Origin of the sequence: Priestia sp. TSO9 (assembly GCF_021029645.1) — a bacterium.
GTDB lineage: Bacteria > Bacillota > Bacilli > Bacillales > Bacillaceae_H > Priestia > Priestia megaterium_E.
In genome coordinates this window covers 1-57671 of sequence record NZ_JAJEKD010000013.1, presented here as the reverse complement: position 1 = coordinate 57671, position 57671 = coordinate 1, and the positions used below count along the sequence as shown (strand labels likewise).

The window sequence follows — 57671 nt, the reverse complement described above, 5'->3', positions numbered from 1 at the left end:
TTTTCCTGCTTCTTTGTCTTCGTCCGTCACATCATCTGTTAAGCTGTTAGGATCCACAGGTGATTTACCGCCTTTTGGACTTGCTACGACTACTTCATATCCTTCTTTCTTAAATTCTAAATATGCTTCAGAGAATTCTGTAAGCCAAATTCCAGCAAGCTCTCCATTTTCCATTGTATGTCCATTTGTAACAACCATTAAAATTTTTGAATTTCCTGTCATGATTTACTCATTCCTTTTTCATTTATTATTTATAATTTACATACATGTACCTTTAATAATTCATTTATCTCTTTGAATATGTTCCCCGGTATTATTTGATGAAAACATGGTAACTTTTTCTTAATAATAAAAAGAACAGGTAAAAACAATGGTTAAATTATACGAAAAAATAGACGCTTTTTTTATAGTTTGAAGACTATACAGAGCAGATTTTTTATATGCAGTGTGAAAAGTGATCACTTTAAATATTTTCACTTTTTTGACATATACATCTAATTCGATTATTATCTAATTAGATGTATATCGAATTAGGGAAAGAAGGTAGTAAGCTATGCAATTAGATAAGTTGGTGAATTATCATAAAGCCGTTGGTGATCCTACCAGGATTAGAATTATTTCACTATTAAAAAAAGGGCCTCTTCATGGGCAAGCCATTGCTTATAAGCTGGGGTTACAGCCTTCAACTATTACTCATCACATTTCAAAGCTAAGAGATGTAGGAATTATTTATCAAAGAAGACAAGGGAACATTATTTATTTTTATCTAGACCTTGAAAGACTCGAATATAACTCGAAGGCTATTTTGAATATTGGAGAGGATTCGATGGAAAATCAAGAAAACCATTTACAGGATAAAGACAAATTATCGATTGTTAAAAACTTTATAAACAGTGACGGTAATTTAAAGATCATTCCAAGTCAAAGAAAGAAAAAGAACGTAATATTAGCCTATTTAATACGCGATTTACAGCACGGAAAAACGTATCAAGAGAAAGAACTGAATGAACATATAAAAAAATATCATGAAGATTATGCGACGATTCGCAGAGAGTTAATTATGCAGCATTTTATGTATAGGCAAAATGGAGAATACGAGTTAAATCCAAAAGAGATGTGGCCCGTTATCTTTTAAAATGGACGTAAAAACGTTCATTTTTTAAGCTTTCTAATTCGATATATATCTAATTAGTCTATGTTATTTCAAATAGAATTAAAGTAAAAACGTTTTGGTAAGCATGTAACATTAATTTCATTCTCCTATGTGCTCGCACAGCAGCCATATTAGTTTGCTTACTGCTTACCCTAAAAGCATCTGCTTTGAAAAAAAATCATAAAACCTCTGTATGCAATAAGGATTATCCTCTACCAACTAAATTAGTCAATAATCCTTATCGTACTTTATTTATCTTTTAAAAAACTATAAAAGTGTTTTAACCATAATAAAGTCTATTTGTTCTTCGTCTCCCATGTAAAACGAGTGAGATCCGGTTTGAACAAATCCCTGTTTCTTATAAAAAGCAATCGCATTTTTATTTTTTTCCCATACACCTAACCAAATTTTCTTTTTATTAAGTGTCGTTGCTATCTCTACTGCTTTATTAAATAAATGTTTACCAAGCCCTTGTTTTTGAAAGCTGTTACCTATATAAATTCTTTCAATTTCAAGCGCTTCTTCCCCCATCTCTTCAGACTGAGCATCATCCGTATTAACCTTTAAATAACCTGCAATTTCATGATTAACATGCATAAAAAAGAATTGCGAGGACGTATTTGATAGTTCTTTTTCTAGCTGTTCCACTGTAAATGCTTTTTCTAAATAAGCTTTCATGTTTTCAGGTGAATTTTGATCTTTAAACGTTTCATTAAATGTTTTGTAACTAATATCTTGAAGGTGATTTACATCTTCAAGAGTACACTTTTTTATATCCATCATCACTGACATACGCCTCTCCTTTATATCCTCAATAATTTCTCTTGTTTCCTTTTTTGACAAACTCCCAGTCTGCTTCTATATTTTTTCTTACTCTTTGAACCAGCTTAAGAATGGTATCTGTTTCTTCCTGGGTAAAACCTTCTAATGCCACTTTATCCGAATAATCATTTTCTCTTTTTATAAACGGATATACGTTCTTCCCTTTTTCAGTTGGAAAAAGGTTTTTATTTTTTTTATTGCGGAGATCGTCTTTCTTCTCAATAAAACCATTCATTTCAAGCTTTTTTATAGCCCGAGCCGCTGTTGTTCGATCTACTTTTATCATCTCAGCTAACTTTTCTTGAATGATTCCCGGATTTTCACATATTCGCACTAAATACAAATACTGCCCCTTAGTCAGGTCATACTCTTTAAATTCTATATTACTAATCGAATCCAATGCTCTTGCTATCATTCCAATTTCACGCAGAATTTCACTCATAAATATCTCCTTTGCACATATTTTTGTTGCAAATACAATAAAAATAATATAAGTTTAATGTACCTTAAAATAGTTGCATTTGCAACAAAAAATAGTGGATAAAGGGGCTGATTACAGTGAAATATGTTGTTTATGTAGGAGGAATTTTACTATTAACTCTGGGAATTTCTTTAACGATCCAATCCAGCCTAGGGGCTTCACCTTTTGATGCACTTTTAGTTGGACTATCCCTAAACGTAGGCCTTAGCGTTGGAAGCTGGGAAATTATACTTGCATGTGTATTAATTTGTGGTAATGCCCTTTTAAGCAAACAAAAGCCGGAAGTACTGGGACTGTTAACAGCATTCATAACGGGTCTTGGTATTGATGTATGGCTTTTTTTATTACAGAATTGGGCTCCCTTTGAAATGTGGTACAGCAAATTATGTTGTTTTGGAATTGGTTTAATCATTATAGGTGTAGGAACCTCAGCCTATTTACATACAAATTTTGCACCCATTCCAATTGACCGCTTAACATTAATCATACAAAAACTAGCTAAAACAAACTTATTACTTTCAAGAACACTTATTTACCTCACATTCTTACTAGCTGCGATGCTTTTAAACGGACCCATTGGTGTAGGAACGTTATTAACCGTGCTTTTAGGCGGCATGCTGCTTAATTTTTTTATGCCTATTACAAAAAAAGCAGTAGACTGTATATTACCAAAATCTCATACCTTACAAAATCATATTCAAGATAACAAGCGTTCCATATAGATACATTTTTATTACTCAACTATTATAATAGATTTGCACCATAGTACTAGATATAATAAGAGCAATGAGGAGGAAACATTTAATGAAGGAAAGGAGTTATTATTAATCAATGATTGTATTGTATGAAGATAAGTATAAAGAAGCAGTTTACATAATTAAAACAGAGAAAGCAGGTCTCCAGTTAGAGATCGGCTTTCTCTGTTTGATTAACTATTTATTTTGCTTCAGCTTTAATAGTAAAACGATGTTGTTTTACGTCAAAGAAACCTTTAGACTGTATAATTCCATGTATGTTATACAACCCTTCGATATATGTTTCTATATCAAAATTAGGAACTTGCCAAGGAATTGCCTTCAAATAAAAGACGAGCGCTCCAATATCATAAAATCTCTGTACAGGAAACTCTTCTTTGAAAGAAGTGATGTTAAAAGAACTTTGTTTAAGCTCTTCTATTGCTTTCTTTAAATTCCAATTACAAAACTCTTTATTTATTGGAACCCCTATAAATTCATTGATTCGTGAACAGTCTAACCCTCCCACTTGCTGCGTGAAAAACGTGCCTTCCTTTGACAAAATCCTGCTTACTTCTGAAGCACAAAAAGATTCGTGCTGGTTCAAAATCAAATCAAATGTATCATCTTTAAACGGTAAATTTTTGTCTTCAGTTCGTTCAACAACTTTGACACCAAGCGGTTCTAAACGTTTTTTAGCGATTGGAATGTTAGGTTTGTATCCTTCTGTAGCGTACATAACGCGAGGAAAAGGCTGTAACAAAGATAAAAATTCTCCTCCTCCTGTTCCCATATCTAAAGCGGCATTAGAGTTTTGAATAAGACGAATAGCTTCACTTCCGTATGACCACGAAAGCATGTCGCTATCCATACGACCAGTACGAGTAATAATAGAAAAATCCCATCCAGTAAAATCAACATTATTTGTATTGTTTACAGCATTAAAAAAATGTTTGTCCGTTATCATATTGAACTCCTCCTTTTTATAGCTAGCATTAATCATCTATCCTAAACTAGTAAAAGGCGGACCACGGACATATAGACAGCGTTGTTATGTTTCATGTGCTAACGTATTCACACTAACCGCTCCTTTATTAAAATTACGTATGCTTCATTTATTTGTCCATTCATATGTAATATCGGGGAGTTTCTCTTCGTTTTCACATCCTCTTTTTATAATACTGAAGCCGTGTTTCTCGTAAAACCTCTGGGCATTTTTATTTCGTTCAAATGTACGTAATATTAATTTTCCATTTGATTCTGTCTTGGCTCTTTCGAGTAAACGCTGTCCGATTCCTCCTCCTTGATAATCCACATGAACGTACAGTTGGCTAATTTCGTCAGCATGATAAGCAATCATTCCTACTATTTGTTCATCCATTAACGCTAATTCAATTTTATAGTGTGCTGACAATATATGATTTAAAAAATAGACATGACGGTCAAAACTATGCATTTCCTTTTGTTCAATCGCTTTTTCTTTACTATCTCTCCACATTTTTACCGTTTGCTCAGCAAATTGAGGATGATAGTGAACGATATTAACATTAAAATGAGCCATACATTTTCCCCTTATCTGTCATTATGTTATTCGTATTCTTAATAACGATGTCTAGATATTCCCTTCATGTGGTGGAATCCTATCAAAATCTTGTTTTAATAACGAATACATATACAAATCATCAAATTTTCCACACGTAAATTCATAGCTTCTTAATAGGCCTTCCTTTATAAAGCCATGCTTTTTTATTAATTTTTGTGAAGCAACATTAGCAGGCTCTATTAATGCTTCAATTCTCCGCAAATTAAAATGTGTAAAACCATATTTTATAACAGCGCCCAATGCCTCATTAGCAATCCCATTCCCCCAGTAATCTTTGCTTAGCTCATATCCAATTTCTGCACGGTAATGATTATGAACTCTATTAAGAAACCCGCAGCTGCCAATAATGTCGTCCTGTTCTTTAAGAGTAATACCCCATCTTATTCCAGATTTTTGATTTAAGATTGATTTATACCACGCAATCTCATTTAAAGCATCCTCAACCGTTGTAAAAGGCTCTAGACCGTAGTGTTTCATTACTTCTTTATCGGATAGGTATTTTAAAATACTACCTGCGTCTTCTGTTTCAAATTCCCTTAGGATAAGCCTTTTTGTTTTAATTACGGGAAAATAATTTGACACCTGTACCTTCCCTCCTCTTATCCATTCATTAACTAAACGGAGCTTTTCTCACAGCTTTATCTAATTTAAATAACCCCTAGTAAGAACTTTCTTTTATTATTACTGAATTCCTTTTTAATTCTAAATATTTGTCTAGAAATGAGTAAAAAAAACACGCATAACTTCATTTTTAAATCAGCACTGTCATTTCTTTTATCTTTGTTAGTTCTAAAAATTAAAGGAATGAAAGCTAGTAATGAAGACTTCTTTTCTAACTAGTCTAAATGAGATAATAAGGAGAAAAAGATGAAGCAATTCGCGATGTAGCTCTTTATTTAAGCAGTACATACTAGAATAGAACAAACAAAACAAGATAACTATGCAGTTATCTTGTTTTGTTTGTTTCGCAGTTTTTAACACCTGTATAGTTTGTGTATGAACAGGATTCTCTGTTATCAGCATTTAAATTTTTATTTGTTTATTGTTTAAACCAGCTTCCAACGTATCATACAGCGCAAGTGTATAATTAATTCGTTCTAGATGCAGGTAGGCTTGCGACATGTCTGCTTCCACTTTCTTTTTATGCTGAAGCATCATGTTTCTACGTTCGCTGATGGTACTTTCTCCTTTTTTATATGACTCTACATACTGCTTGATTTCAGCAAGAGGCATCCCTGTTGCACGTAAGGCTAAAATAAACTTGACCCACTCGATATTCTGGTCATTGTATAGACGCTGATCATGTTCATTTCGTTCGACAAACGGTAAAATACCTTCCTTTTCGTAGTATCGCAGAGTGGGTGCAGACAGCCCCGTTTTTTCTTGCATGTCTCTCATTGTATAAGACATTAAGAAGCATTCAGCACTTTCTGCTCCTTTTTTCCCTTTTCTTTAATTAGTAAGACACCTAACAAACCCATCATTGAAAACAAAATGGGAATCATAAAAGCATAATGATAACCAACATGCAGCGAACGCTCAGGGAATAAATCCAGGACATTTCCGAAAATACTAGGTAATAATACGGCGCTTAAAAAGCCTCCCATATTGGCAAAACCTGATACAACTCCTACTTCTTTTACTGAGAAGGATTGACGTACTACGGCAAATGTCAAAGCGCTTGCGCCGTTTCCAAAGCCGATGATAAAAAGCAAAATAACGACTAGCATGAATGAAGGTTTCACTCCAGATAATAATAATCCAGTCCAGCTAAGCACCACAATAAGGTGAATAAGTGAATAAATTTTTTTAATGGAGTTTAACCTGCTTGATATCCAGCTGATTAAAGGTCCGCCAATCATAGCGCCAAACAGACCATACATAATAAGCTGACTTGCATCAGCGCGGGATAAATGGAACACATTCATTCCATAAGGAACTCCCCAAGAACCAATAAAACCGATATATGTACCAACTACACCAAAATGACAAAGAAATGTTGCCCAGGCTTGACGAGTCGTCATCACTCTCCTTAGGATCGCCCATACGCTTTCCGGAGTCTTAACAGAGGATTTATTTGCTGTAGCATCCTCTTGAAATAATCGTTTAGGTTTTACCACCAAAACGACATAAAGCAGGTAGGATACCGCTATTAAAACTAGACCTATGCTAAGAAAAGGAACTCTCCAGCCTGCAAATGAAATCCACATAGACAAAGGCACGGTAGCTGATAATGAACCTACACTTCCCACCAGCCCAATTAAACCTAATAGCTTTACAAACTCATTTCCCTTAAACCACTGACTTAAAATTAACACTAAATTGACAAAAATCATGGAGTCTCCCGTACCGACTAGTAAACGAGAGAAAATTAACACATATTCGTTAGGAGCCGTGCTGTAGATAAGACTTCCTATTCCAGTTAAAAGCGACCCTATAATCAAAAATCGATTGGGACCGTATCGGTCAGAAAGTAAACCAATAGGAATCTGAAGACCTGCATATGCTAAAAATTGTATACTAGTCATTAATCCTATAACAGACGCTGAAACGTGAAAATCTTTCATTAACTGTTCTGTAATAAGTCCAGGGGCTGTTCGTTGACTGACAATCAAATAATATGCTAATAAAGCGGTTCCAAAAACAACCCATCTGTAGCTACTTTCCTGTTTGTTCATTTTGACAGATCCTCTCATGTATAATTTTTCTGCGTAGAAATGCTGGTGGAAAATGTTTAAGAGATGAAGATATTGATAGAATGAAGGTCTATTTGATAAATAAGTCGCTATTGCGGACAGCTCTTCTTTTTATCCTTGTTTTTCCTTTCTATTACAATTTTAAGTTTTTAAAGGTTATTTTTCAATGAGGGATGCACTTTTAGGGGATTTCTATCTATAAACTATTTAATGGCAGCACTTTTAATCTTTCCACTTGGACAGGTTCTGGAGGATTAGCTTATACTTTAAACGTAAACGGCGGTGTTATTACTTCCTCTACAGGAAAAGTATACGGAGGAAATCAGCCGTAAACGCCAAGTCTATGACGACACTATTTTATAGAAAAGGGAAACTTGATTAGTGAAGTTTCCCTTTCTTCCGTATATTAAGGATTGATTAAGTGCTGTTTTGTTTTTAAATGATATAGATAATGCAGTCCTTTTTCTGTTATTTTCGTTCCTGCTCTGCCTCTGCGTTTTATAATATACTCTTTTTCTTCTAGTACATCCAAACGATTTCTCACCTGCTGTTCTGTAAGCGTAACGCCTTTCAAATGCTGTGCAATCCACTTTCTGCTTGCTGCTTTTCCTGTATCATTACACTGCTTTATCGTTTCTAACAGAGCGTGATTTTCTTGAAGTTCGATCAAGTCAACCGATTCATTTTCGACTTCATGTAAAGTGTGCTCCTCTTTTTGACTACTAAGCCTATATTCTACGTCTTTTGCTTTCACTTCGTTTTCATCGCAGACAGTAAGCAAATACTCGATGACTCCTTTTAATTCTCTTATGTTTCCTAGCCATTCATATTCGATAAGCAGCTTCATCGCTTCTGGATGAATATGCGTCCACATTTTTGATTTAGAAATAAAGTGATGAATCAGTAAAGAAATATCGGTTCTTCTATATCTCAGCGGAGGAATCGTTAAAGATAATACGTGTAAACGATAGTACAAATCTTCTCGAAACAACCCTTCTTTCATTTTATGTAGTAAATTGTTGTGAGTAGCTGCTATTATTCTTACATTGATCGAAATAACTCTTGTCCCTCCTACCCGTCTAATTTCTTTTTCTTGAAGCACTCTTAAAAGCTGAGTTTGTAAACGCGGACTGATATCGTAGGGTAAGAACCCGGCGCCTTAAAACCTTTCGGTCTTAGGTTTCCGAGAACTCCCCCCCGAACCGTACGTACCCCTCTCAAGGTATACGGCTCTCCATCTTTTCAGTCTAGCTTCCCATTATGCAGGTCATGATGACACTTTCGACAAAGTACCATCGTTTTACGACTTCTTGCTATCATCTGTCTTTCCCATTTCTTTTTCCCTTTAAGGTTCTTTAACTTTCGAACATGATGAACTTCCATTGAGCCTTCTTCAGTCTTACACCATTCACATTGATTAGCCATTAACCTTTGGATAAGCGATGTTCGGGATTGGTATGATACTTCCGAAGGAAGTTTTTCTACATCCTTTTTAGTTATAGGAGCTTTATTCCTCCGAAATCCCTTATCATAAAGCACTTCCGTTTTCTTACCGGACTTTGTCATATAACTGACTTGGAATATTCCGTTCACCATAAACTTTTGTTTAGCTTTACCTAAGGTAGTACGGTACTTATTTGCTAAGGTTTTGTACATAGAATATTCAAGGAGATACTTATAACTGTTTAGATGGCACACATTAACTGCCAGTTGGTAATATTGATAGGTCCCACGTATCTGGGCGTTATAGTTCCTTAGAATCTCAAGAGGAACCAACTTAATTAACTCTGGACGGTGCATTGGTTTCCATTGACCCGTCTTTTTGTTGACCTTTATTACCCCTTTTTTAAACAAGCGACTGTAAACAAGGTCAGTAGGCATATATAGTTCACACTTTAACGAGAATGCTCTTGTTTTTATTCCATCACTTCGTCGTTTAGAGTGGAAATCTCGCGCAACTTTAACGTCATACCCTAAAAATCGAGCCTTATGCCTCGTATTTGTTATAAGTGTTTTCTCCTCGGATAATGTTAGCTTAAGTTCCGATTTCAAGAAATCAGCAATGTCTTTTTTAACCTTGTACGCATCTTCCTTGCTTCCAATAACTCCAATGAGAAAGTCATCTGCATATCTAACATACTGAATTCGTTTATAATTCTCATCCATCGGATATCGTTGAGGAATACGTTCTCTTTCAGCTAACAGCTCATGTACCTTATTCGTTAGTTCTTTTTCCCGTACTTCATCTATTTCCTTGGATTCCCTCAGTTCTTTCTTAACCCTATTTATTTGATGTTGTATTTTAGAATAAGCTGGGTTTATCCTCCTAACCTTTCCTACATCAAAAGTTGACTTATATTGATTTATAAAATTATCTAACTCATTCAGATAGATATTTGCTAATAGAGGGCTAAGAATACCACCTTGTGGTGTACCACTAAACGTCTTATGGAACTTCCAATCTTCCAAGTAACCAGCTCTAAGAAACTTCCATATAAGCGAAATAAATTGTTCATCATCAATCCTCTTCCTTAAGATATTAATAAGGGTATGATGATTAATATTATCAAAGAAGCCTTCAATATCACCTTCGATGAACCATCTGCTCCCCGTAAATGTGCCTTTGACCTGAATCAAAGCTGTATGGCAGCTCTTTTCAGGGCGAAAGCCATGAGAAAACTTACTAAAAGTTGGTTCATAAATGGACTCTAATAGGTTTTTGATGACCTCTTGAACTAATTTATCCTCTACTGAAGGTATGCCTAATGGACGTTTTTTTCCATTTTTCTTTGGAATGTAAACTCTTCTTACTGGTTGTGGCTGATAAGAAAAATCTCTTAATTTATCGACTAACCCTGAGATTCTTCTTGTAGACAATCCGTCAATGGTCTTTCCATCTGTTCCAGCAGTCATGTTTCCTTCGCTGGCGTATATGTTTTGATAGGCATCAAGGAAAAATAATGGATTATACAGATTTCGATATAACTTCTTGTATTTATATCCTGCTTTGTTACTGTGAGATGCTAGATTTTCTAATACGATTTTTGGGCTTCGCAAGAGCCTCACGCCCCTTCCCAATTTAATATTAGTCGAAAAGACTGTTCTCCTTCGCCTTGTACGAGGCTTTCCCTCGCTCTGACTACTACGAGAACTCCGTTACCATATTGGATTTTCATGAGCCACATACCTTGCTTTTTACACTTGGTATCATCCTCAATAGCCTCCTCAAGAGGCGTTCCAAGTTAGGTAATCCCCATTTAGTACATATAGAAACTAGACTAATTATGATGTCGGATGCCACTTTCGTCCGTTACTTGTTATCCAAGTTAGTCAGTCGTTGGTCTGCCATACGTATCACGTATGTTCAATGGAAACTTTGGCAATATTTCCATTCTTGACTGCGAAGCGTTTCAATGACCCTTCACTTCGGGCGACGATACTCCACTTTGGACTATGGTTCACGCAGTTTAGCATTCATCCTTATTCATAATATTTTTTACCTTGCCCCTCAGTCGTACCTAGGTCATTTTGGTAACTTAGGGCTTTCCTTGCATGCTCTGGTCCCCTCCGGGTTTCCCCTTGTGGGTAAGCAAGGCGGTAAATGGGTTAAGCGCAGACTCCCATCTCTTGTCTAAGGAGATTCTCTATATGCCCGTATGGGCGCACACCAATTTCATCCAGGAAGATCGTACCTTTATCAGCGCTCTCAAACAGCCCTTTTTTACCGCCTTTTTGGGCTCCTGTAAAGCTGGCTTCTTCGTACCCAAACAGCTCACTTTCTAGCAATGTATCGGTCATGGCACTGCAATTCACGGCAAGAAACGGTCCGTTTTTACGTGTAGAATGATTATGGATAGCCTGAGCAAACAGCTCTTTTCCTGTACCGGTTTCTCCTTGAATTAAAATAGGGTACTCAGTAACCGCCATTTTCCGGGAAATTTCAATCGTTTTAAGCAAAGCTGGGTGTTCTCCGATAATATCTTGATAATCATACTTAGCAGAAAAGCCGTTTTTTCTAAGTTCTGACTGCGCCTTTCCTTCTATTTCAACAGCTTGATTCACACTTTTAAACGTTGCTACCGTAGTATTGCTTTCCTGAATCATAGACTTATAGATAACCATTTCGTACCCGTTTATGTTAAAGTACTGACTTTTTTCGTCGGAAGACATAATAAACTCCACAAGGCCGTCGTTAGAGATAACATGTTGAATTTCACGATTTACAACTTCAGAAGAAGATAGCTGAAACAATGATTCTAACCTTTTATTAAATAACGTAATTCTTTTATTGAAATCCACGGCAAGAATACCATCTTCTACTACATTTACAACACTCTTTACATGGAGGTGAAGTTCTTTCATTTGCCCTTCTGCTTCTATTAGTTTTTTTTGCAGCTCAATAATATTTCGTAAATAGCGATCCCAAATAATCGAATGATTAGACTGATTAAAACCAAATGACTTTATAAGTTCAAAAATGGTCGCCATATCAAAAAGCCTAACACCTATATCAATTACATGTTTTACATATGGCGGACATAAGTGAATCTCACCTGGAGAAACAGCAATTTCCACACCTTCGTAATAGGTCTTTTGCTTTTTAAAAGGAATAAACTGAACATGATTAATACCTACTTGATAGAGAGATTCTATTAACTTAAGAGTTTCTTTATCGTCATCGTTTACAATTAATACTTTAGTATGGGCAGGAATTTTCAGCAATTCATTTATATGTTTGTGGTGAATCGTTCTATTTCCTACAATTTCATGTGCATGCTGAACGTCTAATCTGTCCATCATTTCGTTCTTTATACTCTCTGATGAGTAGAGTACAACATTGCCATCAATTTTTTTCGGTAACTCTTCGTCAACCGCAAAGCATTCAATAAAAATGTAATCGCCTAATAACTCTTTTAATTGGTTAAGTAAAATGATTCTAGTTTGCTTGCTTCCTGTTATTAAAACTAATTTCTTTTTCATTGTATAAACACCTTTCTACAGGGCTTTAGCTTAACTTGCCTTCAGAGATTAGTCCTGGAATACTGTACCTATCATTTTATACTTTGCCGTGCATTTCATCTAGCGGATGTTTGTCCCTAGTGCAAATAAAAACAAGTAGAAAAAAGCACCTCCACTTTAATAGGTGGAGGTACAACATGATCAAGTGCTAAGTGCATTTTACTTTCTATTTTCTTTTTATTTAATAGCTACTTTTATTGGTTTGATATCTAAGGCTACCCTTACAATGGAGTAATCGTCTTTTTGACCGTCTGTATAAGCCCAATAACCATTGCTTTCAGCGCTTTTTCGGAAGGTAAGCTCAAAACCTTTGTTTTGGTTAAACGCATAGCTCTTTATTTCTTTATTCTGAGCGTTATCAATAAGATCGTAAGCCAAAAATTTTCTTAATACACCGTGCGGAGAGAAAAGACCTGTATTTGCTCCAACCTTTTCACTGTAGTATTCATTTTTTCTAGTAGATGTTTTAGCTGGATTTATTACAATGTCTTTTGTTGTGAGATTTACTTTGTCGCCTGGAGTGATACAAGAGATAAGAATATTTTTGTAATCACTCGGAAATTTGTCATTTGCCTGTACCTGCGCTAAGTCAACTAGCGTAATACCGCCTCTTCCCACAACTTCTATTTGTTTTTCTTTATTATTTACCACCATAGCAGTATCTTCATCAATTCCGTATGAAAGCTGATTTTTATTTCCTTTTTCATATGCTGTTGCAATAAGACGTCCGAGTCTTGCTTTGTTATCAAAATGCTGATCTACAAGACCGTGTTGGAAAAAGCCAAGACCTTTTTCCAAATAAGCAGGCCCGCCTTCTTGCTGAGTCATATCATCATATGTGTTTGTAAATCCGTATGAAAGCGCTCCGTAGCTATCTCCGCCTGCGAGCATAGTATTACTCATAATTGCCGCGCCGGCGCTCGTGCCGCCAAGTACTGCCCCGTTTTTATACGTATGCCATATAGCTTGTAAAACTTTTGAGTCCGAGCCATTTTCATTACGCAAGGAGCCCGTAATCAAGGTTTGATCTCCTCCTACAAACCAAATACCCGTTAGCCCTTTAACTTTTTTCGCTAGTTTATCACTGTTCATATTTGTTTTCCAGGTCGACTCATTTTCAGAAGTTCCTTTAAAGTCATGATTCGAAATAGGTAAAATTTCTATATTTTCTGCTTTCACTCCGTATTTAATTAAATCACTTTTAAACTGATTAGAAGAGTCGAACTTAGTACTCGCTGCAGGCACAATTCCTATTTTGGCTTGTTTTCCTCCTGCAAGATTAATAAACTTGTTATACACGCTTGAATTGCTGCTGCCAAGCGCCCCTCCTGCAATTAAGAGATTACCTTTAATCGAATCGTATGCAGGACTTTCAGGTGAAGAAAAAGTAGGCTTTTTATACGTTAAACTAGTTTTTCTATCCGGTTGGAATTTGAAGGTTTTAGGCGTAATATCCATTCTGACATTTACAATGGAATAGTCATCTTTTTGTCCGTCAGTATATCTCCAGTAGCCGTTTGTATCACTATCCTTTTGAAAAGCAATTTCATATCCCGACCCTTTACTGTCATAAACATAGCTGTTGGCAGAGTTCATCGATTTATTGTCAACAAGAGAATAGGATAAATAAGCCTTTAATCTTCCATATGGCGTAAAAACACCCGTAGCAGGCAGTGCGTTAAACGAGTAATATTCAAATCCCTTCGTTTCTACTTTCTCTTTTGGAAATTCAAATGACTTTAAATGATAGTTAATTTTATCTCCAGGAGATAAGTAACTAACCTTTATATTCTCTAATCCTGAACGAGCTTTCTGCTTAGATACAAGCTTAGCTTTGCTCATATCCAAGACGGCTACTCCACTTCGTCCAACAACTTCAATCTTTTGATCCTTATTGTTAACAATCATAGCCGTATCTTCATCCACACCGTATGCAAAGTTTTTTTCTTTGTCACGTTCAGAAGTATATGCAGCTACTGCAAGTCGCCCAAGTCGTGCTCGTTCATCCATGTGCTGATCAATTATGCCTCGTTGGAAAAACCCCAGCCCTTTTTGAATTGACAGAGGCTCGTACTCTTTTTGACTGCGTTGGTTTTCGCTTACATGTTTATTTCCCTTGTGTTCTACACTTTCTTTTAACGCTCCTAGACTGTCTCCTCCTGTAATCATGACGTCACTCATAATTGCAGCTCCTGCACTTGTGCCTCCGATTACTGCTCCTTTACGATATATATCCCAAATAGCTTTTAACGCTTCAGAATCACTTCCATTATTTTGACGAAGAGAATCCACAATTTTGGTTTGATCTCCTCCAACAAACCAAACTGCCGTTAGTCCTTTAATCGTACGGGATAACTTCTTATCATTTACTTGATTCTTCCAAGTCGATTCATCTTTTTGTGTGTCAGAAAAATCGTGATTTGAAACGGGAAGAATTTTAATAGAATCTGAGTTTGCTCCGTATCTTACGAGGTCTTCCTTAAACTTTTTAGAAGACTGCAGCGTTGTGCTGGCAGCTGGAATAATCCCTACTTTTGCTTTTTCTTTTCCTCCAGCAAGCGAGAGGAATTTTTCATATACATCGTGATTAGATGTCCCTACACCTCCGCCTGCAATAACAAGGCTGCCTTTAATGTCTCCAGTATTTTCTTGTGCTTTTGCAAGCAGCGGTGTACTCAAAGAAGAAAGTAATGTAAAGCTGATAAGACATGAAACAAGTTTCTTTTTCATTTGAAAGATCCTTTCCACGCACATTTTAATAGCTTTCTCTAATTAGCTCGTATCCTTTCCGCGATACTTTCGTTAAATGATGTCTAAAACCTGTTATTCAAACGTTCCTTTCACAACAGGGACACCGTCTTTTACCATTACTTTACCTTGAGCAAAAACTGTTTTAATTGTTAGTGTCTCTTTATCTAAAAGGACTAAATCTCCATCTTTTCCAGGTTGAATATGCCCTTTGTTGGATAGTTTTAATACTTTGGCCGGGTTAGATGTAATGACTTGAAGAGCTATTTCTAAAGGCACTGATTCTTCTAGTACTGCATCTCGTACTTCTTGAAATAAAGAAGACACTTTTCCAACTTGAAGCCCTTTGTAGTCTCCGTTATCATCAAAAAACGGCAGGCTTGCTTGTCCATCGGATGAAAACGTAATACTCGAGATCGAAACTTTTTCTTCAAGCATGATGCGTAACCCTTTGCTGCACTTAACTTCGCCTTCTTCTAAAAAATGGGGAATGGTGCTGGTCGTAAAATCTACATATCCGCCTCGTTTTGCAAATTGAATCCCTTCTTTAAACAGTTCTTCATTTCGATTAATATGTGTAGGATGAAACTGACGAATTGGCAGGTCTGTTTCATCTGCGATTTGATTTAATAAAGATAATTTCCGTTTTCCATCCCCTACATGAACTTCTAATATTCCAGCTTTCCCTGATAAAATCCCTCCATTGCGGGCAGCGGAAGCCACCTTCCCCAGTTCTTCAAATGTCGGTTCAGAGGAACGGTGATCAGAAATGGCAATTTCACCTACTCCGATAATTTTATCAATTAAAATAAGGTCTTCTTCGATGCTGGTAGTTAACGTTTTTACTGGTATTTGATAGGAACCTGTGTGAATGAAGCAGCTAATTCCTTCTTCTTCTAATCCTCTTGCTTTAGCAAGAAGACTTTCCATTCTTCTTGTTGTACCATCTGTTCCAAGTACACCTACAATAGTGGTAACACCGGCAGTCGTTGCATCCGTTAACATTAGTTCAGGCGTGCGTGTTTTATATCCTCCTTCTCCTCCTCCGCCAATAATATGAACATGTGAATCAATAAACCCAGGAGCTATAATATCATTAGCAGCGTCTACAACATGAATAGGAATGGACGTATTTACATGATCAATACAATCTTCTATAAGGATGATTTTGTTGTCTGCAAGCAATACGTCTTTTTTTCCTAAATACTCTGGTGCATATACTTCTGCGTTTTTAATTAAGGTTAACAACTTCTATTCCTCCTACTAGTAAGCTCAACTTACGAATAACATTTTTCTATATAATTTTAATGCTTAAAATGGTCCGTAATTAATAAAATAAGCAATCACAACGGCAATTAAACCAATCACATATTGAATAAGGACTAACGGCAACACCCATTTGGCCCACTTTGTCCATGAAATTCCCGCAATCGCTAAACCAGCCATTAATGTTCCAGCCGTCGGGAAGATAATATTTCCAATGCCATCTGCAAAAGAAAAAGATAATACTGCTGTTTGCCTTGTAATATCAAGCAAATCTGCAAGAGGCGTCATGATTGGCATCGTCAGCATCGCATGACCTGTTCCAGATGCTAAAATAAGATGAATTAACGCTTGGAAGTTATAGATTCCGATGACGCTTAAATATCCCGGAATATGCTGAATAGCTCCAGATACTTGATGAAGCATAGGGTCTACAATATGTCCTCCATTTAAAACAACAAGAACAGCACGAGAAACTCCGATAACAAGCGCTCCTCCAACTAGTGCTGCTGCCCCGTTTGTAAACGACTTAACCGTATTTTCAACAGAGAGCCTTCCAATAATCCCAATTACAACTGTCAAAATGACAAATAAAGAGGCAATTTCAGTAATGTACCATTTGTACTTAATAACCCCAAAAGCAAGAATTACATAGTTAACAAGAAATGCTGCCATAATCCATTTATGCTTTCTAGTTAACTTGGCATCCGAGTTTAAAAGTTTATTTGCGCTGGTTATGCTGTATTTTCCGTACGTCCCAATAGAAGGACTTTTTTTCACTTTCATCGCATATCGGTAGACAAACCAAACTGAAACAGCGTAAACAACTACAAACAAGATGAGTCGAAAGCCCATTCCAGAAAACATAGGAAGCTCTGCTACTCCTTGTGCAACACCCACTGTAAATGGATTCATAACTGCCGTAGTAAAACCAGCCGATGCGCCAATTAAAACAATAGCAGTCCCTGTTAATGCATCGAATCCAAGAGCAAGTGCCAGGGGAATTAAAAGAGGAATATAGGCTAGCGTTTCTTCCGCCATCCCCATTAAAGAACCGCCTACTGCAAAAAATAACATCATAACAGGAATTAATAATTTTTCTCGGGTGGCAAGTTTTTTAGCCATCGTTGTAATTAATACATCTACTGTCCCCGTAGCGCTTAGTACACCAAAGAAACCGCCGATAATTAATACAAAAAAGATAATGTCGGCTCCTTCTACCATTCCTGTATGTATTGCTTTGACCATATCAAAGAATCCAACAGGTGTAGAATCAATCCATTTAAACGATTGAGGGTCTACCGTTGTTCTCCCGTCTACTTCTACACGCGCATATTCTCCAGCTGGCAAGATATACGTTAAAATGGTAGCAATCACAAGAAAGCCTAACAATAAAGCAAAAACGTTTATTTTCCTCTCTTTTTTCCGTACCTGATTTAATGAACTCATTTCCTTTTGCGGTTCACTCATTCTTCTTCTCCCCTTCATTGTGAAATAATAACTTTAAGTTCTTTAAAAGCAGCTTCCTTATCTGCGACTACATATTGCTCCTTTCTTTTGTATTCCTCATATACAGTACAAGCAATTTTCGTGCCAACGTAGAACCGTTTAATTTTCTGAATTATGATATAATTAAATCGTATTTTAGGGGTTAATTGGGTGTTTTTAAAAAATTAACAGCGCCAATTAAGATGTTAGTTGATAGAAAATCTGGAGCACGAAGCATTAGCTAGTTCTTTTTTAAAAAGCTGCAAAAAGAAAGATAAAAGAATTTAATCTATAAACATAAAAAAATACTATTTTATTATTGTCTTTTCTTTAAGTAGATTAATACTATAAACCTTCAAGCTATTTATAAAAGCATTGCGCATAATGAAAGGGTGTTCAAAACAATGACTGTTTATCGTATCGGGGTATTGGGGGGTGATGGCATCGGGCCGGAGATTGTCGATGCCGCAGTTAAGGTAGTTAAAAATGCTTCTTGCAAAGCAGGAGTAAAAATGGAGTGGATTCATCTGCCGATGGGATGGGAAGGAATTAAACAATATAATGATCCTCTTCCAGAAGTAACGATAGATGCTTTAAAACGTACGCACGGATGGATACTTGGCCCGCACGATTCTGCGGCTTACCCTCTTGAACACAAAGAAAAGCGTAATCCTAGCGGAGAGCTTCGTCACAGTTTAGATCTTTACGCAAATATTCGCCCTGCTAAAACAATGCCAGGCATTAAAAGCGTCGTGAAAGAAGCAGATTTAGTGATCGTCCGAGAAAATACAGAAGGATTTTATGCCGATCGTAATATGTATTCTGGACACGGCGAATGGCAGATTACAAAAGACGTTGTGGTGACATCGGGCGTATTTACGCGAAAAGCCGTAGAAAGAATTGCGCGTGAAGCTTTTGCATTGGCTATGCAGCGTCGTAAAAAAGTAACAATCGTACATAAAGCAAATGTTTTAAGATTAAGTACCGGACTATTTCTAAACGTTTGTCGAGAAGTAGCTGAGCAATACCCTGAAGTAAAAGTAGACGACTACCATATCGATGCCATGGCTGCTCATCTCGTACGTCGTGCAGCCGATTTCGATGTCATTGTGACAGAAAACATGTACGGTGATATTCTTTCAGATTTAGCCGGCGAGCTTGTAGGAAGCTTAGGATTAGCCCCTTCTCTTAATGCAAATGAACATATCGCTATGGCACAAGCAGCTCATGGTTCTGCGCCAGATATCGCAGGTTTGAACATAGCAAACCCAACCGGTATTATTTCTTCAGCAGCCATGCTACTGAAATGGTTGGCTGAAAAACATGCGGATCACAAACTTACAGAAGTGGCTGCTACAGTAGAACACGCACTTTATCAAACGCTCCAAGCTGAAGTGAAAACGAAAGATTTAGGCGGACATGCCTCTACGTCGGAGTTTACAGAAGCTATTTTAGAAAAAATAAAATCCATGTAAAATTAACAGCAATTTATCCATTCTATAGAGGTGATCATAATGAAAAAAAGAAAGATTATTATGGACTGTGATCCAGGTCATGATGATGCTATTGCTATCATTTTGGCTGCCGCACGACCGGAATTAGATATTTTAGCGATTACAACTGTTTCAGGAAACGCAGAAATTGAAAAAACGACGATGAATGCTTTGAAAGTGTGTGATTTAGTATCGTTACATAACGTGATGGTTTCAAAAGGAGCAAGCGAACCAATGATGCGCAGACGTGAAAATGCGCCTAGTATACACGGGGATTCAGGATTAGACGGCCCTGAGTTCCCAGCGCTCTCTCGCAGCTGGAGCGAAGAACACGGAGTAGATACTATTATACGAATGGTCAAAGAGTCAGAAGATCCCGTTACGCTTTTGCCTACCGGTCCTTTAACGAACATTGCTTTAGCTTTAATAAAAGCTCCAGAAATGAAAGAAAACATTGAAGAGATTATCCTTATGGGCGGCGGAACCTTCGGGAACTGGACGCCAACGGCTGAGTTTAATATTTGGGCAGATCCAGAAGCGGCTAAAAAAGTGTTTGATAGCGGCATCCCACTCGTAGTAATGGGGTTAGATATTACGCATCAAGCCGTTGCAACAGATAATGTTATTAACCAAGTGATGAACATTGATAATAACGTAGCAAAAAAGGTGGGTGAATTATTAGCATTTTTTAAATCTGCCTATAAAGAAACGTTTGGCTTTGATGGTCCTCCTGTTCACGATGTATTAACCGTTGCTTATTGCATAGCTCCAGAACTATTTACGCTAAAGAAAGTTAATATCGTAGTAGAAACACGCGGAGAATACACCGCTGGAACAACTTCAGTTGATTTACTTGGAGTTACAGGAAGGAAAGCAAATGCGAAGTTTGGTTTAACCCTTGATGTAGATGGTTTTTGGGATTTAATGATTGAGGCTCTTAACACATATTCGGCTTCGTAATGTTCATCTAGAAGATAGGTTTTATAAAGTCAGCACCAGAACGTCGAGTTCGCAACTTGCTGGTGCTGACTTACTTTTATTCATACTATCTAGCTGTTTTTTTCGCTTTTTGATTGAGCATTACCGTAATGATTGAAGCAATAATAATACCTGTAATTAAATAGTTTGATATATCTTTATAAATTACTCCCATTACTATCCCGCCCATAACGCCTACACTAATGAGTGAAATTCGCTCTCTTTGATTCATGATTTATCCCTCCATCTTTTTTAATAAAACATTTAATTTATGAAGAGCGAACTGCAGGTCTATTTGCTCTTCGACATTTAACTTCGCAAGATTTGTATGAAAGTTACTATAAATCCCTCTCCATTTTTCCTCTTGAATACTTTTTCCTTTAGACGTTAATGAGACTAAAACTGCACGCTTATCCCGCGGATCAGGCATTTTGATTAAATATCCTTCATTTTCTAATTCACTGATAACATTCGTTAACTGTTGTTTGGCAATATCTAATCCATTACTAATTTCCTTAATATTCAAATCTCTTTTTTTCATATACATAAATTCAACTACGTGATTTTGTAAATGTGTTAATTTCACTTCATTCTTGTTTAAGTTCTTGAAGTTTTCAAATAAAACCGGTATTAAAGCGATATATTCCTTAGCCAGTTTTTCCTTCATGAGATATCCATCTTCTTTAGTAAATATATTATTACTAAATTTGAATAAAAAAAATAAAAATCGTTTATTTTAGTAAAAATATATTTACTAAAACCTATACACACTTCTAAAATTATTTTATCCCACTCTCAACAATCGTTTATGAATCTTATAAAAATAGCCATATAAAAAAGTAAGGAAGCACACTTCCTTACTTTCTGTTTGCAACACCTGTTAAAAAATTCAAAAACACGTGTACGCCTGCTTTCACGGTAATTTCTCCTACATCACGCAGCGGATCTAGGCATACAATATCCATTGCTTGAACAAGGGGATGACTCCCGGCGGTGTATACTGCTTCAAATAACTCATCTGTCCTCATTCCGCCTGTCGTTCCTGCTGGAACTCCCGGTGCGTAAGCGATATCTAACACATCCATATCAATTGTTAAATAGATCATATCTACCTCTTTGCTCAGCTGTTTTAATGCTTCTTTCACGGTACGATTTATTCCTGCTTTTCTTGCTTGCAGTAACGTTACATAATGAACGCCTTTGCTATCTGCATATTCCTTTAACGATTTTGAATTATAAAACCCGTGAAGTCCGATATTCCATACATGAGCTGCATCAATCGTGTTGCTTTCGATTAAATTTCGTATAGGGGTTCCGTTAGAAGGACCGTTATCTTCTAAGCTGCGTAAGTCAAAGTGCGTATCAAACTGTAAAATCCCTATTTTCTGTTCGGGATATGACTCTTTCCACCCTTTTACTAACATAGCTGTAATAGAATGATCTCCTCCAAGCATAATAGGCAGCGCATGCGGATGACATTTCCGCATAGATATCATCGCTTCTTTTATATACTGATGAGACTTCCCAATATCCGTGACGTGCTGTTTGACGTCTCCTAAATCCAGCACTGACAAGGAAGTCAAATCCGTATCATACTCAATATGATACGGGTTAAAGGATTTCCAGAGCTTCCTCATGGCTATTGGCGTCTCACTGGCTCCAGAAGCGCTAATGGAAGATCTTGAAAGAGGCACGCCCAAGACCGTAATATCTATCGATGTAAAGTCGACGTTGCTCCCATCTTCAACTGTCTGAATCCAATCACTTACTTTGGGATCAGAAGTACTTTGACGCTGCCAGCAAAAAGGCGGTCGATCAAGCTGTGGGTACGGATAGTTCATGTAAAACACCGCCTTCAACCACAACTTTTCCATCTTTTAATACCGTGTCTACAAGATTTACGGCATAGTTATACTGCAGCGTTTGGTAATTGGGAGCGTCAAATAGCACTAAATCGGCTTTTTTACCTACTTCAATACTTCCGATTTGATCCCCTTTGCAAATGGCATGAGCCGCGTTAATCGTACAGGCGGTTAAAACTTCTGCTGGCGTCATCTTCATCGTTAAACAAGCTAAATTCATAATAAACGGCAGCGATTCCGTAGGAGAAGACCCGGGGTTTCGATCTGTAGACAAAGCAACAGGCACTCCTGCTTCGATCATTTTTCTAGCACGCGCCGGCTCTTCCATTAAAAAGAATGCAGTACCCGGCAATAGAACGGCTATAACTCCGCTTTCAGCCATTTGCTTAATTCCTTGATCTGATGCCTTTAACAAATGATCCGCTGACACAGCTCCCACTTTAGCCGCTAATTCTGCCCCGCCAAAAGACACAATTTCATCGGCGTGGATTTTAGGTTTTAGTCCGTATGCTTTTCCAGCTTGTAAAATATGCTCTGACTGTTCAACTGTAAACACGCCTTCTTCACAAAATACATCACAAAACTCCGCTAGCTCTTCTTTTGCAACGATTGGTATCATTTCTTCGATAACGAAACGAACAAACTCATCTTCATTTCCTTTGTACTCAACTGGCACCGCATGAGCTCCCATAAAGGTTGAAACAACATCTACCGGATGCTGTTCATTCAGTTTCTTCGCTACTTTTAATTGTTTGATTTCATCTTTAAGATTTAAACCGTACCCGCTTTTGGCTTCGACAGTTGTAACTCCGTACTGCAGAAATTTATTTAAACGTTTTGTAGATTGCTTGCTCAGCTCCTCTTCCGTTGCTTGTCGTGTACTAACGGTTGTTTGTAAAATTCCTCCTCCCGCTTTTAAAATATCAATATACTTTGCCCCGTTTAAGCGCATTTCTAATTCTTTTTCACGACTGCCGCCAAACACAAGGTGAGTGTGGGGATCAATCAACCCAGGCGTTACGATTTTTCCTTTGGCATCAATTATATTAATAGGTTCATGGATATGCTCAAGGTATTCCTGCGCTTTGACGTCAGGCCCAACAAATACAATTCTTCCATTTTTCACGAGTACGCTGCCATTTCCAATGATTCCTAGATCTGACATTTCCTCCGAGCGTCTAGGCTGACTTCCTCCTTTAACCGTAATGACTTGTGCAGCGCATTTGATATACGTAATAGTCATACGTACCCCTCCTTTTTTATTCATTTAACGCCGGAATTTGTATTCCTTTTTCTTTTGCAGTTTGAATGGCCTTATCATAGCCGGCGTCTACATGACGAACTACACCCATGCCTGGGTCTGTTGTTAAAACACGTTCTAGACGTTTGGCGGCTTCTTCCGTCCCGTCTGCTACTACAACCATTCCAGCGTGAAGAGAATACCCCATGCCTACTCCTCCTCCGTGGTGAACAGATACCCAGCTTGCGCCTGCTGCCGTATTGACTAATGCATTTAAAATCGGCCAGTCTGCTACTGCATCACTGCCGTCTTTCATTGCTTCAGTTTCACGGTTTGGCGACGCCACAGAACCGGCATCTAGATGATCTCTGCCAATAACGATAGGCGCTGACAGTTCTCCGTTTGCTACCATATCATTAATAATTTTTCCAAAGCGCGCTCTTTCTCCGTAGCCTAGCCAGCAAATACGCGCCGGCAATCCTTGAAACTCAATTTTTTCTCTCGCCATTTTAATCCAGTTGCAAAGATGCGTATTATCCGAAAACTCACGTAAAATGACTTCATCTGTTTTATAAATATCCTCTGGGTTTCCTGACAAAGCGACCCATCGAAACGGTCCTTTTCCTTCACAGAACTGCGGACGGATATACGCTGGGACAAATCCCGGGAAATCAAATGCATTCGTGATGCCTTCATCAAGCGCCACTTGGCGAATATTATTGCCATAGTCAAAAGCAACCGCGCCTTTTCTTTGCATCTCTAACATGGCTTGAACGTGGATAGCCATACTTGCTTTTGATTGTTTTATATATTCATTTGAATTTGTATTCCGCAATCTTTCTCCTTCTGCTAAGCTGACTCCAATCGGCAAATATCCGTTAAGCGGATCATGTGCCGATGTTTGATCCGTCACAATATCTGGGATAAATCCTCGCTCTATCATTTCAGGAAGAATCTCGGCTGCATTTCCAACTAATCCAATGGAAAGCGCTTTGCCCAACCTTTTTGCATCTTCAGCTAACGTGATTGCATCCGCTACACTTTCGACTACCGTATCGCAATATTTTGTTTCGATACGTTTTTCAATACGCGTGCGATCAACATCAATTCCAATTACAACGCCGCCTACCATCGTAACGGCTAGTGGCTGTGCACCTCCCATTCCTCCTAATCCAGCTGTTACCGTAATCGTTCCTTTCAAAGTTCCGTTAAAATGCTGGTTGGCACACTCAGCAAATGTTTCATACGTTCCTTGAACAATGCCTTGGCTTCCGATATAAATCCAGCTTCCTGCAGTCATTTGTCCGTACATCATTAACCCTTTTTTATCAAGCTCATGGAACGTCTCCCAATTTGCAAAAGCAGGAACAAGATTCGAATTCGCTAATAAAATACGCGGTGCATCACTGTGGGTTTTAAAAACCGCAACAGGCTTACCGGACTGTATGAGAAGCGTTTCATCTTCTTCTAACTCTTTTAACGCTGCGACCATACGTTCGAACGCCTCCCAGTTACGGGCTGCTTTTCCGATTCCTCCGTATACGACTAACTTTTCCGGATGCTCCGCTACTTCGGAATCTAAATTGTTTAGAAGCATACGAAGAGCAGCTTCTTGTACCCAGCCTTTTGTCGTTAGTTCTGTTCCACGAGGTGCTTTTATTCCACTTTGTTTTGTCTCCATTTCGTTTTCCTCCTCTATAAAAATGAAAAACTGTTAAACAAACATTTTTATTACAGCGCTAGTTCATAATTAGTATCTTGCACAAAGGTTTTGAAATCAGCTGCTAACGCTTCAATATCACGTGAGAAAATTCGGTCTTTAGTAATGGTTGGTACGGTTTTTCTAATTCTTGAATAAATTTTTCTTGTTTCCGAAGCAAGTTTATCCACTCCTTGCATATCGGCTGCTTGAGACGCACAAATTGCTTCAATTGATAGAACTCTTCGTGTATTTTGGATAATTTGATAAGCATGACGTGCAGCAGTCGTTCCCATGCTGACATGATCTTCTTGATTCGCTGAAGATGGGATAGAATCGACACTTGATGGATGCGCTAATACTTTATTTTCAGAAACTAATGAAGCAGCAGCGTATTGAGTAATCATGAGCCCAGATTCTAAACCAGGATCTGCACTTAAAAATGCCGGCAGCCCGCTAAGCTGAGGGTTTACTATTCGTTCAATGCGCCGTTCAGAAATATTCCCAAGCTCCGCCATTGCAATTCCTAGAAAATCCATAGCAAACGCAATAGGCTGCCCGTGAAAGTTCCCTCCAGAAATTACTTTGCCGCTGTCTGCAAAGATGAGCGGGTTATCGGTTGCTGAATTAATTTCAATTAACAGCTTTTCTTTTACATAATTTAAAACTTGATAAATAGCACCATGAACTTGAGGAATGCAGCGTAGTGAATAAGCATCTTGCACTCTTATTTGACCTTGAGAAGTAGTTAATTGACTGCCTTCTAAATATGAAAGAATGCGGGCAGCTACCTGCTGCTGTTCCGGATAAGGTCTTACTCCATGAGACTCGGGCATGAATGCATCTAAAATGCCTTGCAGACCTTCTAACGTCAGTGCTGCAATCCCGTCAGCAAGATCTGCTAGCTTTTGAGCTTCAAGGTACGAAACTACTCCTACAGCTGTCATTGCCTGAGTGCCGTTGATTAAAGCTAGCCCTTCTTTCGCTTGTAATTGGATAGGTTTAAGCCCCGCTAGCTTTAAAGCTTCTTCTCCCTGCATTCGCTGACCATTATATACAGCTTCTCCTTCTCCAACTACCAGCAGCGCTAGATGTGATAATGGAGCTAAGTCACCGCTGGCTCCAAGTGAACCTTGACTTGGGATAACCGGCACTACATTTTGGTTTAAGCAATCGATAAGCAGCTGCAAGGTTTTCAGTCGAATGCCTGAATACCCTTTAGCCAATGCATTTGCTCGTAACAGCAGCATCACTCTGCTTACCTCTAAAGAAAATGGTTCTCCTAGTCCGCAGGCATGACTGCGAATCAAGTTAATCTGCAGATCAGCTAAGTCCGTTTTTGAAATAACCGTATCGCTAAACTTTCCAAATCCAGTATTTACTCCGTAAATTACGTTGTTGTTCGTAATACTCTCTTCAACTAACATTCTGCTTTTTTGTATATGTTCAACTGCGTGATCGCTAATTTTCACGGAGTATCCTTGGTAAATAACTTTGTAAATTTGGTCGAACGTCAGTGAATTTCCATCAATTTGAATAAACATCATACCCGCTCCCTTGTTAAACTGTAGACTGACTTTTCTTTTTGAACACAAAAAGGGGCTATATCAAAGAGGAAACAAGCTCCTTTTGATATAGCCCCCTATAAACTAACCTACTTACACTATGGGCTTTTATTATTAATAATCAGTATTTCACTTATACATACAATCGCTAAATGACTAAATCACTATACACTTTAAGCTGTACAACTTAAAGCAACTAGGGTACCTACACTAAGTATTACGCTGAATTAAACATTTGTCAATTATTATTTAAGAAAATTTTAAATAATCTGAAATAAAATCGTTATTTCTTATAGCAGCGATGATTCACGGCTGCACAATTTTATTTTTCAAACGTTATCGGACGTTCATGTCACTTGGGTGCGGACCTTTGCGGCGATTGCTGTTTAACCCATTAATCTCTGCCATATCATCGGCAGTGAGTTCAAAATCAAACACGTTAAAGTTTTCTTCTATTCTAGACGGTGTAACTGATTTAGGGATGACAATTGTGTTGTTTTGTAAGTGCCAGCGCAATACAACTTGAGCCGGAGTTTTGCTATGTACTTCAGCAATTTTTTGAATGACCTCGTCTTGTAACACTTCTCCTCCTTGATCAAGAGGACTCCATGCTTCCACAAAAATATTATGTTTGGCGCAAAACTCTTTTAATTCATTTTGAGCAAGATACGGATGGCACTCAATTTGGTTTAAAACAGGCGTTATATCACATTCGTTTAACAAGCGCTCTAAATGCTCAATTTCAAAATTGCAGACGCCAATTGCTTTTACTTTTCCATCGTGGTAAAGCTTTTCTAATGCTTTATACGTCTCCACGTACTCATCATATTGAGGCGTAGGCCAGTGAATTAAATATAAATCGACATACTCAAGTCCTAATCGTTCTAAGCTTTCATCAAACGCACGTAATGCATTTTCATAGCCTTGGTCGCTGTTCCAGACTTTTGTTGTAATAAACAGCTGTTCTCGAGGAACAGAAGATTCTTTAATCGCTTGACCTACTCCTTCTTCATTTTTATAAATCATGGCTGTGTCAATAGAGGTATATCCAACCTCAATTGCTTTTGACACTGCAGCTGCTGCCTGGTTATCTTCTACTTGCCATACGCCAAACCCAAGCTGAGGCATTTTCAAACCATTGTTTAATGTAACAATATTCATTTTACACGTCTCCTTTTTTGTTAAAAAATTCAAAGTTTTAATGATGGTGCCAGCCGATCAGCATAGCAACCTGTCCTATTATAATGCCGACTGGGATTCCTATAATCATGGCTCCAAATCGAAATTTAAAAGACCATGCGCGCGGCACAAGGGAAAATAAATAAATCATACTCATCGTTGCCATACATGTACTGCTAAAAAAACTGACGACGGTGTGTAAATTTGGCATTACTTCTCCTCATTTCACTAGAACGTTTGCGCCTTTTCAATTTCATCATTTATCTTTCGTTCTAATGCCTATGTTTTCGCAGCCGACATAGTTACATTCGTCAAATGGTTCCGTACTCCTGCTTTAATCAGTTAAAAATACTTTACCTACGTAACTTTTTTAATTAAAACGAATATGTGCTTTTAACTTCAAAGTTGTGTATAATTTCTGTATATTAAAATAATAAGATTTTTTCACTGTAAAGAACAACTGCACATTCTCTGTAAGGCAACCATACATATTTGCAAGAGTTAACGAAAGGAATGGATATAAAAAATGGCGATTGAAAAAGTAAAAGCATATTTTAAACAATACGGTATGGAGAATCGAATTATCGAAATGGATGAGTCCAGTGCTACTGTAGAACTAGCAGCGCAAGCTTTAAAATGCGAGCCGAAACGGATCGCAAAAAGTCTTTCTTTTAACGCCGAAGGAACTGTTCTATTGATTGTGGCAGCAGGAGATGCGAAAATTGATAACCGAAAATACAAAGAAGAGTTCGAAACCAAAGCAAAAATGCTTGGAGCAAGTGAAGTAGAAACGCTGATTGGTCATGCTGTAGGCGGAGTATGCCCGTTTGCCGTTAATGAAGGTGTTCACGTGTATCTAGATGAATCTCTGAAACGTTTTGTCACCGTTTTCCCTGCCTGTGGAAGTGGAAATAGTGCAATCGAATTAACAATACCCGAACTAGAAGAATTTTCGAAATGCTTAAAGTGGGTTGATGTATGCAAAGGATGGAATGAATAATTTAGATAAATTACGGTACAGCTATACATAAAATAAATAAATAAATCAGCACGCCAACAAGCTGAAACAGTTTTTTGTTTCAGCTCATTGGTGTATCTAAACGAATTTATGAAACAGCTTAACCCAACCTAGGTAAGAAACCCCTAAGAGAAATACAAAAAGAAATAGTAAAGGAATGTTCCTAGGGATAAAAAGCCAGCCGTCTAACGTATTCCACAGAAATTCACTTTTATTTGCTTTTCTCATCATTTTCACCTCAAGCAGATTTACTATTTTTTCTTCAAAAATTCTTTTACATAGTTATATACAGTATCTTCAACTTATGACCTTTTTTCAAGAAAAACGTGCACGGAAAATGGACTGAATGTGAATCTTTTTAATTTATACCCGTTATGTACTCACTCATCGTCTTATTTTCATCTGTAAAAAAAGAAGAAGCCTGCATGTTTAGATGCAGGCTTCTTCTCGTTGATTCAGTCTTTCCTTTGTTTGCCTAGGCAGGCCCTTTCGTTACGTATATCGGTTCATAACCAAAGTGCCTTGTGTCAGATACGAATATCTGCTTTCAATCTGCGGTAATACATTTGCTGAAGTCGCTGTTAAGCCTTTCAAAACTAATCAGTCCCTTCAAACGCTAAGTATTTAACCTTCCACAACAACCATTTGCATGATAGCTGCTGTACTATATATGTACCCCGTATTTATATAGTAAAACCTTAAAAAACAATTTTTTAGACTTTATAGCAAAGAAAATTTAGATCCTATAAGCGAAAGAAGCGCGCCAGCTATCAGTGCCTCTTCTGCTCATCCTCACGCAGGTAAAGAAAAGCATCCGCAGTGAAATTGGTCAAATTTATTTAATGTATCATTTGATCAATTTGTTGAAATGCATCTTCAAGTGAAGCATATCCATTTGTTTCTTCTTCGTTGCCTTGAACGGTCCATTCTTTCTTTTCTACTGCTAGTTTCCCGTCTTTATCTTTTATATAAGGTTTGTTAACCATAAACACCTGATCATTCTTTTTTACTGTGTAGCCAAGATAATAGTGATTCCCTTCTCCTTCTTCTTCATATACAGAAACGCCTTGAAGGTTATATTTGTTTAAAATGTCATCCATATGATGAGTCAGTTCACTTACAATCGCTTCTCTTCCTACATATTCCATATTTCGTACCCCTTTTCATTTTGATTTATACTTAGCATTCCCTTGAGCATATTCAATTACACTATCTTTCAAGCGTTGTATAAACAAAGCGACTCAATATGAAATTCATTACATAATAATAAAAAAGCCACCTCACTGTAACACAATGAAAAAACATTGCTAAGTGAAGTAGCTTTTTATTAATTAATGGAATCTATAGAAATAAGAAGATGTGCGGAACTTGATTATAGTTCAGTTAAAATAATCGGTTCACCGTTTGTTACAACAATCGTATGTTCACATTGTGCTACAAGACTATTATCAGGTGTAACAAACGTCCAGCCGTCGTCTCCACGTTCAATGATATGATCAGCTTTCATAGAGATAAACGGTTCTACAGCAATAACAAGACCTTTTTTCAAAAGTGCTTTATCCATTGGATCATAATAGTTTAAAATGTGGTTAGGAGCGTCATGCAAGCTGCGGCCAACACCATGACCCGTTAAGTTTTCAATAACCGCGTATCCGTTTTGGTGTGCAAAGTTAGAAACAGCACGACCAATTTGGTTTTGTTTTGAACCAGCTTTTACTTTTTTCATAGCTGCCCAAAATGCATCTACTGCAGCCTGGCACAGCTTTTCTTTTTCTTCGTCTTGCCCAATAACAAATGAAATACCCGTATCTGAATAATAGCCGTCAAGTACGGCAGATACATCCACATTGACTAAATCGCCATCTTTTAATACTCGGTCTCCCGGAATACCGTGAGCCACTTCTTCGTTTACACTAATGCACGTTACCCCTGGGAAATTATATTCTTTTTCAGGTGCAGAAATAGCACCATGTTCATCCAATATTTTTTTACCGATCATATCAAGTTCTTTTGTTGTCATGCCTGCTTTTGCTTGGTTTTTCATCTCTTCGCGCGCAAGTGCAACGATGCGCCCAATTTTGCGTAAACTTTCTAAATCTTGTTCGTTACCAATAATCATAAAAAAACACTTTCCTTCCTCGAAATATATATCCTATCCGATTTTATCATATTTTTATGAGGATTTTTCAAAAGACCTTTTAAGAACTAAAATGTATGATTAATTAGATTAGTAAGATATTTATCATATGTAAAAATCCTCTTCATTAACCTATGAAATTCAAAAAAGCATGCTACTTCACCGCAGCATACTTTTTTATGTTATATAAAAGCTGCCTTAGTAAGCGGCAGCTCTCACAATCCTTTATTTCACTATTTCAAATTTCACTTCATTAAACAAACTAGTAGAATTCCACACATTCAGCCCAGCATAACCTTCTGAAAAGGTAGGATCCATTGTATCGATTACCAGCTTGCCTTCGAGATAAACTTGAATGTGCTCTCCTTCAGCCCTTACTTTTAGATGGTAATCTGTATTTGGTTTTAAATCCAGCTTTCCCCCATCGTCGTAAATCATGAGATCCTTTCCTATTCCATCTCTAAACGCAATGAGTTTCACTTGATTATTAAGCATATCTACATTCGCAGCGTAAGCGTTATTTGCCTGTTCATCCGAACGGAATACTAGCGCTCCTGCTCCTGTAGAATTTGAAACAGCCTCCTTTAACACCTTTATCTTTGCCTCATATGTGAAATTTTTTGCTTCTTTTGATGATAAGGTAAAGGAATCTTCTTTGCTTCGTCCTTGTTTCCCGTTAATCGTATCGGCCCATAGTCCGCTAATATTCTTCCATCCAGATAAGTTTGTATCAACAGGACTTTTATTCCAAATAGATTTTAACGGATACATCTTAAGAGAATTTAATTTTACAGCGCCTCCTTTGCTATAAAGCTTTATTTTATTACTTGAAAGCGTTGGAAAGAGCTGGTCTGTTATTACTTCCGTGCCGTCATTACCAAATACTTCTACAGATGACTGGTCTACAAATATATGAAGCTTAACCTTTCCATCTTTTGGAAGCATGGAAGCAGAGTGTTTGCCTTTCACATTTCCACCAAAATCAAAACTTCCAGAGTTTGTTCGGTCAACAAATAATCGCTGCTGGTTTACGTTATAGCTGACTTTTGTATTTTCACTGCCTTCTTTTTGAATTTGAAAACCAAACTCTTGTGCATCTGTATTTGAAACATCGAATTCTGCCATAATTTCATATTTGTTTTCCTGTATGCCTGAAAGAAGATTTTTATTTTCAACGACCATCAGATTTTTTAACACCTTTTTTTCTTGCTTATTGCGAATTGAATCAATTGAAACAGGTATTTGTTTTAAACGAAGTCCTTTTGCTGTGTTGGTGAGTTCTATTTTTCTTGGAATTGACATAGAGCTTCTCCAAGTAGTAGTTGGGGTATTGTTGGCATATTGCCAGTTGCTCATCCAGCCTAGCCAATACTTTTCTCCGTTATCTCCTTCAACTCCGCTCCAATCTACAGCGGCATAAAAGTCGGCACCATAATCTGTCCAAAGCACTTCCTCTGGCGGGTTTTCATTTTTAAATGTTTTTCCGTCAAAATCACCAACAAAGTACTGCATACCTGAACCTCCAGCTGCCGCTCCATCATTGATGCTGACCTGCAGCACCCATTTTTTCTTTGTGCTGTCTCCATCAACCGGCAGTTCGAGTAAAGTAGGACACTCCCAAATCCCTCCGTTGCTTCCATGAGTGGATTTCACCCATTCTCCTGACACAGTATTCCAATCTGAAAGCTCTCCGCCTTCTCTTTGTTTAGCTTCCTCTGGTTCTTTTGCTACACTGTCTACTTTATCCGGCATTTTTTCTGTATTAAATACATTCACATCATCTAGATTAATATGCCCCCATCCGCCTACAGCTTGATCAACGGCTTTAATGTACAGTACTTCTCCTATATACTTAGAAGCATCCCATACGTAGCGCTGATACTTTTCATCTGCAAACTTTGTATTCGCTTGACGAATCAATTCTTTGTCGTCAGATGCCCGGACTAAGGCTACATAGCGGTTTGTGGGGTCGTTTCCGCCTCCCATTAACAAATTGATTTCACCTGATCCGCTCAATTTAAAATAAGACGAATGTAATTCTCCAGTGGCATTATCTCCATCTTGCTTATCAGAAAAACCCCATAAATGATACTTTCCTTTTTGTTCAAAAGGACCGCTCCAATTTGCGGTTGCATCCGTTACATGATCGTTTGTGAATGCATTTCCCTTTATCGTTTTCCAGCCGGTGAGATCTCCTGTTTCAAAACTTTTATTTTTAATTTCTTTTTCATCTGTATCAATAAACTTGGTCATGTTAACGTCTTGAAACCGGACTGAAGATTGATTAACGTGTAGTCCAAACAATCCTTTTGAAAAAGTTTCATCTTTTGCAGTAAGGGTGAAGTTATCGTCTATATGCAAGTCAAGTTCATTTCCCGATGCAGTTACTTTTACTTGATGTGATTTGCTCGTATCAATTTTTTCATTTGTTTCGGCAAGGACAGTTGAAATGCCATTTTGAAGCTTTACTAGTTTGATTGTATCCTTAGAAGCATCGACGCTAGCTATATATCCGTTTTTGGCTTCCGCGTCTGCTCGAAAAAGTAGTGCACCTGAACCATGGTTTTCATCTAAAAATGTCATATTTGACTCGTAAATAAACTGATCTCCCTGTTCTTCACTCATAATATATCCGTCGCTGTCAGATTTACCGATTTTTCCATCAGTAGTATCATTCCACGTTCCCGTAACAGGTTTCCAGTTAGATAGATTGGTTATGAAATTAGATTGATTCGTAAATTTAACATGACGAAAGACAGCTGTGGAATTCCATGCTGTTAGTCCAAACTGACCGTTTTCAAAAGATGCATCACTGCCTTCTAAAACCTGTTTCCCATTTAGCAGTATCTTAAAGTGATGACTGTTTGCTTCTACTTTCACACGATACGCTTGTGACGTATCAAGCCTCATTGGCTTTGAAACAACAGTCGTTACGCTTCCTTTCTCTACTTTGTTAAGTGTTAAGAGGTTCTTTTCAGCATCTAAATTGACGGTATATGCGTTTGTTGCATCTTTATTAGAACGAAAAACAAGGCCTCCTGCACCTTCGCGTCCATTCTTTTCTACAAGCGTAATTTCTCCCTCTAGAGTAAAGGATTGACCTTTTTGTTCAGACAAAGTATATGAATAGGCACCGCTTTGACCGTTTGCTTGAATCCCTCCATCAGGTCCAAACTCACTTGCGTATTCCCACTTTTTTAAGTCAGGTGATGTATAAAACATGATTTTATCTTTAGCAGCTAAAGACATCACCCACTGCTTGGTTTGCTCGTGCCAAAACACTTTTGGATCGCGCCAGTCAGGAACTGGGGGATTTGGCATAACAGGATTTCCTTCATATTTGGTCCACGTTCTTCCGCTGTCCTTGCTGTATGCTAGACTTTGCACTTGTCCTTTGCTCCCCGAGTGTGTAAAGATAGCTACCATTGCTTCTTTTCCAAACCCTGCGGTATTATTCCAATCGATAACGGCACTTCCTGAAAAAATCTCTCCGTTCTCGTCTGGAGAAAGAGCAATCGGCAGGTGTTTCCATTTCACTAAATCTGTACTAACTGCATGCCCCCAGTGCATAGGTCCCCAAGTGGTACCGTAAGGATAATACTGATAAAAAAGGTGATACTCTCCGTTATAATAGACCATTCCATTTGGATCGTTCATCCAGTTCGCTTCTGGAGAAAAATGAAATTGATTCCGGTATTTTTCTTGATAATACCCTGTATTATCAGCTAATACAGGGTATGCAGAAAACAAGCTTATGGAACAAGCGACTCCAATCATCAATAACTTTTTAACGGTTCTTTTCATCTTCCTGTCCTCCTTTATTTGCATACTGGTTATGTAAAACATTTTCACCAGCAGATGCTAGAAGAATAGATGACTCCTCTTATTTATCACCCTAAAAAGCCTATCCAATAACCCCCTATACCAATTAAGAAAATACCGAAAATAATAAGCAGCGGATTTGTACCCTTTCGAAGCATCCATGCTACTAATAGAGTTAGTGCTAAAGGTAGCAGTCCTGGTAAAATACTATCGAGTACGTCTTGAACGGTTTTAACGACAACTTTACCAGAATCATCTTTGATCCTAGAAACAACCACTGGTATATTAATAGTGGTCCATTTCGAAACCAATGCTCCCATTACAAAGAGTCCTAAAATGGACGCACCTTCCGTCAGTTTTTGAATTCGATTGCCTACTAAATCTTTTAAAATTTCTGTTCCTTTTAAGTAGCCATATTTTAATCCATAATATTTTGTACTTAATCGAATTGCATTAATTAAGATGAAAAACAGCAGTGGCCCGGCAATATTCCCTCCTAACGCAAGCGATGCGCCTAGGGCTGCGAGAACTGGTCGAAGCGTTCCCCAGAAAATAGGGTCTCCTACACCAGCAAGCGGGCCCATTAATCCAATTTTCATTCCGCTGATAGCTTTTTCATCAAAATCTTTTTTGTTTGCCATTTCTTCTTCCATTGCTGCCGTGACGCCGAATATAGGTGCAGAAATCCATGGGTGTGTATTGAACCATTCTAAATGACGCTTTAATGCTGCATTTCGCTGAGCTCCCGGTCCATATAAGCGTTTGATTGCTGGAATCATGACATAGCAATAGCCCATTGCTTGAACACGCTCAAAGTTAAATGAACCGAGTAAAAAATTCGAACGAATGAACATGCTAAAGATATCTTTTTTCGTTAATCTTTTTTCATTTTCCATCTCTATCCCTCCCCTAAGTTCGCCGTTTAGGCATCTAAATCATCATCGTCATCATCATATACTTGTTCGCTCCCTGTAGCTGCGGGAACGCCTGCCGGCTGCATTTGATTTCGCTGCTGCATTACTTGTTGATAAAGAAGTGCTAAACAAAGACCCAGCGCTCCAAATCCTACTAGGTTAAACCCTGTAAATGCCGCCAATAAGAACCCGATATAGAAAAAGGGCTTTAAATGAGGAATGTTCATCATATTGATAACCATGGCATATCCTACGACCACGATAATGCCTCCCCCAATTTGCAGGCCTTTTGTAATAACTTCCGGAATATTTCCGAGGAAAGTTTGCACGGCGCTTACGCTGATTAATGTCACAATTAAAGTTGGAATCATAACGCGGAGAGCCTGAAAACCCATAGCAGTAATATGCATAATTTCAATTCCTTTAAAGTTTCCTTCTTCCGCGTACTTGTCAGCCCGATGAATTAAAAATACTGTGATGGTACGAACAAAAATGGTGAGTACTTGCCCTGCAGCTGCTAAAGCTATGGCTACCGCAATGCCTTCACCAATCCCCTGACCAGCTGTGATAACTAAAATAGTTGAAATAACAGAAGCAATAGCCGTATCAGGTGCCATCGCCAATCCAACATTCATCCATCCAAGAGCCATTAATTCCAGTGTTCCACCTAAAATAATGCCGGTTTTTAAATCTCCAAGTACCAAGCCTACTAATGTGCAGGCAATGAGAGGACGATGGGATTGCCCTTCGTCCAACACGCTTGCGATGCCAGTTACCGCTGCAATGACTAATAATAAAATAATTTGTATGGAAGACATAAACTCATCTCCTTATTTGATTTTTGTTTCATTTCTCAGTAGTTGAATAAAATTTTCACTAGAATCTGAAGGTAATTGGCGCAGCTCAAGCTTTACGCCTAGTTCCTGCAGTTTCTCAAAAGCATCGATATCTTTTTCGGTAACGCTTACAGATTTAGTGATTTGTTTTCGGTCATTAGCAAAACGCATGCCGCCTACGTTTACTGTCTCAATAGGTACGCCCGCTTGAACAAGAGCGACAATGTCTGCGGGGTTTTCAAACAGCAGCATGGCTGTTGTATCCTGATAACGCGGGCTGTGAAAGGCTTTTGTCATTTTAGAAATCGAGACAGCACTTGCTTTTACATTCGAAGGAGCTACAGAAAGAATAAGCGTTTTTCTCATTTCATCCGCTGCCACCTCATCTGAAACAATGATAATTCGATCTGCTGCATTTGTTTTGATCCATCTTGTTAATACCTGCCCGTGAATAAAGCGGTCATCAATTCTTGCTAAAACGATTTTCATAATAATCCATCCTCTCCGATTTGGTTTGCTTGCTGGATTTTCTCCAGATGTTCACTGCACACTTGAAAACTTTCTTCATTCACTTGCTTTAATCTTCCTAGCATCTCTTTTAATGTAACGTGTTCTCGCATGGCTAACACTTCTAATAGCATAGGCAAGTTAACTCCAGATACCATATCCGCTGTTTTATTTTTAAGGATATATGGAGTAGCCGCATTGTAGGGTGTACCTCCGAAAATATCGACTAGAAAAAGCACTTCATTTTCTAAGGGCATTTCCTCTAATGCCTGCTTATATTTTTCTTCAAGGGTTTGGATACCCTCTCCTTTTAAAAAAGGTACAGCTACTACGTGATTCTCTTCACCAAATATCATTTTGGAAGACCCCTCCAACGCTGGCGCGAAATCACCGTGTCCACTAATAATGACTGAAATCATGTACACTTGCTCCTCTCTTTTACGTTCTACACTTATTTATTGCAAGTATCGTGCCAACAAAGAGTATTAAGCGCTTTCATTTGTTTTTCAATACCTTTTTCTGTGTTGTTGATACAGGTTTCTTAAAATAAACAAACCTGTATCAAAACGTCATGCGTTTTAATACAGGTTTTTCTGTTATTTAAAAAGTGGGATAAAAAAAGAAACTAGTGGCATATAAATCAAACTAGTTTCTCAGAATTATAATATGATTTTTACATTTCATCCGCAAAAATGGTGGCAATAAATAATTTTTCATCTCTTGTTAAGGTAAGTTTCAGCTTTTTTTCGACGGCTTGTAATGTTTTTTCCGTTTTTTGATAAATCTTTTCTAACTGATGAGTGATTTCTTCATCCTCTGGAAAAGCAAGAGGTTCGTTTTTTATCATTCTTTCTAAAGCAAAGGCTGTATGCATCACAATTCGAATCATAACAGTGTTGCTTAATTCCATTTCTAACTCATCTTGTACATGACTTAACCACTCTAACAGAATCTCACTTATGAGGTACGGGTTAATAAATAGAAGGTACTTTCGCAAGTTTTCTTCGCAAAGTTCGCGCACCACGATATTCGCTTCGGTTTTCTCGTCATCATAGCGTATGGTTTCTTTTGTAATTGCCTGTTGAAGTATTCGCTCTCCCTGCCCTTCAATGAGGACTTCTAATGATACATGAGGCGCATCAATCTTAGGGTTTTTGGTACCTGCTGTTGCGACAATTTCATATTCTTTTTGAATTTCCCGAATGTTTGCTGCTAATTTAATAGAAGAAACGGTTAGAATTTTAATAGGCTCTTGAGATACTTTGCGTGAAATAATCGTTAAGATTTTTTCTAATTGTTTTGCTGTACCGCTTCCTGTTGTACAAATAGAAACAAGGGCTTTCTTTTTTCCAAACACATGCTGCTGCTTATCTATAAATTCCATAAAGTCTTTTTGCACCGAATCAAATATGGCATATAAATTTAAGTCTAAATAATTTACTTTTCTAACGGTGTCTAACACCATAGACGTCGTCACGTTGCTGATTGTTTTAATCTTAGTCCCTGTTTTTTGTTCCAACTTGCTTTCTAACATGGCAAGCGAGCCCATGTCCACAAGCATTAATACGCCTTCTCCTTCATCTACTTTCTTAATTCCCTGTATTAACCTGTCTACAATTTCGACCGGAGATACCGTCAAAGGCACATCAATAGCTATAATAGGAGTGCTTCCTAAAAGCTCCGTAGCCACTTCTACCATAGAAGTGGCCGTGCTGTTTCCATGTGCAGCAACTACAATTCCTACTCGTTTATTTTCTTCTAACGTTCGAATTGATTGAATAACCATTGTGAGATAAATAACTTCTATTTCTGGCACGCTGATGTTAAACCACTTTTCAATTCGATTTTTAAAAAGCAGGGCTACCGCATATTCTTTTGGATATGTTTCGCGAATTTCATCTATCTCCTTTGTATTTAATACGTCTACTTGTTTTTTTCGCTTTAAAAAGGATTCCATATGCATACTTAAAAAATGAATAAACCTGCGATCAAATTTACAGTTCAATTCTTTTTCAGCCAACTGTTTTAATTCTTTTGTAAGCTGAATCACATCGTCTTCCACAAACTTCATTAAATTAGAGCTCTGGCCATTTTTTTGATTAAAAAAGCTTCGAACATTCAAATGAATGTCGGTAAGAATATACTGATTGATGTCTTCTTGAGATAAACCTTCTTTTGTTAAAACATCTACTTTTTCTTCTATTAACTGATATAAATTAAATGATAAGTCTTCCTCCATTTTTATTTCTTGGCTCTCCATAGCCGGGAAGATAATCGTTTTAAGGTTTACATATTCAGAAATTTTTTTGCTGCGCTCCATATTTTTACTATTTGAAATCCAATCTCGTTTAATATCGTCAGGCAGATCTCGCACTGTAAGTTCCACCATATGTTTACTATCAAGGTTATTTAAAAATCCGTGTGCGCAAACGAGCTGCACATTCGACTTTAACTGCCCTACATTCCCGAATTTTTCAGTGTGGATTAAAGCATTTAATACATCAATGTGGACACTTAGCTTTTTATTAATTCGTTTAGCCTCTTGTTCTAAAAGAAACGTGGTGAGGCGAATTTTTTCTTTTAAAGACCTCTCTTCTAATGAGGGAATATGGATAGTCATCGGAATTCTTCTTAAGAAAGTTTGCAGTAAGGCTGAACCGGGATTTTCAGTTGTAGCACAAATAATTAATACCTTAGACGTTCGCTTATGATCTGTTTCCCCTAGACGGTTATACGTACCTTGATCAATGAGATAGAAAAGCATTTCTTGGCCTTCGGGAGGAAGCCGGTGTACTTCATCCATAAAGAGAATACCTTCATTTGCTTGTTCTACTAAACCTACTTTACTTTCAGTTGCTCCGGTGAAACTCCCTTGCTTATGACCAAATAACTGAGAAAGAAGTAATTGAGGATTATGGTAATAATCAGCGCAGTTAAAGGTAATGAACGGGGCATCTGTTTTTAGCCTCTCTGAATATAAGGCAAATTGATAGATTCGTTTTGCAAAAAGAGATTTTCCCGATCCCGTGGGACCTAATAGCAGCATATGTAATCCATTAGGCGGGTAAAGAACAGCAGCTTTTGCTTGAGAAATCGATTTTTTCAAACTTCCGGTAGCTCCAATCATTAATTCAAAAGGATTAGCAGGAAGATCTTCTTCTTTTCCCCCATTAGATAGCTGCTCTAGCTTTTCTACTTCCATCTTATTCGTATCCCACTTTTGACGACAAATGGTTTCAACAACCTCTAGCGGAACGTAGCGAACGGGGAACATTTTAATTTTGATTACTTTTTGCATGCGGACAAGTTTGTTAAGTTCAAGACTTACATTAGATCTCTCTAAATCTAACTGTTCAGCAATTTCAATCGCTGAGCTTCCTTGTTTATGTAAAAGTTCCACTTCTGTAAACTCTTGAAAATTACTCAGCAGCTGATTGTATACCTTATCAATTCGTTTCATTAGAAGCACCTTCTTTATTTTCAGTTAACGATTGGAATTTTCTCTTTCAAAGAAATGATCATTCCCTGCTACTACAAGCTATTTCATCTACAAGTACCCTCATGTCATACTAATCTATGAAAACGTTTCAAACCATTATATGTAAATATATTAAGTTAGTCAAACCTGCATGTCAACCGGTTTCATTCTTAAAGTTATAGTCTGTCTGAATGTTTCATTTTCTTTAAATAACTATCAATGTGTACACTGCTTTTTTATTTAATCAGCACTGCGGTTACAGCACATTTTTGATTAAATAATAAAACGAAAGAAAACAGCAGCAGTTACCGCCATATTCTTTCGTTTTTAAAAATTATTTGTCCGTACTTAATTGTCCTTGTGGTAAAATACTGTTTTTCACAACAGCTGTTTTTGATCCTTTAATATTTAATAAGAAGCTAGGAGCAAAAGTAGAATGTTCCTCTGAATAGAAGCCTCTGTTTGTCATGTAACTTGTAATTACGACATTGTCTCCTTTCACTTGTGGAACTGCAAAATGTGAATACGTAAACGTTTTGTCATTAGGATCGAGGTCCATATGTAAAACAAGTCCTGTATCATTTAGCGGCTTGTATTTTCCTGTCAGCGTATTTGATACGTATCCTAGCATATATACGTCATCTTGGCCGATACCATCAATAGTCATTTTAGATCCGCGAGAATCTGTAAATAAGTACCATTTCCCATCTTTTTTAAATACATTTGCGCGTTCAATTTCATCTGTCACCGTGTTTGAAGTAATCAGTGGATCCATTACTTTTTTTAAGGTATAATCGTTATTTAGTTCAACAATACCTAATGCACCGTTTGCTAAAGAGGCTTTCTTTTTATTAGAGCTCTGCAGTAATTTCTCTTTTTCTGATTGGAAAAATGGATTATTTCCACCGTAGTAAGCTCGATTGTAAAGGGAATCTTCACCTTGATAACCATCTTCAGTTCCTGTGTTTGCTTCAAATACAAGGTATTTATGCCCTTTATCCTCTACATAGTGAGGATCTCTCAACGTATGATTATCTCCTGAACCATATGCGCCTTCGTCAATAAACTGCTGAATATTTTGATATTTTTTACCATCACCATCAAAAATGGATTTATGATCTTCAACACCTTCAATTTTTAACGTATCTCCACTCGGCTGGGATACATTTACTTGAGCCGTTGTTAAGGTTTGTTTTCCATAGTTTGTACCTGAAAAGTTAGTATAGAATAAGCGTATTTTTCCGTCTGATGTTAAAGTAGCAGATCCTGACCATTCTTGTGTTTGCTTTTTCAAATGAGGATCATTCGGTACGAATTTGTCACTGTCTTTGAACACTCTTCCTGCATTTTTCCAACTGTCAATCGAATCTTCACCGATTTTTTGATAAAACACATAAATAGATGTATCATCAGCATCTTTCGGATCACCTGCTAGTGCAAATACAACTTGGTAACCATTATAGTTGGCTACTGTTCCGTCAGCATTTTGCAGAGGCCAGCTGTCCCATACGTCTAAATCAATTAAATTGCCCGATTTATCGTACCCTTTTGCAGAGGCAATATTTTTGATTGTTGATTTATCAAAAGCTGGAACTTTAAACTGTTCGCTTTTTTGCTGCTGAGGAATTTTCAGCATGTTATCACGCGTAATATGGGAAACTCCATAATTATTGTTGGTATCTTTATGATTGCTTTCAGCAGCCCATGTTTGAGATCCAGCACCTACTAACAGAGCTGTAGCAAAAGATAAAGCTGTAGTTTGCTTTGCGATTTTCTTAATATTCATCTGTTTTTCTCCCTTTTGTATAATACCTTTTCTTGTGTCACTCACAAGCAATTCATTTTCTATGTATCGAGAAGTCATATCAATCTGGCGAAATAACAGAACCGGTTCCATTACCTTTCCAAGATTACTTGTATAATATTGAAAAGTCAAATAGGTAATATGGAGTGATTATCTCATTTTTCTCCTCTTATATTTTTCATTTGGTTATAAAGTCTTAAACCTTCAATTTTTTGATTAAATAGGCAAATCCATCGTCATATTTAACCTGCTATTTTTTTATAAACTCTTCTACAGCTATTAAAGTAGACCATTTTCAAAAAAATATCGTTAATGTATTTTTTGTGAAATAGTGGAATAATTTATTATATAATAGTTCCTATTGGCAATAATGAGAGACCAAAGAATCAGATAATCACTTTTTATTTTGATTCTTTTATCCTGTTAAATTTTATGTAGATTTTTGCAAGAAATCGCTATCATTTTAACGGATCAATGATATATTTTTCAGGAAATCAAAAAGAGCTCTTTATAAAGAGCTCTTTTTGATTTCCTTTATGCTGTCTTTAAATAGCTGTTCTTATCTAAACAAATCAAGTTCCGCAGTACGTTTGATAAGGCTGATTAGACGGAGCAGACGGTGTACAGTACTCCGACTGATCAGGCGATTCATATGGGCTAGAAAGCACTTTTAGAAGATCTTCCATAACGCTGTATTCTCCTTTTTGTGCTGCGTCTAGTGCTGCTTCTACCCGGTGATTTCGAGGAATGACAGCAGGATTGTTATTTTTCATAAGCTCTTCCGACTCTGCTTTAGATTGTTTTTGCCTACCTAGTCTTTTCTGCCATAACTCCTGCCACTGTGCAAATTCTTCGCTTTCAAACAGGTCACTATTTTCTAGCTTCTCGAAAGTTAATGCACGAAACGTATTTGTATAGTCAGCTTTATAGGTTTTCATTATTGTAAGAAGGTCTTGGAATAATGCTTCATCTTCTTTTTCTTCGTTAAAAAGCCCAAGTTTAGCCTGCATACCTGCCAGCCAGTTTTCCCGATAGAATTTTGGAAATTCCGTCACGGCGCTTTGCGCTATTTTAACTGCTTTTTCTATATCTTGATCCAATAGCGGTAATAAAGCCTCAGCAAACCTCGCAAGATTCCACCCTGTAATGCCTGGTTGATTTTGATAAGCGTAGCGCCCTTGTACATCAATTGAACTAAATACAGTTTCTGGATCATAGGTATCCATAAATGCACATGGTCCATAATCAATTGTTTCTCCACTAATTGTCATATTATCCGTATTCATAACGCCGTGAATAAAACCAATAAGCTGCCATTTAGCAACTAGGATAGCGTGACGCTTAATCACTTCTTGAAGCAATGATAAATATTTTTTTTCATTCTTTTCTATGTGGGGAAAGTGACGTTCTAATGCATAGTCAGCTAACGCTTGAAGGTTTTCGACCGTTCCCCATTTTGCAGCGAACTGAAATGTGCCAAAACGAAGGTGACTGGAAGCTACACGCGTCAAAATCGCGCCCGGCAGTTCTTTTTCACGAACAATGGATTCGCCTGTTGTTACGACTGCTAGGCTCCGAGTAGTTGGAACACCAAGAGCATGCATGGCTTCACTAATAATATACTCACGCAGCATAGGTCCTAGAGCTGCCCGGCCGTCTCCTCCTCGGGAATACGGAGTTCGGCCTGAGCCTTTAAGCTGAAGGTCTACTTTCTCACCCGAAGGCGTAACTTGCTCCCCTATCAGCATAGCCCGTCCGTCTCCTAGCATGTTAAAGTGGCCAAATTGATGCCCCCCATAAGCTTGTGCAAGTGGGAAGGCACCTTTTGGGACACTGTTTCCAGCCAAAATGCTAACTCCTTCTTGGCTTTGCAGCTGTTCTTTTTGTAACCCTAGAGATGCGGCTAAAGAGTCGTTAAATTTAACTATTTTAGGTGAACTCACTGGATTAGGATCGAGAGGCGTAAAAAAGATGTTTGGTAACTCCGCATAGCTATTACGTAAATTCCATCCTGTTTCTTTTTGATTAGTCATCGTATCTCCTTTTCTTTTTGTGTCTTAAAACATAATTCTTTCTTTACTGATCGTTGTTTTATAAGCGCAGTAGCCTTGCTCTATCCTACTTTCTTCTGGGCATCTTAGAGTAGGACAGTTTCTCTTTCATTCATTATCTCTTTTACTATTATATCGTATTTGCTCGTACTTTTAATCTAAAGTGCCTTATCCATTTAAATACCTCCACTTTGTTGACGAGCTATTAAATGCTCAAAAAAGAAGAAGTATTAATATACTTCTTCCTCTGTATTTTACCCCCAAATATCTTTTAAATTCCAATACGTTAACTCTTTTACGATTACGTTTCCTCCTTCAGTAAATAACTCAATTCCTAGCCTGCTTTCTTTTGGATAAATACGGCTCGTCATGGTCGCTTGTCCTTCGTTTGCAAATACTTCAATGGAAGAACGGTCCACAAATATTCGTAAAGCTAGTGTCTCACCTGCTTGTAACGCTACTTTCCTCACTCCATCTTCTTTTCCCGAGTGAGTACAGTCAAGCAATAGCTTTTGCTCATTAAGGTTGTAACACATAAACGTTTCTTCGTTGTTTATTCCACGAATTTTTATTCCTACCGATGAAGCTTGGCAGTCCGCTAAATCAAATACAGCTTGTATCTCTAGCAAGTCTTCATTTACTTCTACTACATAGCTGTTAGAAACAGCTTTATTGGTTAGCATATTATACTGAGTTTTCCGAAGTGATGTAAGCTCTTGGACGGGGTTCATTAACACTTTATCCCCTCTTAAAGTTAGTTCTCTCGGAAGCGTTAGCGCACCGCACCATCCATCCTCTTTCGTTGGCATATTAGCTTCCCACATGTCCATCCAGCCAATTGCAATTCGCCGCCCTTTATCATCTAAAAGTGTTTGAACAGCATAAAAATCGTGGCCGTAATCTAATTCAGTAAATGACCCATGATGAAATGTATTGGTTTCATAATTATATTCTCCAACCAAATATCCCGTTTGGAAAAGGTTGTGATAGGAATCACCTTTTGCTTCTATCCCTTGAGGAGAAATCATTAACACATGCTTTCCGTCTAACTCAAAGAAGTCTGGACACTCCCACATGTATCCTAGATCTCCATCGCTTTTAGCAAGGACACCAACATATTCCCATGTTCGTAAATTTGAAGATCGGTATAAGATAACACGTCCCTCTTTTTTCTTTGTTGAGTTTCCTAGAATCATGTACCAGAAATCTTCGTGCTTCCATACTTTGGGATCTCGAAAATGATGAGAGCTATCTGCTGGCGGCTCAGCAATAACTGGATTGACCTCTGCTTTTTCAAAAGTAATGCCGTCTTTACTAACAGCTATATTTTGGTTTTGAAAAAAAGTATCCAGCTCTTTGTCTATATAATTATGTCCTGTATAAATTAACGTAAGCTCTCCTTCGTTATCCACGGCACTTCCAGAAAAACATCCGTCTTTATCAAATGTATCTCCAGGAGCTAAAGCAATCGGCAAGTGCTGCCAATGGACAAGATCTTTGCTTTTGACATGTCCCCAATGCATCGGCCCCCAATTCTCGTCATAAGGATGATGTTGATAAAAAACATGATATTCTCCTTTATACTGAACCAGCCCATTCGGATCATTAATCCAGTTCGCTGGCGCCATAATATGATACCCTAACCGATATTGATAATTCACCTTTTTCTCTGCTTCATTTAATGAATGTTGAGCTTGCTCGATTTTATTTACCGTTAACATCATCATATCCCCCTATATAATCTGCGTGTTTTCTTGTACATCTTTTCTTATAAATCTATGTTTTTTAGAGTTTAGTAATGTAAACATCGAAATAACGTTAAATACCAAAACCATGCCTCCCATAATTAAATAGGTACGGGAAAAACCTACGCTATCATATAATCCTCCTGCTATAGGTGAAAGAACTGAAGCACCTATTTGTGAAGCGAATTGGAATCCAACCAAATAAAGGATAGAAGATAGGCGCGTGTCAAAGTTAGCTGCCAAATATTTAAAGATGGCAATGAGCATAATAGGAAGTTCTAATGCATGAATAAGTTTCATCGACGATATTCCGATTGGACCAACAACAAGCCCTGACCCAATAATACGAAATCCCATTAGAAACCCTGCTAAAATTAAACTATTTTTTGCACCGATCTTATTTACAATAAACGGTGCTGCGAACATCATTCCAGCTTCTAAAAATACTTGAAACGAATTTAAGTAGCCAAATACTTGGTTACCTATCGATTCAGTAGGAAACAAAGATGCATAATAGATAGGAAATTGCTGATCGTATACCCCATATACGCATGTAACACCAACAACATAAATCATAAAAAACCAAAATTCCTTCAATAAGAATAAACTGCCTACATCTCTCAGCGTGACGGATTCAGCTTTTTCCATTTCGTAGCTGCTCATTTCTACTTTTACAGAAAAAATAATAGCCACTAGGATAACCGCTGAAACAGATGCCACCCAAAAATTAATGTGAGGATTAATATTAAATAATTGTCCTGCAAAGAATGTAGCTGCAGCCCAGCCTAATGACCCCCACATTCTAGATTTTCCGTACTCAAATTTATATTTTCGGCTGACTTTCTCTATGTAGGTTTCAATCGCTCCGATGCCCGCCAAAAACGCCACTCCTAAATATAGTCCTCCAATAATAGCTCCTATCAACACATTGTATTGAAGTAAAGGTCCATAAACAAAAATATAAAATGGTCCTACAAACACTAAAAGACAGCTAATAAAAAATAAAATGTGTTTCTTTAAACCTATCCTGTCAGATATATATCCGTACAAAGGCTGCATACACAAAGCAAAGATAGCGTTTACAGAAAAGATTAAGCCTGTTGCTGATCCGTTCAACTTAATCTCTTGCCCTAACCAGATAGAAAATAAAGAGTAGCTCGACGACCACGTAAAAAAGAAGAAGAAAAAATATGCACTCAGCTTCCAATATAAACTTTTTGAACTTTTCATTTTAGTTACCCCTTTAGCTTAAGATATAAAATCTTTTATCTAACAAAATGAAAGCACTTTCAAATTTGATTTTATGTCAACCGGTTTCATATGTCAACCGGTTTCACATTTTATATTAAAAAAAGATTGTATTAGGCGGAAAAGTGGGCTTTGTGGTATGTTTAAATTGTTTAATAAACCGTTTACAATCCTTATATAGATTTTTATCGCTCAAAACAAAACGAACAACTAGAAAACTATTTGCTTGATTGCAATTTATTTTAAGCCTTTTACATGTCTGATATATACTATAAAAAGCAATGTTTTGGAGAAATTAGGAGGAAACTAGATGAAAGCCAAGATTAGTGATGTAGCAAAAATTGCAGGTGTTTCACCGACTACCGTTTCTCGTGTATTAAATAACCGTGGTTACATAAGCAAGGAAACACGAGAAAATGTTTATAAAGCAATGAAAGAAATTAATTATTTCCCAAATGATATTGCACGTTCATTATTTAATAAGCGAACAAATTTAATCGGTATGATTGTCCCTCAAACGAGCAACCCTTTTTTCGGAGAGTTAGCCTTTCACATTGAAAGTATATGTGCTTCCCTTAACTACAAAGTACTTCTTTGTAACAGTCTTAATCGAATTGATAAAGAAAAAAAATATGTAGAGATGCTCATCAGAAATCAGGTAGATGGTGTTATTGCCGTTACTTATAACAGAGGTATTTTTGATTCAGAAAGTCAAAGTCTTCCTGTGGTAGCAGTGGATCATTATTTATCAACAGATATTCCTACCGTATCTTCTGATAACTATGCTGGAGGAAAACAAGCCACGGAATTGCTCATTTCAAAAGGTTGTAAGCATATTGTTCATATTAACGGCCCCCTTAAACTTGAAACTCCAGCTAACTTAAGAAGGAAAGCTTATGAAAACGTGATGAAAAAGGACGGAAAACAGCCTATCACGTATGAAATTTCAAATACCTTTGACCGCAACATTCAGCGAGAAACTATTTCTAAGGTTTTTGAAGAACATCCGGAAGTAGATGGTATTTTTGCAAGTGATGACTTACTTGCAGCTTTAGTAGTTGCGGAAGCACAAAAAAGAGGAAAAAATATCCCAAGAGATTTAAAAATCGTGGGCTATGACGGAACGGAGACCAGTCAGACTTTGTTACCTGGTCTAACTACAGTTCAACAACCCATCGAATCGATTGCTCAAACAGCCATTGATATTTTACTAAAAGAAATTGAAGGAGAATTCAGCAATATACCTCGTGAAATCTGCCTTCCCGTTAAGCTTCTAGAAGGACAAACAACGTAAAAATACGTTTTTTATAAAATAAATATCAGTTTGTTGTATATTCTTCTTCTTTTATTCACACCTTAACGTTACAGAAAGGAGTTGAATACAATGGCAAACAACAAAAGCAGCAATAATAATGAATTATTAGTATACGGAGCTGAACAAGCAATCGATCAAATGAAATATGAAATCGCTAGCGAGTTCGGAGTAAATTTAGGAGCTGACACTACTGCACGTGCAAACGGATCAGTAGGCGGCGAAATCACAAAACGTCTTGTACAATTAGCTGAGCAACAACTTGGCGGCGGACGTTTCTAAGACAATTTCATACACACCATGACTTAAGGAAGAATGGATATCCATTCTTCCTTTTCATATATTTACTTTCCACCTTTATATAAAAATTATTATTCTTCCTCCTCTTTACTGACTGATTTTGTTTTTCCTTTCTTTAGTACAGCGCTGATTCCTAAACAACAGACAGCTGCTATCCATCCGGAGATGAGAAAATAAACGGAAGTATTTGCAAAGAGTGTGCCTATTAAAATAAACAGCCCTCCGAGAATAATAAAAAAGACGTGACCCTCACTATTTCTTTTCACCTTCATCACCTCTCCCTACCTATATAAACGAATGTTCAGATACAAAAGAAACTTCTTGATAAACAAGAAGTTTTCTTCGTGTGTTCTTTTTTAATAAAAAGTAAAGGTGTTTTCTTTTTATTTATTCAACGAAACCCCTCAATATTCTTCTCAACTGCATGCTATTCAATAATTTCTGCGGTTTTATACTCTTTCATAAATACATCAATAACATCTCCTGCTTCTTCGTTCTCCTCCTCCATTTGAACGAGTATTTCGTTTTGTGCATTTACCGAAAGGATTCTGACATCCAACATTCGGTTTATATCCAGTTGCAGTTCCAAATCTCGGGCAACTTCATCAGCTTTTAGTGAATCTTTAATAATATATCTGTGGCTTCTCATAACAATCACTCCCTTTACGTTATATGAACGAATATAGTTTATCCAAACTATCAGCGTACAATGACATTTTTCTTGTATCTTTCATTTAAACAAAACAAAAAAACGGCTTCTCTCAGCCGTTTTTTTGTTTTGCTTTTTACTTATGAAAATGCATAGTTATTTCTTTATTTGACCGTTCTCTGTATCAGGTATCATACGCTTATTTATTCCGAATGCGTAGAAACTAACGACAACAAGAGCAAGGAAAATAATTCCTACGATAAGTGAAATACGCGTTTCATCATTAAACCACATGCCTACAAGCACCATTAGTAGAAAGGCAATAGTTACATAATTCGTTACAGGTGCAAAAGGCATTTTGAAAGGATGACTATCCATTTCAGCACCTTTAGCTTTACGGAAACGAATTTGACTGATAAGAATGATGAACCAAGGAATCATTCCCGGAAGCACGCTCGCACTGTATACATAAACAAATACATTAGGTGGAGCGATGTAGTTTAAAACAACACCAATTACCAATCCAATCATAACAGCGAGTGTGCTATAAATTGGAACGCCGTTACGAGAAATTTTTGTGAAGAATTTAGGTGCTTGACCGTTTACGCCAAGTGTATAAAGCATGCGTCCTGCGCTAAAAATTCCACTGTTACAGCCTGACATCGCTGCTGTAATAACAACAAAGTTAATGATACCTGCAGCTGCCGTAACACCAACTTTAGCAAATGTAGATACAAATGGACTTCCTAAAGAATCTAATTCATTCCACGGATATACCGTCACGATAACGAAAATAGCTCCAATATAAAAAATTAAAATGCGCCAGATGATGCTTTGGATTGCGTTTCTTAACGTTTTTTTAGGTTCCTTTGCTTCACCAGCTGTAATACCAATTAGCTCGACTCCTTGATAAGCTGCAATAACAAGAGATAGTGCAAAGAAAAAACCTGACCATCCGCCTGCAAAGAAGCCGCCATGTGCCCAAAGGTTTGATAATCCAATGGCGTCTCCCCCGTTTCCAAATCCGAAGAAAATCAACCCGAGCCCTGCAATAATCATCAAAATAATCGTTACAATCTTAATCATCGCAAACCAAAATTCAAACTCTCCAAATGATTTTACTGAAACTAAGTTTGCTGTGCCTAAAATCAACATGGCGATAATACCTGGTACCCATGCAGGTAGATGTGGGAACCAGTAATGCATATATGCTCCTACCGCTATAATTTCAGACATCCCTACGATTACAAATTGAAACCAGTTGCTCCACGCAGCCATATAACCTGCTAATGGATGAATATATTTGTGGCCAAATGTAGCGAATGAACCTGTGCTTGGTTCCATGTACAGCATCTCGCCCATGGCACGCATAATAAAGAAAATAAACATTCCGCAGATTGCGTAAGCAAGCAATACCGATGGACCTGTCCATTGGATGGTGCTTGCTGATCCCATAAATAATCCAACGCCAATTGTTCCGCCTAGCGCGATCATTTGAATGTGACGGGATTCTAAGCCTCTTTTTAGCTCTTTGTCTGCCATTCCATTTCCTCCTCCTAAACTTGTGATAGCTCTGTTAGGAAAGATACTTTTTGTGTCTGATGGAACAGCTATCGCTTTTAAAACCTTCCATTTTTATCTAGTACCTTTACAACTAAACTATTTTTTCTATTTTTAGCTATTCGACTGTATAATTACTTATTTTATAATAATAAATTTCCCTCAGGAATACAATTGTTTTTTTCAGAAAAACACTTAACAAAACCTTTCACCTTTATTAAATCAATCATCTCAGTGAAATATTTTTTATTTCAGTATAATTTAAATTTTATGAATATTAAAAATAAATATAGGCGTAGGATGCTGGAACACTCTATTTCTTAAGGATAACGAAATGAAACCGCTACTTGATCGAACAAATTCCTTTCTTCTCCCTTTACGTTTTCACTTTCTCTACTTAGGGAAAGTATCAATAGAAAATAGAGATGAGGAGGGATTTTTCATGTGGCAAGCTGCGATGTGGGGCGGAATCTCAGGATCAGCTGTCCTTCTTGGTGCTTGGGCAGCAGTTTTTTTGCCTATCGGCAAAAAGATAATTGGTTATATTATGGCTTTTGGGACGGGTGTATTAATTGGAGCATCTACCTATGAGCTGCTTGGAGACTCGGTTCATAACGGCGGGTTAAAAGCTACTTCTCTTGGGTTCCTTGCAGGTGCTATTGTTTTTACTTTTTTAGACTATCTAATTTCACGTCAAGGAGCGAGTAAAAGAAAGAGATCTACCAAACAAATGGCTGCGAGTAGTTCTGGAATTGCTATATTTATAGGAACCGTAATGGATGCAATCCCGGAGTCTATTATGATTGGGGCTAGCTTAATCGAAAATGCAACCGTTAGCTGGCTTCTTGTTATCGCTATTTTTATAAGTAATATTCCCGAAGGATTGTCCAGTACGACCGGTCTAGTAAAAAGCGGATTCTCTAAAAAGAAAATTTTTTTACTATGGGCAGCGGTTTTGTTCATTTCAGCTTTTAGTTCATGGACAGGCTTTGTTTTTTTAGACCATGCATCTGAGACACTTATGGCTGCTATTGCTGCTTTTGCCGGCGGCGGTATTATTGCTATGGTAGGTTCTACAATGATGCCAGAGGCCTATGAAGAAGGAGGTTCTATTACAGGATTGATTGCTGCACTTGGATTACTTGCTTCACTGATACTGGATCATTTTTCTTAATCGTCTTCATACTACTTATATCGTTTCCAAGTAGAAAACAGAAAGCCTTCTACTTGGAGACATTTATTCCAATCACATTATTATGAATATGGCTTCTTAATAAGTAAAATCATAGTTTTCTTTTATTTCTTGAGTAAAAGCTTTCCAATCCGTAGCTTCAAATTCTGCATTGCGTGCTTTTAACTCTTTTTCCATTCCTTGAATCTCTTGAACAGCTTCTATAGTTCTTTCACTTCCTGGCCCTACTCTCCAAATTAATTCTTTGTATTCTTGTATTTTCTGTCGCAGCGAAGCGTTATCCATTTCTACATATTTTGACATGTTTCTAAGCTCCTTTTTCTTATTTCTATTAACCATATCATATTTCATATAAATTTTTTTAAGATTAACTTTAACTTACTAAATACTGCTATAGAGGACTTTGCGGTCTGCTAGTTTTTTAGAAAAATCTAATTTTTAGAAAAAATATAAAATAACCAGTTTAATCCTTTTTTGGCCGGGAAGACAGACTATGAATTCAAATTTATTAGGAGGGATGCAAGATGGCAACTAATAAAAAGAATGACAAAATGAGTCGTGAGGAAGCAGGAAGAAAAGGTGGAAAAGCTACTTCTAAAAATCATGACAAAGAGTTTTACCAAGAAATTGGTGAAAAAGGCGGAGAAGCTACTTCCAAAAATCAAGGTAAAGAATTTTACGAGGAAATTGGAAAAAAAGGCGGCAGATCCAGCAACAGCCAGCGTAATAATTAACTAATATTTGAAGTATATAAAAAACTCGAGGAAGAAAAGTTCCTTATAGTAATAGTACAAGCTACAGGAACTTTTCTTCTTCTAACTAATCTTTTCCATCTCCTTATGGTAGTGGGCTAACGATTCATCTTTGACGGATGAGAATAGCTCTGAATCAATAAAAGGAATCAATTTCTCTCCTATCTCCCAAGCATTACATTCGATTTGATACAAAAGCCATATATCTTCTGTTTGATCAAACTTTGCACTCAAAGATAAAAGGTCTTCATCTAGCGCATGACCTAATTCATGAGCTAAAATAATCCATTGATAAGATTCTAAACACTCATTTGAACCAAACAAGTGCCGACACTGTATTTTAATATCTTTGTCATATAAAAAAATAGAATGCGTGCTAGGGACATACTTTCCGCCTACACACCGCGTTCCAGGAAACTCATCTTCAATAACTAGCTTTATTGTTGGATCTACTCCATGAACAAGATCATGTAAATTCATAAAATCCCCCACTTCTTTTCTCCAAACTTTAACTTTTTTCCAAAAATACATGTACAGATTTACCATTATGCATACGTTTATCTAAAATAACGTATGTATGGTTTTTTTTCAATATGTACACAGCTATATATAAAAAAAGCAAGCATAGCTGCTTGCTTTTTTATATATGAAAGCGGTGCTTCAACTTTTAAATTGCCCACTTATCCTTACAGTTTTATATGTAAAATTTTATTAACGATAACGACTTGAATATTCGAGAATGCTGCGCAGCATTTGACGTGTACTCTGTGATTCATTTGTACGTTCTTTATATTCAAGAGGACGACTAGGCGTTGACTTATTTTCTTTTTTATACTGAGAATTTTTGTGTTCTGACACGTTTTTTCACTTCCCTATCTCTATTTTATCCAGAGCAGCTCAAAGCTGCTCTTTTGTCTGTCACTCTTTTATTTGTTATGACGGCTTACTTTTGCTTTTTGAAGCTCATCTGTATGAATATCGTTTGATAAAATACTTTTATTCACATTATCGACAGCTGCTGCACTGCTGCTGACTCCTTGGCTTGTGCTTTTATTTTGTTTACTCATTCCATCCACCTCCATGTGTAACGTCTATATTTTATGGAGTTATAAAAAGAAAATAAGAGGTAGTATTAGGAAAATGACCTTCTTTTCTTTTTGCTTGCATCCCTCACATTGAATAAAAAATAAAATCTCCATGTTTAACAGAATGCACCAGAAATAAATGTTCATACTAAGAGTAGAAATTCTGCATATTTATTTTGAAAATATAGGAGGAAATAAGTGTGAGTACAAATAGAAACACACTATCCATTTTTGCTTTAGGCGGCATTAATGAAATAGGAAAAAATATGTATGCCGTTCAATATGATGATGACATCATTGTAATTGACTGCGGCTCTAAATTTCCTGACGAAAGTTTATTAGGAATTGATTTGATCATACCTGATATTACATACTTACAAGAGAATCGAGAAAAAGTTCGAGCACTGGTTGTTACGCATGGTCATGAAGATCATATTGGAGGTATTCCTTATCTTTTAAAACAGTTGAATCTTCCAATTTATGCAACAAGCCTTACCCTTGGATTAATTGATATTAAACTTCAAGAGCATCAATTATCTGCTGAGACGGAGCTTATTGAAATCAACGAAGAGTCAGAAATTACATTAGGCAATATTCCACTTTCTTTTTTTAAAACGAATCACAGCATTCCAGATTGTCTGGGCATTGTCTTTCATACGCCTGAAGGAGCTGTTGTGCATACCGGGGATTTTAAGTTTGATTTAACTCCCGTTAACGACCAATATCCAGATCTTCATAAAATGGCGAAAATCGGCAGTGAAGGTGTACTGGCTTTAATATCCGAAAGCACAAATGCTGAACGCCCTGGATTTACGCCTTCAGAAAAGCTAGTTGGCAAACATGTAGAAGAAGCTTTTCGTAAAGCAACAAGAAAAGTGATTATTTCTACTTTCGCCTCGAATGTTAACCGCGTACAGCAAATTGTAGATGCAGCGATTAAAACGAACAGAAAACTTGCGCTGCTAGGAAGAAGCATGGTTAACGTTGTATCAGTTGCGCTAGAGAAAGGGTATTTAACCATTCCTGAAGGAATGCTGATTGAACCTTATGAAGTACATTCACTTGCGCCTGAACAAGTCGCTATTCTCTGCACTGGAAGCCAAGGCGAGCCGATGGCCGCTTTATCTAGATTAGCCAGCGGAAATCACCGCCAAGTAGAGATTCTTCCTGAAGACACGGTCATTTTATCAGCAGGGCCTATTCCTGGCAATGAACGTAATATCTCTCGTATTGTCGACAGCCTTTTCACACTCGGGGCTCATGTGATTTACGGTTCTGGAAGCGCAACAGGCATGCACGTATCAGGACATGGCTATCAAGAAGAGCTAAAATTAATGGCTACATTGATGAAGCCAAAATATTTCATCCCGATTCACGGTGAGTTTCGAATGCTTCATCACCACAGCTTATTAGCAGAATCCGTCGGGGTGGAAAAAGAGAACATTTTTATTATAAATAACGGTGATGTTGTTGACATCAAGGGCGGAGCAGCTGTTCAAACAAGAAAGATCCCTGCAGGTAATGTATATGTAGATGGGTTTGGCATTGGAGATGTTGGCAATGCGATTTTACGTGACCGCAAACAGCTTTCAGAAGATGGTATGCTGGTTATTGTTATTACTCTAAATAAAGCGGAAGGGAAAATTGTGTCTGGTCCAGATACCATTTCGCGAGGCTTTGTTTATACCAGAGATTCAGAGCAGTTATTAAAAGATGTTAACCGACAAGTGACTAAAATTGTAAATCAATTACAAAAAGCGCACGTTCACCAATGGAACATTATGAAAAAAGAAATCAAGACAACGCTTGGCCAATTTTTATATAACCAAACCAAAAGAAGACCTATGATCCTTCCTGTCATTATTGAAGTTTGATTACTCCACTAAAAAACTGCCTTAGTCCCCACTAAGGCAGTTTTACTTTATAAATCCGAAGCTTAACCCAAAGTGAGAAGTTGCCCTCTATAGTTTATGAATAGTCACTCCCTTTATATGTATGGTTAAAAGTGTTAGGTGTATTTCTTCTTTTTTATCCCATTCTATAAGAGAGATATTTCACCGCAAATATCTTGTGAAAGTATCCTATCCTTGAGGTGATTATGATGAATGATAAAAATCAAGTAGATCAGCATTCAGAACTATTCCGCCACAACTGGACGAGACCGAAGCGTTCAAAGTCCCAAGTAAATGGACATACAGAGATGTCTCAAACGAACATCATCTTGCGAAGTAATGCAAAAGCTCATCGTTGGTAAGGATGATACACTTCAACAAAAAAAGACGCGAACGCGTCTTTTTTTGTTATTGGCCGTCTGCTCCACTTTGAGTTATCTTGCGAATATGACCATCTTCATAATTATTTTCTCGTAGCGCTTTTGCTTTGTCATCTACTACTTGTTTTTGATCTACTTGTGAAGAAGGAGTCTGCTTGTTTTTTGGCATGTTCATAACCACCTTTTATTTTTGTAATTGTACAACGTGCATAGTGTACCTCATAAAGATTAAATATATGTTAGCTAGCGGCTTCTTCTTCTTTCCACTTATGGCGCAGTTTTAAAATAACAAGGCTTATGACAATTAGAAAGCCTAAGCTTGCAAAGAAACCTGGTCTGCTTGCTGATTCTAACAGCGTGCCGCTTACTGCTAGTAAGATTAACAAGATACCAATAGCTTGTTTTACTTTATCCCACACGGTTTGTTCCATTAAACGATGAAAAGAAATTAAAATAAAGAACCAGTTATAAATCAGCATCAGCCCCGCTGCTGTTGTGATGTACTCATAAATTTTCCCGGGCAATAGCAAGGACAAAACAATAGAAATAACTAATCCCGATGTTGTCAAAAGCAAGGCCGGTAAAGGAAACTGCACCTTTTTCTTTTCTTGCTTTGAAAACAATGCAGGAGCATCTCCATCTTCTGAAAGAGTGACAATCATTGTTGTTACGGAAAAAAAAGACGCTGACATTGTTGAGAAACCCGCAATAATCATTGCTCCATTAAAAACATGAGGGAAAAATGGAAGGTGATATGTTTCTAAAGCCGTTATGAATGGACTTTGATTTCCATAAAAATCATGAAATGGCACAATTAAAATAGCTAAACTCAGTGAAACAATATAAATAATTCCGAGGAGAATAAGCATACTTCTTCCCGCTTTCGGTGCGTCTTCTTGTTTTTCTAAACGAACCGTCATGATTCCCATGACTTCGATGCCGCCGAAAGCATAAAAGGCATAAAGC

At 37.4% G+C, this 57671-nt stretch carries 54 protein-coding genes (1 of these 54 running past the window's edge); 11 read left to right on the top strand and 43 right to left on the bottom strand.

Features of this window, described 5'->3' with window-relative positions; all coding sequences use genetic code 11:
- A protein-coding gene (locus LJC66_RS08550) for a type 1 glutamine amidotransferase domain-containing protein (protein ID WP_230932312.1) crosses the window boundary here: on the bottom strand, nt 1-222 show its beginning. The gene continues 447 nt to the left of window position 1, outside the view; the window shows 222 of its 669 coding nt (coding positions 1-222); its start codon is at nt 220-222; its stop codon lies beyond the left edge, outside the window.
- A gap of 331 nt (nt 223-553) precedes the next feature.
- Here LJC66_RS08550 and LJC66_RS08545 point away from each other — a divergent pair, with 331 nt between their 5' ends.
- Nucleotides 554-1135: a DUF2087 domain-containing protein gene (locus tag LJC66_RS08545; protein WP_230932311.1), complete on the top strand. Its 582-nt coding sequence runs from the start codon at nt 554-556 to the stop codon at nt 1133-1135.
- A 285-nt stretch (nt 1136-1420) separates the two neighbouring features.
- Here the strand turns inward: LJC66_RS08545 and paiA are convergent, their stop codons facing one another.
- Together paiA and LJC66_RS08535 are read right to left on the bottom strand one after the other, a co-directional pair.
- Complete coding sequence (gene paiA, locus LJC66_RS08540; RefSeq protein WP_098578970.1) at nt 1421-1945, bottom strand: spermidine/spermine N(1)-acetyltransferase; 525 nt, start codon at nt 1943-1945, stop codon at nt 1421-1423.
- 19 nt (nt 1946-1964) lie between these two features.
- Nucleotides 1965-2417: a MarR family winged helix-turn-helix transcriptional regulator gene (locus LJC66_RS08535; RefSeq protein WP_098248902.1), complete on the bottom strand. Its 453-nt coding sequence runs from the start codon at nt 2415-2417 to the stop codon at nt 1965-1967.
- A gap of 116 nt (nt 2418-2533) precedes the next feature.
- On the opposite strand from LJC66_RS08535, the gene LJC66_RS08530 reads away from it, so the two are divergent.
- The gene (locus LJC66_RS08530) at nt 2534-3178 is read left to right on the top strand and encodes a YczE/YyaS/YitT family protein (protein ID WP_230932310.1); all 645 of its coding nucleotides are present in this window, start codon (nt 2534-2536) and stop codon (nt 3176-3178) included.
- A 214-nt stretch (nt 3179-3392) separates the two neighbouring features.
- On the opposite strand, the gene LJC66_RS08525 is transcribed toward LJC66_RS08530, so the two are convergent.
- The 11 genes from LJC66_RS08525 to LJC66_RS08475 all read right to left on the bottom strand — a co-directional run bounded on the left by LJC66_RS08525 (nt 3393) and on the right by LJC66_RS08475 (nt 17989).
- A complete protein-coding gene (locus LJC66_RS08525) occupies nt 3393-4157 on the bottom strand; it encodes a methyltransferase domain-containing protein (protein WP_230932309.1) in 765 nt (254 codons plus the stop codon).
- 144 nt (nt 4158-4301) lie between these two features.
- Entirely contained in the window at nt 4302-4751 is a 450-nt protein-coding gene (locus tag LJC66_RS08520; RefSeq protein WP_230932308.1) for a GNAT family N-acetyltransferase, read from the bottom strand.
- 51 nt (nt 4752-4802) lie between these two features.
- Nucleotides 4803-5375: a GNAT family N-acetyltransferase gene (locus LJC66_RS08515; RefSeq protein ID WP_050689087.1), complete on the bottom strand. Its 573-nt coding sequence runs from the start codon at nt 5373-5375 to the stop codon at nt 4803-4805.
- Nucleotides 5376-5816: 441 nt separating this feature from the next.
- Nucleotides 5817-6203: a MerR family transcriptional regulator gene (locus LJC66_RS08510; RefSeq protein ID WP_230932307.1), complete on the bottom strand. Its 387-nt coding sequence runs from the start codon at nt 6201-6203 to the stop codon at nt 5817-5819.
- Nucleotides 6203-7471, bottom strand: a complete 1269-nt coding sequence (locus LJC66_RS08505) for an MFS transporter (RefSeq protein ID WP_195694860.1) — start codon at nt 7469-7471, stop codon at nt 6203-6205. Before LJC66_RS08505 ends, LJC66_RS08510 begins: the two co-directional genes overlap by 1 nt.
- A 424-nt stretch (nt 7472-7895) precedes the next feature.
- A complete protein-coding gene (locus LJC66_RS27945) occupies nt 7896-8624 on the bottom strand; it encodes a sigma 54-interacting transcriptional regulator (protein WP_308280730.1) in 729 nt (242 codons plus the stop codon).
- A gap of 107 nt (nt 8625-8731) precedes the next feature.
- A complete protein-coding gene (locus tag LJC66_RS08495; RefSeq protein WP_230932305.1) occupies nt 8732-10546 on the bottom strand; it encodes a reverse transcriptase/maturase family protein in 1815 nt (604 codons plus the stop codon).
- 549 nt (nt 10547-11095) lie between these two features.
- A complete protein-coding gene (locus tag LJC66_RS08490) occupies nt 11096-12469 on the bottom strand; it encodes a sigma 54-interacting transcriptional regulator (RefSeq protein ID WP_230932304.1) in 1374 nt (457 codons plus the stop codon).
- A gap of 216 nt (nt 12470-12685) precedes the next feature.
- Entirely contained in the window at nt 12686-15238 is a 2553-nt protein-coding gene (locus LJC66_RS08485; protein WP_230932303.1) for a cyanophycinase, read from the bottom strand.
- A gap of 93 nt (nt 15239-15331) precedes the next feature.
- On the bottom strand, nt 15332-16504 hold the full coding sequence (iadA, locus tag LJC66_RS08480; RefSeq protein WP_230932302.1) for a beta-aspartyl-peptidase: 1173 nt from the start codon (nt 16502-16504) through the stop codon (nt 15332-15334).
- A gap of 63 nt (nt 16505-16567) precedes the next feature.
- Nucleotides 16568-17989: a YfcC family protein gene (locus tag LJC66_RS08475; protein WP_230932301.1), complete on the bottom strand. Its 1422-nt coding sequence runs from the start codon at nt 17987-17989 to the stop codon at nt 16568-16570.
- 422 nt (nt 17990-18411) lie between these two features.
- On the opposite strand from LJC66_RS08475, the gene LJC66_RS08470 reads away from it, so the two are divergent.
- Both LJC66_RS08470 and LJC66_RS08465 read left to right on the top strand, forming a co-directional pair.
- Nucleotides 18412-19482, top strand: coding sequence for an isocitrate/isopropylmalate dehydrogenase family protein (locus LJC66_RS08470; protein WP_230932300.1), 1071 nt, complete (start codon nt 18412-18414; stop codon nt 19480-19482).
- A 39-nt stretch (nt 19483-19521) separates the two neighbouring features.
- Nucleotides 19522-20460 (top strand): nucleoside hydrolase, encoded by a 939-nt coding sequence (locus tag LJC66_RS08465; RefSeq protein WP_230932299.1) that lies wholly within the window; start codon nt 19522-19524, stop codon nt 20458-20460.
- An 85-nt stretch (nt 20461-20545) separates the two neighbouring features.
- Here the strand turns inward: LJC66_RS08465 and LJC66_RS08460 are convergent, their stop codons facing one another.
- From LJC66_RS08460 to LJC66_RS08425, 8 genes are all read right to left on the bottom strand, one after another.
- A complete protein-coding gene (locus tag LJC66_RS08460) occupies nt 20546-20710 on the bottom strand; it encodes a hypothetical protein (RefSeq protein WP_230932298.1) in 165 nt (54 codons plus the stop codon).
- Between the two features lie 3 nt (nt 20711-20713).
- Nucleotides 20714-21145: a MarR family winged helix-turn-helix transcriptional regulator gene (locus tag LJC66_RS08455; RefSeq protein ID WP_230932297.1), complete on the bottom strand. Its 432-nt coding sequence runs from the start codon at nt 21143-21145 to the stop codon at nt 20714-20716.
- A gap of 190 nt (nt 21146-21335) precedes the next feature.
- Nucleotides 21336-22319 (bottom strand): agmatinase family protein, encoded by a 984-nt coding sequence (locus tag LJC66_RS08450; protein WP_230932296.1) that lies wholly within the window; start codon nt 22317-22319, stop codon nt 21336-21338.
- On the bottom strand, nt 22294-23583 hold the full coding sequence (hutI, locus tag LJC66_RS08445) for an imidazolonepropionase (RefSeq protein ID WP_230932295.1): 1290 nt from the start codon (nt 23581-23583) through the stop codon (nt 22294-22296). Before hutI ends, LJC66_RS08450 begins: the two co-directional genes overlap by 26 nt.
- A gap of 16 nt (nt 23584-23599) precedes the next feature.
- On the bottom strand, nt 23600-25261 hold the full coding sequence (gene hutU / locus LJC66_RS08440) for a urocanate hydratase (protein ID WP_230932294.1): 1662 nt from the start codon (nt 25259-25261) through the stop codon (nt 23600-23602).
- A gap of 50 nt (nt 25262-25311) precedes the next feature.
- Nucleotides 25312-26823: a histidine ammonia-lyase gene (gene hutH, locus LJC66_RS08435; RefSeq protein ID WP_230932808.1), complete on the bottom strand. Its 1512-nt coding sequence runs from the start codon at nt 26821-26823 to the stop codon at nt 25312-25314.
- A gap of 357 nt (nt 26824-27180) precedes the next feature.
- The gene (locus tag LJC66_RS08430) at nt 27181-28005 is read right to left on the bottom strand and encodes an aldo/keto reductase (protein WP_230932293.1); all 825 of its coding nucleotides are present in this window, start codon (nt 28003-28005) and stop codon (nt 27181-27183) included.
- A gap of 37 nt (nt 28006-28042) precedes the next feature.
- Nucleotides 28043-28234, bottom strand: a complete 192-nt coding sequence (locus LJC66_RS08425; RefSeq protein ID WP_195697138.1) for a hypothetical protein — start codon at nt 28232-28234, stop codon at nt 28043-28045.
- A 315-nt stretch (nt 28235-28549) separates the two neighbouring features.
- On the opposite strand from LJC66_RS08425, the gene LJC66_RS08420 reads away from it, so the two are divergent.
- Nucleotides 28550-29023 (top strand): YbaK/EbsC family protein, encoded by a 474-nt coding sequence (locus LJC66_RS08420; RefSeq protein WP_230932292.1) that lies wholly within the window; start codon nt 28550-28552, stop codon nt 29021-29023.
- A gap of 857 nt (nt 29024-29880) precedes the next feature.
- Here LJC66_RS08420 and LJC66_RS08415 read toward each other — a convergent pair.
- The 12 genes from LJC66_RS08415 to LJC66_RS08360 form a co-directional block, all read right to left on the bottom strand.
- Nucleotides 29881-30189 (bottom strand): DUF5634 family protein, encoded by a 309-nt coding sequence (locus LJC66_RS08415; protein ID WP_230932291.1) that lies wholly within the window; start codon nt 30187-30189, stop codon nt 29881-29883.
- Nucleotides 30190-30413: 224 nt separating this feature from the next.
- A complete protein-coding gene (gene map / locus LJC66_RS08410; protein ID WP_013056309.1) occupies nt 30414-31160 on the bottom strand; it encodes a type I methionyl aminopeptidase in 747 nt (248 codons plus the stop codon).
- A 243-nt stretch (nt 31161-31403) separates the two neighbouring features.
- Complete coding sequence (locus tag LJC66_RS08405) at nt 31404-34982, bottom strand: glycoside hydrolase family 32 protein (protein WP_230932290.1); 3579 nt, start codon at nt 34980-34982, stop codon at nt 31404-31406.
- An 86-nt stretch (nt 34983-35068) separates the two neighbouring features.
- Nucleotides 35069-35896, bottom strand: a complete 828-nt coding sequence (locus LJC66_RS08400) for a mannose/fructose/sorbose PTS transporter subunit IID (protein ID WP_013056298.1) — start codon at nt 35894-35896, stop codon at nt 35069-35071.
- A gap of 26 nt (nt 35897-35922) precedes the next feature.
- On the bottom strand, nt 35923-36732 hold the full coding sequence (locus LJC66_RS08395; protein WP_028408130.1) for a PTS mannose/fructose/sorbose transporter subunit IIC: 810 nt from the start codon (nt 36730-36732) through the stop codon (nt 35923-35925).
- Nucleotides 36733-36744: 12 nt separating this feature from the next.
- On the bottom strand, nt 36745-37239 hold the full coding sequence (locus tag LJC66_RS08390; RefSeq protein ID WP_013056296.1) for a PTS sugar transporter subunit IIB: 495 nt from the start codon (nt 37237-37239) through the stop codon (nt 36745-36747).
- Nucleotides 37236-37676 carry a mannose/fructose/sorbose PTS transporter subunit IIA gene (locus tag LJC66_RS08385; protein WP_014460796.1) on the bottom strand — a complete coding sequence of 147 codons (441 nt, stop codon included), beginning with the start codon at nt 37674-37676 and terminating at the stop codon, nt 37236-37238. Before LJC66_RS08385 ends, LJC66_RS08390 begins: the two co-directional genes overlap by 4 nt.
- 254 nt (nt 37677-37930) lie before the next feature.
- Nucleotides 37931-40717: a sigma-54-dependent transcriptional regulator gene (locus LJC66_RS08380; protein ID WP_195694874.1), complete on the bottom strand. Its 2787-nt coding sequence runs from the start codon at nt 40715-40717 to the stop codon at nt 37931-37933.
- Nucleotides 40718-41069: 352 nt separating this feature from the next.
- Complete coding sequence (locus LJC66_RS08375; protein WP_195694875.1) at nt 41070-42521, bottom strand: glycoside hydrolase family 68 protein; 1452 nt, start codon at nt 42519-42521, stop codon at nt 41070-41072.
- 590 nt (nt 42522-43111) lie between these two features.
- Nucleotides 43112-44572, bottom strand: a complete 1461-nt coding sequence (locus LJC66_RS08370) for a protein adenylyltransferase SelO (RefSeq protein ID WP_195694876.1) — start codon at nt 44570-44572, stop codon at nt 43112-43114.
- A 272-nt stretch (nt 44573-44844) separates the two neighbouring features.
- A complete protein-coding gene (locus tag LJC66_RS08365) occupies nt 44845-46311 on the bottom strand; it encodes a glycoside hydrolase family 32 protein (protein ID WP_195694877.1) in 1467 nt (488 codons plus the stop codon).
- Between the two features lie 12 nt (nt 46312-46323).
- Nucleotides 46324-47565 carry an MFS transporter gene (locus LJC66_RS08360; RefSeq protein WP_153252931.1) on the bottom strand — a complete coding sequence of 414 codons (1242 nt, stop codon included), beginning with the start codon at nt 47563-47565 and terminating at the stop codon, nt 46324-46326.
- 328 nt (nt 47566-47893) lie between these two features.
- On the opposite strand from LJC66_RS08360, the gene LJC66_RS08355 reads away from it, so the two are divergent.
- The gene (locus LJC66_RS08355) at nt 47894-48877 is read left to right on the top strand and encodes a LacI family DNA-binding transcriptional regulator (RefSeq protein WP_028408124.1); all 984 of its coding nucleotides are present in this window, start codon (nt 47894-47896) and stop codon (nt 48875-48877) included.
- A 90-nt stretch (nt 48878-48967) separates the two neighbouring features.
- Entirely contained in the window at nt 48968-49177 is a 210-nt protein-coding gene (locus tag LJC66_RS08350; protein WP_013058452.1) for an alpha/beta-type small acid-soluble spore protein, read from the top strand.
- Between the two features lie 89 nt (nt 49178-49266).
- Here LJC66_RS08350 and LJC66_RS08345 read toward each other — a convergent pair whose 3' ends face one another.
- The 3 genes from LJC66_RS08345 to LJC66_RS08335 form a co-directional block, all read right to left on the bottom strand.
- Nucleotides 49267-49467, bottom strand: coding sequence for a hypothetical protein (locus tag LJC66_RS08345; RefSeq protein WP_028408123.1), 201 nt, complete (start codon nt 49465-49467; stop codon nt 49267-49269).
- Between the two features lie 155 nt (nt 49468-49622).
- Complete coding sequence (locus LJC66_RS08340; RefSeq protein ID WP_230932289.1) at nt 49623-49844, bottom strand: hypothetical protein; 222 nt, start codon at nt 49842-49844, stop codon at nt 49623-49625.
- Between the two features lie 156 nt (nt 49845-50000).
- Nucleotides 50001-51386, bottom strand: coding sequence for an amino acid permease (locus tag LJC66_RS08335; protein WP_195694878.1), 1386 nt, complete (start codon nt 51384-51386; stop codon nt 50001-50003).
- A gap of 460 nt (nt 51387-51846) precedes the next feature.
- Here LJC66_RS08335 and LJC66_RS08330 point away from each other — a divergent pair, with 460 nt between their 5' ends.
- Nucleotides 51847-52578 carry a ZIP family metal transporter gene (locus LJC66_RS08330; protein WP_230932288.1) on the top strand — a complete coding sequence of 244 codons (732 nt, stop codon included), beginning with the start codon at nt 51847-51849 and terminating at the stop codon, nt 52576-52578.
- Between the two features lie 96 nt (nt 52579-52674).
- Here the strand turns inward: LJC66_RS08330 and LJC66_RS08325 are convergent, their stop codons facing one another.
- A complete protein-coding gene (locus LJC66_RS08325; RefSeq protein ID WP_195694880.1) occupies nt 52675-52899 on the bottom strand; it encodes a transcriptional regulator in 225 nt (74 codons plus the stop codon).
- Nucleotides 52900-53120: 221 nt separating this feature from the next.
- On the opposite strand from LJC66_RS08325, the gene LJC66_RS08320 reads away from it, so the two are divergent.
- Complete coding sequence (locus LJC66_RS08320) at nt 53121-53330, top strand: KGG domain-containing protein (RefSeq protein WP_014460809.1); 210 nt, start codon at nt 53121-53123, stop codon at nt 53328-53330.
- A gap of 81 nt (nt 53331-53411) precedes the next feature.
- On the opposite strand, the gene LJC66_RS08315 is transcribed toward LJC66_RS08320, so the two are convergent.
- From LJC66_RS08315 to LJC66_RS08305, 3 genes are all read right to left on the bottom strand, one after another.
- Complete coding sequence (locus tag LJC66_RS08315) at nt 53412-53828, bottom strand: hypothetical protein (RefSeq protein WP_195694881.1); 417 nt, start codon at nt 53826-53828, stop codon at nt 53412-53414.
- Between the two features lie 231 nt (nt 53829-54059).
- Nucleotides 54060-54206: a hypothetical protein gene (locus LJC66_RS08310; RefSeq protein ID WP_014460813.1), complete on the bottom strand. Its 147-nt coding sequence runs from the start codon at nt 54204-54206 to the stop codon at nt 54060-54062.
- Between the two features lie 68 nt (nt 54207-54274).
- Nucleotides 54275-54415, bottom strand: a complete 141-nt coding sequence (locus LJC66_RS08305) for a hypothetical protein (RefSeq protein WP_195694882.1) — start codon at nt 54413-54415, stop codon at nt 54275-54277.
- A 218-nt stretch (nt 54416-54633) separates the two neighbouring features.
- Here LJC66_RS08305 and LJC66_RS08300 point away from each other — a divergent pair, with 218 nt between their 5' ends.
- Nucleotides 54634-56307: a ribonuclease J gene (locus LJC66_RS08300; protein WP_195694883.1), complete on the top strand. Its 1674-nt coding sequence runs from the start codon at nt 54634-54636 to the stop codon at nt 56305-56307.
- 227 nt (nt 56308-56534) lie between these two features.
- On the top strand, nt 56535-56687 hold the full coding sequence (locus tag LJC66_RS08295; protein WP_013056278.1) for a YpzG family protein: 153 nt from the start codon (nt 56535-56537) through the stop codon (nt 56685-56687).
- Nucleotides 56688-56733: 46 nt separating this feature from the next.
- On the opposite strand, the gene LJC66_RS08290 is transcribed toward LJC66_RS08295, so the two are convergent.
- Both LJC66_RS08290 and LJC66_RS08285 read right to left on the bottom strand, forming a co-directional pair.
- Nucleotides 56734-56874 carry a hypothetical protein gene (locus tag LJC66_RS08290; RefSeq protein ID WP_013082476.1) on the bottom strand — a complete coding sequence of 47 codons (141 nt, stop codon included), beginning with the start codon at nt 56872-56874 and terminating at the stop codon, nt 56734-56736.
- 70 nt (nt 56875-56944) lie between these two features.
- Nucleotides 56945-57671 (bottom strand): amino acid permease (locus LJC66_RS08285; RefSeq protein WP_230932287.1); only part of this gene is annotated, 727 nt, incomplete at its 5' end.

Bases quoted from the DNA above. Each gene is read 5' to 3' on its own strand.
- LJC66_RS08545 (WP_230932311.1), top strand. From the start codon at position 554: ATGCAATTAGATAAGTTGGTGAATTATCATAAAGCCGTTGGTGATCCT.
- paiA (WP_098578970.1), bottom strand. From the start codon at position 1,945: ATGTCAGTGATGATGGATATAAAAAAGTGTACTCTTGAAGATGTAAAT.
- LJC66_RS08535 (WP_098248902.1), bottom strand. From the start codon at position 2,417: ATGAGTGAAATTCTGCGTGAAATTGGAATGATAGCAAGAGCATTGGAT.
- LJC66_RS08525 (WP_230932309.1), bottom strand. From the start codon at position 4,157: ATGATAACGGACAAACATTTTTTTAATGCTGTAAACAATACAAATAAT.
- LJC66_RS08520 (WP_230932308.1), bottom strand. From the start codon at position 4,751: ATGGCTCATTTTAATGTTAATATCGTTCACTATCATCCTCAATTTGCT.
- LJC66_RS08510 (WP_230932307.1), bottom strand. From the start codon at position 6,203: ATGTCTTATACAATGAGAGACATGCAAGAAAAAACGGGGCTGTCTGCA.
- LJC66_RS08505 (WP_195694860.1), bottom strand. From the start codon at position 7,471: ATGAACAAACAGGAAAGTAGCTACAGATGGGTTGTTTTTGGAACCGCT.
- LJC66_RS08490 (WP_230932304.1), bottom strand. From the start codon at position 12,469: ATGAAAAAGAAATTAGTTTTAATAACAGGAAGCAAGCAAACTAGAATC.
- LJC66_RS08485 (WP_230932303.1), bottom strand. From the start codon at position 15,238: ATGAAAAAGAAACTTGTTTCATGTCTTATCAGCTTTACATTACTTTCT.
- LJC66_RS08475 (WP_230932301.1), bottom strand. From the start codon at position 17,989: ATGAGTGAACCGCAAAAGGAAATGAGTTCATTAAATCAGGTACGGAAA.
- LJC66_RS08470 (WP_230932300.1), top strand. From the start codon at position 18,412: ATGACTGTTTATCGTATCGGGGTATTGGGGGGTGATGGCATCGGGCCG.
- LJC66_RS08465 (WP_230932299.1), top strand. From the start codon at position 19,522: ATGAAAAAAAGAAAGATTATTATGGACTGTGATCCAGGTCATGATGAT.
- LJC66_RS08460 (WP_230932298.1), bottom strand. From the start codon at position 20,710: ATGAATCAAAGAGAGCGAATTTCACTCATTAGTGTAGGCGTTATGGGC.
- LJC66_RS08455 (WP_230932297.1), bottom strand. From the start codon at position 21,145: ATGAAGGAAAAACTGGCTAAGGAATATATCGCTTTAATACCGGTTTTA.
- LJC66_RS08450 (WP_230932296.1), bottom strand. From the start codon at position 22,319: ATGAACTATCCGTACCCACAGCTTGATCGACCGCCTTTTTGCTGGCAG.
- hutI (WP_230932295.1), bottom strand. From the start codon at position 23,583: ATGACTATTACGTATATCAAATGCGCTGCACAAGTCATTACGGTTAAA.
- hutU (WP_230932294.1), bottom strand. From the start codon at position 25,261: ATGGAGACAAAACAAAGTGGAATAAAAGCACCTCGTGGAACAGAACTA.
- hutH (WP_230932808.1), bottom strand. From the start codon at position 26,823: ATGTTTATTCAAATTGATGGAAATTCACTGACGTTCGACCAAATTTAC.
- LJC66_RS08430 (WP_230932293.1), bottom strand. From the start codon at position 28,005: ATGAATATTGTTACATTAAACAATGGTTTGAAAATGCCTCAGCTTGGG.
- LJC66_RS08425 (WP_195697138.1), bottom strand. From the start codon at position 28,234: ATGCCAAATTTACACACCGTCGTCAGTTTTTTTAGCAGTACATGTATG.
- LJC66_RS08420 (WP_230932292.1), top strand. From the start codon at position 28,550: ATGGCGATTGAAAAAGTAAAAGCATATTTTAAACAATACGGTATGGAG.
- LJC66_RS08415 (WP_230932291.1), bottom strand. From the start codon at position 30,189: ATGGAATATGTAGGAAGAGAAGCGATTGTAAGTGAACTGACTCATCAT.
- map (WP_013056309.1), bottom strand. From the start codon at position 31,160: ATGATTATTGGTAACGAACAAGATTTAGAAAGTTTACGCAAAATTGGG.
- LJC66_RS08405 (WP_230932290.1), bottom strand. From the start codon at position 34,982: ATGAAAAGAACCGTTAAAAAGTTATTGATGATTGGAGTCGCTTGTTCC.
- LJC66_RS08400 (WP_013056298.1), bottom strand. From the start codon at position 35,896: ATGGAAAATGAAAAAAGATTAACGAAAAAAGATATCTTTAGCATGTTC.
- LJC66_RS08395 (WP_028408130.1), bottom strand. From the start codon at position 36,732: ATGTCTTCCATACAAATTATTTTATTATTAGTCATTGCAGCGGTAACT.
- LJC66_RS08390 (WP_013056296.1), bottom strand. From the start codon at position 37,239: ATGAAAATCGTTTTAGCAAGAATTGATGACCGCTTTATTCACGGGCAG.
- LJC66_RS08385 (WP_014460796.1), bottom strand. From the start codon at position 37,676: ATGATTTCAGTCATTATTAGTGGACACGGTGATTTCGCGCCAGCGTTG.
- LJC66_RS08380 (WP_195694874.1), bottom strand. From the start codon at position 40,717: ATGAAACGAATTGATAAGGTATACAATCAGCTGCTGAGTAATTTTCAA.
- LJC66_RS08375 (WP_195694875.1), bottom strand. From the start codon at position 42,521: ATGAATATTAAGAAAATCGCAAAGCAAACTACAGCTTTATCTTTTGCT.
- LJC66_RS08370 (WP_195694876.1), bottom strand. From the start codon at position 44,572: ATGACTAATCAAAAAGAAACAGGATGGAATTTACGTAATAGCTATGCG.
- LJC66_RS08365 (WP_195694877.1), bottom strand. From the start codon at position 46,311: ATGTTAACGGTAAATAAAATCGAGCAAGCTCAACATTCATTAAATGAA.
- LJC66_RS08360 (WP_153252931.1), bottom strand. From the start codon at position 47,565: ATGAAAAGTTCAAAAAGTTTATATTGGAAGCTGAGTGCATATTTTTTC.
- LJC66_RS08355 (WP_028408124.1), top strand. From the start codon at position 47,894: ATGAAAGCCAAGATTAGTGATGTAGCAAAAATTGCAGGTGTTTCACCG.
- LJC66_RS08350 (WP_013058452.1), top strand. From the start codon at position 48,968: ATGGCAAACAACAAAAGCAGCAATAATAATGAATTATTAGTATACGGA.
- LJC66_RS08345 (WP_028408123.1), bottom strand. From the start codon at position 49,467: ATGAAGGTGAAAAGAAATAGTGAGGGTCACGTCTTTTTTATTATTCTC.
- LJC66_RS08340 (WP_230932289.1), bottom strand. From the start codon at position 49,844: ATGAGAAGCCACAGATATATTATTAAAGATTCACTAAAAGCTGATGAA.
- LJC66_RS08335 (WP_195694878.1), bottom strand. From the start codon at position 51,386: ATGGCAGACAAAGAGCTAAAAAGAGGCTTAGAATCCCGTCACATTCAA.
- LJC66_RS08330 (WP_230932288.1), top strand. From the start codon at position 51,847: ATGTGGCAAGCTGCGATGTGGGGCGGAATCTCAGGATCAGCTGTCCTT.
- LJC66_RS08325 (WP_195694880.1), bottom strand. From the start codon at position 52,899: ATGTCAAAATATGTAGAAATGGATAACGCTTCGCTGCGACAGAAAATA.
- LJC66_RS08320 (WP_014460809.1), top strand. From the start codon at position 53,121: ATGGCAACTAATAAAAAGAATGACAAAATGAGTCGTGAGGAAGCAGGA.
- LJC66_RS08315 (WP_195694881.1), bottom strand. From the start codon at position 53,828: ATGAATTTACATGATCTTGTTCATGGAGTAGATCCAACAATAAAGCTA.
- LJC66_RS08305 (WP_195694882.1), bottom strand. From the start codon at position 54,415: ATGAGTAAACAAAATAAAAGCACAAGCCAAGGAGTCAGCAGCAGTGCA.
- LJC66_RS08295 (WP_013056278.1), top strand. From the start codon at position 56,535: ATGAATGATAAAAATCAAGTAGATCAGCATTCAGAACTATTCCGCCAC.
- LJC66_RS08290 (WP_013082476.1), bottom strand. From the start codon at position 56,874: ATGCCAAAAAACAAGCAGACTCCTTCTTCACAAGTAGATCAAAAACAA.